50 protein-coding genes, 2 tRNA genes and 1 pseudogene are annotated in these 48,272 nt (G+C 33.7%); 34 read left to right on the plus strand and 19 right to left on the minus strand.

The features are described from left to right. Positions 1–801 precede the first annotated feature (801 nt). The 5 genes and pseudogenes from BOW55_RS12475 (at position 802) to BOW55_RS12495 (ending at position 5,385) form a co-directional block, all read left to right on the plus strand. Entirely contained in the window at positions 802–1,335 is a 534-nt protein-coding gene (locus BOW55_RS12475) for an AAA family ATPase (protein ID WP_089054129.1), read from the plus strand. A gap of 64 nt (positions 1,336–1,399) precedes the next feature. Next, complete coding sequence (locus tag BOW55_RS12480) at positions 1,400–3,295, plus strand: ATP-dependent DNA helicase RecQ (protein WP_129024393.1); 1,896 nt, start codon at positions 1,400–1,402, stop codon at positions 3,293–3,295. Beyond that, positions 3,295–4,242 (plus strand): methionyl-tRNA formyltransferase, encoded by a 948-nt coding sequence (fmt, locus tag BOW55_RS12485; protein ID WP_129024394.1) that lies wholly within the window; start codon positions 3,295–3,297, stop codon positions 4,240–4,242. The genes BOW55_RS12480 and fmt overlap by 1 nt, the downstream gene beginning before the upstream one ends. Before the next feature lie 180 nt (positions 4,243–4,422). Beyond that, positions 4,423–4,696, plus strand: a pseudogene (locus tag BOW55_RS12490) (HU family DNA-binding protein). A gap of 128 nt (positions 4,697–4,824) precedes the next feature. Further along, complete coding sequence (locus BOW55_RS12495) at positions 4,825–5,385, plus strand: YqgE/AlgH family protein (RefSeq protein WP_089058371.1); 561 nt, start codon at positions 4,825–4,827, stop codon at positions 5,383–5,385. On the opposite strand, the gene BOW55_RS12500 is transcribed toward BOW55_RS12495, so the two are convergent. Then, positions 5,382–6,218, minus strand: a complete 837-nt coding sequence (locus tag BOW55_RS12500; protein ID WP_129024395.1) for an aminotransferase class IV — start codon at positions 6,216–6,218, stop codon at positions 5,382–5,384. The two genes, BOW55_RS12495 and BOW55_RS12500, sit on opposite strands and share 4 nt — an antisense overlap. A 54-nt stretch (positions 6,219–6,272) precedes the next feature. Next, complete coding sequence (locus tag BOW55_RS12505; RefSeq protein ID WP_026984135.1) at positions 6,273–6,665, minus strand: START-like domain-containing protein; 393 nt, start codon at positions 6,663–6,665, stop codon at positions 6,273–6,275. Between the two features lie 150 nt (positions 6,666–6,815). On the opposite strand from BOW55_RS12505, the gene BOW55_RS12510 reads away from it, so the two are divergent. The 5 genes from BOW55_RS12510 (at position 6,816) to BOW55_RS12530 (ending at position 10,215) form a co-directional block, all read left to right on the plus strand. After that, a tRNA-Met gene (locus BOW55_RS12510) sits at positions 6,816–6,889 on the plus strand. 135 nt (positions 6,890–7,024) lie between these two features. After that, positions 7,025–7,282: a hypothetical protein gene (locus BOW55_RS12515; RefSeq protein WP_089054124.1), complete on the plus strand. Its 258-nt coding sequence runs from the start codon at positions 7,025–7,027 to the stop codon at positions 7,280–7,282. Between the two features lie 359 nt (positions 7,283–7,641). Next, the gene (locus BOW55_RS12520) at positions 7,642–9,111 is read left to right on the plus strand and encodes a glycoside hydrolase family 130 protein (protein ID WP_129024396.1); all 1,470 of its coding nucleotides are present in this window, start codon (positions 7,642–7,644) and stop codon (positions 9,109–9,111) included. Between the two features lie 146 nt (positions 9,112–9,257). Further along, the gene (locus BOW55_RS12525; RefSeq protein ID WP_129024397.1) at positions 9,258–9,821 is read left to right on the plus strand and encodes a Crp/Fnr family transcriptional regulator; all 564 of its coding nucleotides are present in this window, start codon (positions 9,258–9,260) and stop codon (positions 9,819–9,821) included. Between the two features lie 67 nt (positions 9,822–9,888). Continuing rightward, a complete protein-coding gene (locus BOW55_RS12530; protein WP_089058376.1) occupies positions 9,889–10,215 on the plus strand; it encodes a multidrug efflux SMR transporter in 327 nt (108 codons plus the stop codon). A gap of 61 nt (positions 10,216–10,276) precedes the next feature. Here the strand turns inward: BOW55_RS12530 and BOW55_RS12535 are convergent, their stop codons facing one another. Continuing rightward, positions 10,277–11,185 (minus strand): DMT family transporter, encoded by a 909-nt coding sequence (locus BOW55_RS12535; RefSeq protein WP_129024398.1) that lies wholly within the window; start codon positions 11,183–11,185, stop codon positions 10,277–10,279. Positions 11,186–11,348: 163 nt separating this feature from the next. On the opposite strand from BOW55_RS12535, the gene BOW55_RS12540 reads away from it, so the two are divergent. The 5 genes from BOW55_RS12540 (at position 11,349) to BOW55_RS12560 (ending at position 14,372) form a co-directional block, all read left to right on the plus strand. Beyond that, the gene (locus BOW55_RS12540; RefSeq protein ID WP_129024399.1) at positions 11,349–11,807 is read left to right on the plus strand and encodes an Lrp/AsnC family transcriptional regulator; all 459 of its coding nucleotides are present in this window, start codon (positions 11,349–11,351) and stop codon (positions 11,805–11,807) included. A gap of 200 nt (positions 11,808–12,007) precedes the next feature. Continuing rightward, a complete protein-coding gene (locus tag BOW55_RS12545) occupies positions 12,008–12,571 on the plus strand; it encodes a DUF6642 family protein (protein ID WP_089054118.1) in 564 nt (187 codons plus the stop codon). 2 nt (positions 12,572–12,573) lie between these two features. Further along, positions 12,574–13,494 (plus strand): AraC family transcriptional regulator, encoded by a 921-nt coding sequence (locus BOW55_RS12550; protein WP_129024400.1) that lies wholly within the window; start codon positions 12,574–12,576, stop codon positions 13,492–13,494. Positions 13,495–13,565: 71 nt separating this feature from the next. Continuing rightward, complete coding sequence (locus tag BOW55_RS12555) at positions 13,566–13,766, plus strand: hypothetical protein (protein ID WP_164975030.1); 201 nt, start codon at positions 13,566–13,568, stop codon at positions 13,764–13,766. Between the two features lie 33 nt (positions 13,767–13,799). Beyond that, entirely contained in the window at positions 13,800–14,372 is a 573-nt protein-coding gene (locus tag BOW55_RS12560; RefSeq protein ID WP_129024401.1) for a pentapeptide repeat-containing protein, read from the plus strand. Positions 14,373–14,465: 93 nt separating this feature from the next. Here BOW55_RS12560 and BOW55_RS12565 read toward each other — a convergent pair whose 3' ends face one another. From BOW55_RS12565 to BOW55_RS12580, 4 genes are all read right to left on the minus strand, one after another. Beyond that, positions 14,466–16,040, minus strand: coding sequence for a DUF5123 domain-containing protein (locus BOW55_RS12565; RefSeq protein WP_129024402.1), 1,575 nt, complete (start codon positions 16,038–16,040; stop codon positions 14,466–14,468). Positions 16,041–16,067: 27 nt separating this feature from the next. Next, positions 16,068–17,861, minus strand: coding sequence for a RagB/SusD family nutrient uptake outer membrane protein (locus tag BOW55_RS12570; RefSeq protein ID WP_129024403.1), 1,794 nt, complete (start codon positions 17,859–17,861; stop codon positions 16,068–16,070). Between the two features lie 17 nt (positions 17,862–17,878). Continuing rightward, positions 17,879–21,109, minus strand: a complete 3,231-nt coding sequence (locus tag BOW55_RS12575; protein WP_129024404.1) for a TonB-dependent receptor — start codon at positions 21,107–21,109, stop codon at positions 17,879–17,881. Positions 21,110–21,722: 613 nt separating this feature from the next. After that, positions 21,723–22,889 (minus strand): MFS transporter, encoded by a 1,167-nt coding sequence (locus tag BOW55_RS12580; protein WP_129024405.1) that lies wholly within the window; start codon positions 22,887–22,889, stop codon positions 21,723–21,725. Positions 22,890–22,991: 102 nt separating this feature from the next. On the opposite strand from BOW55_RS12580, the gene BOW55_RS12585 reads away from it, so the two are divergent. The 6 genes from BOW55_RS12585 to BOW55_RS20825 all read left to right on the plus strand — a co-directional run bounded on the left by BOW55_RS12585 (position 22,992) and on the right by BOW55_RS20825 (position 28,488). After that, positions 22,992–23,825, plus strand: coding sequence for an AraC family transcriptional regulator (locus tag BOW55_RS12585; RefSeq protein ID WP_129024406.1), 834 nt, complete (start codon positions 22,992–22,994; stop codon positions 23,823–23,825). A 71-nt stretch (positions 23,826–23,896) separates the two neighbouring features. Continuing rightward, positions 23,897–24,283: a hypothetical protein gene (locus BOW55_RS12590; protein ID WP_129024407.1), complete on the plus strand. Its 387-nt coding sequence runs from the start codon at positions 23,897–23,899 to the stop codon at positions 24,281–24,283. A 151-nt stretch (positions 24,284–24,434) separates the two neighbouring features. After that, positions 24,435–24,965 (plus strand): DUF3347 domain-containing protein, encoded by a 531-nt coding sequence (locus tag BOW55_RS12595; protein WP_129024408.1) that lies wholly within the window; start codon positions 24,435–24,437, stop codon positions 24,963–24,965. A gap of 2 nt (positions 24,966–24,967) precedes the next feature. After that, positions 24,968–25,528, plus strand: coding sequence for an AraC family transcriptional regulator (locus BOW55_RS12600; RefSeq protein WP_129024409.1), 561 nt, complete (start codon positions 24,968–24,970; stop codon positions 25,526–25,528). Positions 25,529–25,960: 432 nt separating this feature from the next. Beyond that, positions 25,961–28,198 carry a multicopper oxidase family protein gene (locus BOW55_RS12605; RefSeq protein WP_129024410.1) on the plus strand — a complete coding sequence of 746 codons (2,238 nt, stop codon included), beginning with the start codon at positions 25,961–25,963 and terminating at the stop codon, positions 28,196–28,198. Positions 28,199–28,329: 131 nt separating this feature from the next. Further along, the gene (locus BOW55_RS20825) at positions 28,330–28,488 is read left to right on the plus strand and encodes a hypothetical protein (RefSeq protein WP_164975031.1); all 159 of its coding nucleotides are present in this window, start codon (positions 28,330–28,332) and stop codon (positions 28,486–28,488) included. 254 nt (positions 28,489–28,742) lie between these two features. Here BOW55_RS20825 and BOW55_RS12610 read toward each other — a convergent pair whose 3' ends face one another. From BOW55_RS12610 to BOW55_RS12615, 3 genes are all read right to left on the minus strand, one after another. Next, positions 28,743–31,742 carry a polysaccharide deacetylase family protein gene (locus BOW55_RS12610; RefSeq protein WP_241686550.1) on the minus strand — a complete coding sequence of 1,000 codons (3,000 nt, stop codon included), beginning with the start codon at positions 31,740–31,742 and terminating at the stop codon, positions 28,743–28,745. Between the two features lie 110 nt (positions 31,743–31,852). Then, on the minus strand, positions 31,853–32,137 hold the full coding sequence (locus tag BOW55_RS21355; RefSeq protein WP_241686551.1) for a hypothetical protein: 285 nt from the start codon (positions 32,135–32,137) through the stop codon (positions 31,853–31,855). Positions 32,138–32,453: 316 nt separating this feature from the next. Next, complete coding sequence (locus tag BOW55_RS12615) at positions 32,454–32,906, minus strand: DUF4442 domain-containing protein (protein ID WP_129024411.1); 453 nt, start codon at positions 32,904–32,906, stop codon at positions 32,454–32,456. 255 nt (positions 32,907–33,161) lie between these two features. Here BOW55_RS12615 and BOW55_RS12620 point away from each other — a divergent pair, with 255 nt between their 5' ends. The 5 genes from BOW55_RS12620 to BOW55_RS12640 all read left to right on the plus strand — a co-directional run bounded on the left by BOW55_RS12620 (position 33,162) and on the right by BOW55_RS12640 (position 37,493). Then, positions 33,162–33,617, plus strand: coding sequence for a DUF4870 domain-containing protein (locus BOW55_RS12620; RefSeq protein WP_164975032.1), 456 nt, complete (start codon positions 33,162–33,164; stop codon positions 33,615–33,617). A gap of 134 nt (positions 33,618–33,751) precedes the next feature. Next, positions 33,752–34,084 (plus strand): PadR family transcriptional regulator, encoded by a 333-nt coding sequence (locus BOW55_RS12625; protein WP_008464689.1) that lies wholly within the window; start codon positions 33,752–33,754, stop codon positions 34,082–34,084. A gap of 3 nt (positions 34,085–34,087) precedes the next feature. Further along, entirely contained in the window at positions 34,088–35,809 is a 1,722-nt protein-coding gene (locus BOW55_RS12630) for a PspC domain-containing protein (protein ID WP_129024413.1), read from the plus strand. A gap of 3 nt (positions 35,810–35,812) precedes the next feature. After that, positions 35,813–36,547 carry a head GIN domain-containing protein gene (locus BOW55_RS12635; RefSeq protein ID WP_129024414.1) on the plus strand — a complete coding sequence of 245 codons (735 nt, stop codon included), beginning with the start codon at positions 35,813–35,815 and terminating at the stop codon, positions 36,545–36,547. Between the two features lie 43 nt (positions 36,548–36,590). Beyond that, the gene (locus BOW55_RS12640; RefSeq protein ID WP_241686552.1) at positions 36,591–37,493 is read left to right on the plus strand and encodes a GIN domain-containing protein; all 903 of its coding nucleotides are present in this window, start codon (positions 36,591–36,593) and stop codon (positions 37,491–37,493) included. A 128-nt stretch (positions 37,494–37,621) separates the two neighbouring features. Here the strand turns inward: BOW55_RS12640 and trxB are convergent, their stop codons facing one another. Further along, a complete protein-coding gene (trxB, locus tag BOW55_RS12645) occupies positions 37,622–38,569 on the minus strand; it encodes a thioredoxin-disulfide reductase (RefSeq protein ID WP_089054099.1) in 948 nt (315 codons plus the stop codon). Positions 38,570–38,745: 176 nt separating this feature from the next. Here trxB and BOW55_RS12650 point away from each other — a divergent pair. The 3 genes from BOW55_RS12650 (at position 38,746) to BOW55_RS12660 (ending at position 40,863) form a co-directional block, all read left to right on the plus strand. Next, a tRNA-Pro gene (locus tag BOW55_RS12650) sits at positions 38,746–38,820 on the plus strand. A 299-nt stretch (positions 38,821–39,119) separates the two neighbouring features. Then, positions 39,120–40,364: a site-specific integrase gene (locus tag BOW55_RS12655; RefSeq protein ID WP_129024415.1), complete on the plus strand. Its 1,245-nt coding sequence runs from the start codon at positions 39,120–39,122 to the stop codon at positions 40,362–40,364. A gap of 220 nt (positions 40,365–40,584) precedes the next feature. Continuing rightward, entirely contained in the window at positions 40,585–40,863 is a 279-nt protein-coding gene (locus BOW55_RS12660; RefSeq protein ID WP_129024416.1) for a helix-turn-helix domain-containing protein, read from the plus strand. A 100-nt stretch (positions 40,864–40,963) separates the two neighbouring features. On the opposite strand, the gene BOW55_RS12665 is transcribed toward BOW55_RS12660, so the two are convergent. Together BOW55_RS12665 and mobA are read right to left on the minus strand one after the other, a co-directional pair. Further along, a complete protein-coding gene (locus tag BOW55_RS12665) occupies positions 40,964–41,179 on the minus strand; it encodes a hypothetical protein (RefSeq protein WP_129024417.1) in 216 nt (71 codons plus the stop codon). A 397-nt stretch (positions 41,180–41,576) separates the two neighbouring features. Then, the gene (mobA, locus tag BOW55_RS12670; protein WP_129024418.1) at positions 41,577–42,014 is read right to left on the minus strand and encodes a conjugal transfer protein MobA; all 438 of its coding nucleotides are present in this window, start codon (positions 42,012–42,014) and stop codon (positions 41,577–41,579) included. Between the two features lie 251 nt (positions 42,015–42,265). Between mobA and BOW55_RS12675 the strand changes: the two genes are divergently transcribed. Further along, positions 42,266–42,925: a nucleotidyl transferase AbiEii/AbiGii toxin family protein gene (locus tag BOW55_RS12675; protein ID WP_256371698.1), complete on the plus strand. Its 660-nt coding sequence runs from the start codon at positions 42,266–42,268 to the stop codon at positions 42,923–42,925. Positions 42,926–42,973: 48 nt separating this feature from the next. Continuing rightward, on the plus strand, positions 42,974–43,285 hold the full coding sequence (locus BOW55_RS12680; RefSeq protein WP_129024420.1) for a hypothetical protein: 312 nt from the start codon (positions 42,974–42,976) through the stop codon (positions 43,283–43,285). A 103-nt stretch (positions 43,286–43,388) separates the two neighbouring features. On the opposite strand, the gene BOW55_RS21550 is transcribed toward BOW55_RS12680, so the two are convergent. Next, complete coding sequence (locus BOW55_RS21550) at positions 43,389–43,514, minus strand: hypothetical protein (protein ID WP_256371697.1); 126 nt, start codon at positions 43,512–43,514, stop codon at positions 43,389–43,391. A 34-nt stretch (positions 43,515–43,548) separates the two neighbouring features. Here BOW55_RS21550 and BOW55_RS12685 point away from each other — a divergent pair, with 34 nt between their 5' ends. Together BOW55_RS12685 and BOW55_RS12690 are read left to right on the plus strand one after the other, a co-directional pair. Then, positions 43,549–43,809 carry a PH domain-containing protein gene (locus BOW55_RS12685; RefSeq protein ID WP_129024421.1) on the plus strand — a complete coding sequence of 87 codons (261 nt, stop codon included), beginning with the start codon at positions 43,549–43,551 and terminating at the stop codon, positions 43,807–43,809. A gap of 33 nt (positions 43,810–43,842) precedes the next feature. Next, on the plus strand, positions 43,843–44,097 hold the full coding sequence (locus tag BOW55_RS12690; protein WP_241686554.1) for a hypothetical protein: 255 nt from the start codon (positions 43,843–43,845) through the stop codon (positions 44,095–44,097). A gap of 842 nt (positions 44,098–44,939) precedes the next feature. Here the strand turns inward: BOW55_RS12690 and BOW55_RS12695 are convergent. The 5 genes from BOW55_RS12695 to BOW55_RS12715 form a co-directional block, all read right to left on the minus strand. After that, the gene (locus tag BOW55_RS12695) at positions 44,940–45,281 is read right to left on the minus strand and encodes a hypothetical protein (RefSeq protein ID WP_129024422.1); all 342 of its coding nucleotides are present in this window, start codon (positions 45,279–45,281) and stop codon (positions 44,940–44,942) included. 90 nt (positions 45,282–45,371) lie between these two features. Then, complete coding sequence (locus BOW55_RS12700) at positions 45,372–45,896, minus strand: hypothetical protein (protein WP_129024423.1); 525 nt, start codon at positions 45,894–45,896, stop codon at positions 45,372–45,374. 1 nt (position 45,897) lies between these two features. Next, complete coding sequence (locus BOW55_RS12705; protein WP_129024424.1) at positions 45,898–46,437, minus strand: hypothetical protein; 540 nt, start codon at positions 46,435–46,437, stop codon at positions 45,898–45,900. 12 nt (positions 46,438–46,449) lie between these two features. Next, the gene (locus tag BOW55_RS12710) at positions 46,450–46,800 is read right to left on the minus strand and encodes a hypothetical protein (RefSeq protein ID WP_129024425.1); all 351 of its coding nucleotides are present in this window, start codon (positions 46,798–46,800) and stop codon (positions 46,450–46,452) included. Positions 46,801–46,808: 8 nt separating this feature from the next. Further along, positions 46,809–47,675: a hypothetical protein gene (locus tag BOW55_RS12715; RefSeq protein WP_129024426.1), complete on the minus strand. Its 867-nt coding sequence runs from the start codon at positions 47,673–47,675 to the stop codon at positions 46,809–46,811. Positions 47,676–47,848: 173 nt separating this feature from the next. Between BOW55_RS12715 and BOW55_RS12720 the strand changes: the two genes are divergently transcribed. Further along, entirely contained in the window at positions 47,849–48,271 is a 423-nt protein-coding gene (locus tag BOW55_RS12720; protein WP_129024427.1) for a helix-turn-helix transcriptional regulator, read from the plus strand. Position 48,272 lies beyond the last annotated feature (1 nt).

Below are 48,272 nucleotides of genomic sequence, written 5' to 3' on the forward strand. Positions count from 1 at the left end.
TTATTTACTTAGTCGTAAAATTTATTTATATAATAAAAAAGACCAATTAATAGATTTTTATCATTTAATAAATATTAAAGCAAAAAATAATCAATTAGTAAAACAACGCAGAAGCCGAATACTTGACTTAGAAACAGAAGAAAAATTAGAAAATGAATGAAGCAGTAGTAAAATATTCACCCGCTTATTTACATATCCATTTTGTTTAGCTTTAATATTATTTAGCATATTCGGTATAATTTCAGATGGCAAATTTTTTATTGCTATTCCTATTTTAGCAATTATCAGTATTTACTTGCATACTGATTTAAAAATGATATTCAAAAAAAGCAAGTAACAAATATAAATTTAGCCAAAAGCCGTAAATCTAAAAATCATTTAACCTCTTTGCTTAAAACCAACGGCAATTCCTATAAAAATTGCTCCAGCGGAGCAGGATATTTATAGCAAATTCAATTTCTCCCCTATCAAAAGCTCCAGCGGAGCGACATATAAACTGTTAAAAGACATGTCGCTCCACTGGAGCTTTATGCCTGTAATCTACAATTTTGCTATAAATATTTCGTCCCGCTGGGACTTTCTCCTTTTATATTTTTTTTTTAGAATTCCAAAAACAAAACCATTTCTTCTATCCAGCCCTGATGGAAGTGGAAATCCTTTTGCTTTTTCCTTTAAAAAGCAAAAGATTGAAGCGAACAGCAGGAACCCATATCTCCAAAAATGCCAAATCTTTCGCTTCGCGTAAATATTCTTTTTAATTACGAATAAGTTTAGGTAAATTTGCGCTTTATTTTTAGAATAGTGCAAAAACAAATTATAGTCCTTATTGGAGGTCCTGGTACAGGAAAATCTACACTTATAAACGAATTAGTCGCTCGCGGCTATTGCTGTTACCCCGAAATTTCTAGAGAAGTTACACTCGAAGCTCAAAAAAGAGGTATCGAACAATTGTTCTTAGAACAGCCTTTATTATTCAGCGAAATGCTCTTGGAAGGACGTGTTAAACAATACGAAAATGCAAAAAAGGAGCCTGATACTGTAGTTTTTATTGATCGCGGAATTCCTGATGTTACAGCCTACATGGACTATATTGGTGATGAGTACCCTGAACATTTTGCAAAAGCTTGCGAAGATTATAAATATTCTAAAACTTTTATTTTACCGCCTTGGGAAGAAATTTATCAGAGCGACACTGAGCGTTATGAGAATTTTGAACAGGCACTAACAATTCAGAACCACTTAATCGAAACGTATAAAAAATACGGATATGATTTAATTGAAGTTCCTAAAGATACGGTTGAAAACAGAATTCTTTATATATTAGATAAAATTTAGCGGCGGGTTTAAAGTTGCAAAACTAGAAACTGATTTCTAAATTTTTAACTTTAACACTTTGGCCATGCAGGAAGCACAAGATATTCTTTTAAAATACTGGAAACACGAAAGTTTCAGACCGCTGCAAAAAGAAATTATTGATTCGGTTTTAGAAGGTCATGATACTTTTGCACTGCTGCCAACTGGAGGCGGAAAATCAATTTGTTTTCAGGTTCCAACTATGATGCGCGAAGGAATCTGCTTGGTTATTTCACCATTGATTGCTTTGATGAAAGACCAAGTAGCGAATCTTCAAAAAAGAGAAATTAAAGCAATTGCTCTTACTGGTGGAATTCATACGGAAGAAATTATCGACCTTCTGGACAATTGCCAGTTCGGAAATTACAAATTTCTTTATCTTTCGCCGGAGCGTTTACAATCAGACTGGATATTAGAACGTATCAAAAATCTTCCTATAAGTTTTATTGCCATTGATGAAGCGCATTGTGTTTCGCAATGGGGGCATGATTTTAGACCGGCTTATTTAAAAATTTCTGAACTCAAAAAACACTTTCCTAAAATTCCTTTTTTAGCTCTGACTGCAACTGCTACACCAAGAGTTGTTGAAGATATTAAAACTGAATTAGGATTAAAAGACACTAAACTATTTCAACAGTCTTTCGAAAGAAAGAATATCGCATACATGGTTTTTGAAGTTGAAGATAAACTGTATCGAGTTGAGCAAATTTTAAAGAAAAACCCACAGCCTTCTATTATATATGTACGAAATAGAAAATCGTGTTTAAATATCTCAACACAATTACAATCGCTGGGTTTTAGAGCTACTTATTATCACGGCGGTCTTTCGACAAAAGAAAAAGATAAAAATATGCAGTTGTGGATGTCGGAACAAGCACAGGTTATTGTTGCCACAAATGCGTTTGGAATGGGAATTGACAAAGACAATGTAAAAACGGTCATTCATACACAATTGCCTGAAAATCTAGAAAACTATTATCAGGAATCTGGAAGAGCGGGACGAAATGGCGAAAAAGCCTTTTCGGTTTTATTATACAATAATTCAGATGCGAACCAAACTGAACAACAGTTTTTAAGTATTCTGCCTGACAAAAAATTCTTAAAAACAATGTATGTCAAGCTGTGCAACTATTTTCAAATAGCTTACGGCGAAGGCTTAGACGATACTTTCTCTTTTAAACTGAATCACTTTTGCAACAAATACGACTTCCCTACTTTAAAAACATATAATGCTTTACAGTTTTTAAATCAACAAGGAATCATTACAATGTCTCAGGAATTTTCAGAGAAGGTTACAATGCAGTTTTTAATTGAATCTAAAGAAGTTATTCGATACACAAGTTTGAATCAGAAAGATGAAGAAATTATTTTGGCCATTTTAAGAACTTATCCGGGAGTTCATGAAATGAAAACACCGATTAATCTTTCGCTGATTGCCAAAAAATCAAATCATACTGAAGAACAGGTTACTTCTCTTTTAGAAAAATTGAGAGAGAAAGAGATTATTGAATATAAATCTAAAAATAATGATGCTACTATATTATTCAATGAAGTTCGCGAAGATGATTTGACTATAAATAGGGTTTCAAAGTATCTGGAAAAACAGAATCAGCTTAAACAAGAACAGCTTTCATCTGTTCTGTATTATATAAAGGAAAGCAAAACCTGCAAAAACAGATTGGTTTTGGATTATTTTGGAGAAGAAACTAATTCGAATTGCGGAGTTTGCTCCTATTGCATTACGCAAAAAGGAAAAATCACGGAGGCCGATTCTATTGCTGACAAAATCTTGTCTTTATTAAAAACGGCATCTTTGACTTCAAGAGAAATTCAAAATCAAATAAAACTAGATGCATCAGATATAATACTTGTTCTTCAAGAATTATTAGAAAACAATCATATCGTTATATTAGCGAACAATAAATACACTTTAAAATCATAATGGAAAAATTACGAATTATATTTATGGGAACGCCAGAATTTGCTGTTGGCATTCTGGATACTATTATAAAAAACAATTACGACGTTGTGGGCGTTATCACAGCTGCAGATAAACCGGCCGGTCGCGGACAAAAAATAAAATATTCGGCGGTAAAAGAATATGCATTGGCAAACAATCTTACTTTATTACAGCCAACTAATTTAAAAGATGAAAGTTTTTTAGCCGAATTAAAAGCCTTAAATGCTAATTTACAAATAGTAGTTGCCTTTAGAATGCTGCCAAAAGTGGTTTGGGAAATGCCAAGTTTAGGAACTTTTAATCTTCATGCTTCTTTACTTCCAAATTATAGAGGTGCAGCACCTATTAACTGGGCAATTATTAATGGAGAAACCAAAACTGGAGTTACAACTTTCTTTATCGATGACAAGATTGATACTGGAGCAATGATTTTAAATTCGGAAATCGCCATTGAGCCAGAAGAAAATGCAGGACAATTGCACGATCGATTAATGTTACTGGGAAGCCAAACTGTAATTGACACTTTAAAAGTTATTGAAAACGGAAATGTTACCACAACAATTCAGGAAGACAATGACGAAATCAAAACGGCATATAAGCTAAATAAAGAGAATTGTAAAATTGACTGGACGAAATCTGGAGCTGAGATCAATAATTTAATTCGAGGATTAAGTCCTTATCCTGCTGCGTGGTGTTTTTTGAAGGATAAAAATGAAGAATTAAGCATCAAAATATATGAAGCTAAACTAGCTGTAGAAGCACATTCTTATGAAATTGGAAGTTTAATCAGCAGCAAAAAAGAAATCAAAATTGCAATTAAAGAAGGATTCATTCAGCTTTTGAGTTTACAATTACCCGGAAAAAAGCGAATGCAAGTAGCAGAATTATTAAACGGAATAACTTTTTCTGATAGTGCAAAGGTCTATTAACATCAGTAAAACAGGGGTTTGTACCTGTTTTTGATCGATAAACAACACCCTTTATGAACAAAAAAAGCAAGTTATCAACAATTGTTGCTAAAATTAAAGAAAACACTTGCACGCAACGGATTTCCTACTAAATTTGTGTATTAACAATTTTTTTTAACCAACAATTAATAACTAATTATTATGAACAAATCAGAATTAATCGATGCTATCGCTGCTGATGCAGGAATTACAAAAGCTGCGGCTAAATTAGCTTTAGAGTCATTTTTAGGAAATGTAGGATCTACTTTGAAAAAAGGCGGAAGAATTTCATTAGTAGGTTTTGGATCTTGGTCAGTATCTGCGAGAGCTGCTAGAGACGGTAGAAACCCTCAAACAGGAAAAACTATCAAAATTGCTGCAAAAAAATGTAGTAAAATTTAAAGCTGGTGCTGAATTAGAAGGAGCAGTGAACTAATAAGAAAGTTCTCTAATCTAAATAATATAATTAAAACCCTCCTCGTGGAGGGTTTTTTTATGCGGTTTAACGATTTTATTTGTGATTTTAATTTTTTTATGAGTAAATTTAATAAAAATTGTAGCCGTATGATTTCAGAAAAATTAAAAAAAGGACACCTGCTTATTGCCGAGCCTTCAATAATTGGAGATTTATCTTTTAACAGATCGGTAATTTTATTAGCAGACCATAACAAAGAAGGATCAATAGGATTTATCATTAATAAACCGTTAAAATACACAATTAATGATCTTATCCCAGAAATTGATGCGACCTTCAAAATATATAATGGAGGCCCAGTTGAGCAAGACAATTTGTACTTCATTCACAATATTCCTGAGTTAATCCCGAATAGTGTCGAGATTTCTAATGGAATATACTGGGGAGGTGATTTTGAATCGACCAAAGACTTAATAAATAACGGATCAATCAACAAGAACAATATCCGTTTTTTCTTAGGCTATACTGGTTGGGACGAAAATCAGCTTGAGAATGAAATGCAGGGAAACTCCTGGATTATTGCTGATAATAATTACAAAAATAAAATTATTGGAAAGTCGACCACTCACTTTTGGAAAGAACAAATTATTGAGCTTGGCGGCGATTATCTCATTTGGTCAAATGCACCTGAAAACCCATATCTGAATTAATTTTCAGATATGGATTCATTTAGTTTTTGCACTAATAAGTAAGCCAAATTACTTGTAAACTCTTTTTTTCGATATTTAGTTATCGGTTGTATTCCCGTGATTACATTTGTGAGAAATAATTCATCTGCTTTTTGAAGATCAAATGGAGAGATTATTTCCTCAGTTATTTCTATGCCCTCAACTTTTTTAGCTAAAGCTAAAATCTGCTTACGCATAATTCCATTTAAACAACCTTCAGAAACTGGAGGCGTAATAAGTTTTTTACCTACAAGCATAAACAAATTTCCTTGCAAAGCTTCAACAACATTTTTAGCATCATTTAGCAATATACAATTTGCCAGTCCATTTTCATGTGCAAAAATACTTCCCGTAACATTAATCATTTTATTAGTCGTTTTAATCGACGATAATAACTGCTTTGTTACATAGAAGTCTTTATACAAATCAACTTCATATTCAGCGGTATTTAAAGCATATAAAGTGCTTTCGAGTGCAACTGCGTGAATCAAAAAAGAAACTTCATTACTTTTTGGAAGATACAGACCGCCATCTTTTCTAAAAACGGTAATTCGAGCTCTTGCAGATCCAGAAATGTTCTTTTCTTTAAGCAGATTTAAAATTTGCTCTTCGAAATATTCCATTGTAAAGTTCATTGGAATTTCCATTCTCACCACTCGCATTGAGGCCATTAATCTAAAATAGTGATCTTCAAGAAACAAGATTTTATTATTGATTATTTTTACCGTTTCAAAAACGCCGTCTCCATATAAAAAAGCACGATTTTGCGTTAAGATATTTTCTTCTAGTGCTATGTTTCCGTTAAAATTGATCATAAAAAAACCCTGAATTTTGTTCAGGGCAAATATAAGGCATAAAATAGACTTTTACTAAACAGATCCTATAAGATGTTTCAAATCTGAGATTTGATTCTCCCACAATTGTTTAGCTTCTCCTACTTCTTCTTTTTCAGCGAAATCAACTACCATTAATGATACATCTTTAGTCAATTCATCAACTAAAATATGCAGTTCAAAAAAGTACTCAGTATCCTTACTGCTTTCATCAACCCATTTAAATTTTACTTTTTCACCGGTTTTTTTTGAAGCTAATCGCGCTTTTTCCTGCGAATCATTCCAAATAAAAGTGAAAAACTCACCTCTTGAATTAACATTATCAGCAAACCATTCTGATAAACCTGACGGCGTTGATATATATTGATACAATAATTGCGGCGAAGAATTGATCGGGAACTCGATCTCGTAACGTATTTTTGGATCCATGTGCTACTTTTAATTTTTTCGAAATATAAGAATATATGTTCAAAAACAATGCATTTTTAAAAATATTTTTTTTTCTTCATTTTATGCTTGTACGCTTTAATATTATTTCTATCTTTGCACCCGCAATCAGGAATTCATGATAGCAGTCCAGGCGAGGTAGCTCAGTTGGTTAGAGCGCAGGATTCATAACCCTGAGGTCACGGGTTCAACTCCCGTCCTCGCTACAGGTAAAAAGGCATCACTTAAAAGTGATGTCTTTTTTTTATTTACAGTGATTATTTATGGCAAAATTTGTAACTTACATTTTATAATTATCGCTAAAAACAGCTTTTTGAAAACTAAGTAATTCATTAAAAATCATGGATATAGTAAAATTTAAAATCACATCAAAAACGATAAAGGTAGAAGTACGCAATTCGAATAATTATGTTTTTAATTTCAATACTGCTTTAGAAATTGAAAAAGAAGACAAAGATGTTTTATTAAAACTATACAATGCATTAGATCTTCTTTTTAAGAAAGAAGCCGTAAGCGAGGTAAAAAACTACATTTCGCCTAACCAAACGAATATACTTGACCAAATTTCTGCCGTTGATAATTTAGAGCAGGAAAAATAATCAACTCCTTTTAGATTTAAATAATTTGAGGGTTAAAGAAGTTCTTCTTCTTTAACCCTTTTATATTTTAAACCAAAACCCTCCTCTTCTTTTACAGTCACACAATACTCACATTCAAACAATTACACTTAACTCTTTTATTAGTTGCAAAAATAAAAAGCATCATTTTTAATAAAAATTTAAGCTCTTTTCTTTTACAAAATCATTAACTTGTTGTAAAATTTAAAACTACACTAGTTTTAATCTTATTTTAAGCAGGCCATTTTCCATCATTTTACCCCTAAATTCAAGCATCTGTTAACAGGATTTGCGGTCTGCCACATGCAGTTATTTTATTTTAATTAAAAAAGAATAAATCTATGCGAGTATCTGTAGTCCGAAAAAACATAAAATTCATCCCCGATTCAAAAAGAGTTGTTGCCCGCTATTTTATGAATGGCGAAGAGCGAACGCAGCAAATGGTTGCTCGAATAATGACACTTAACGAAAAGCAGGTTCTAGAGACTCTGGAACAAACACTTCGTGAATTTGCAAGACGTCATCGAAACATCTCTTCTATTTTTATCAAACATTGCGAAAAAATAAGTCCAATAATCGAAGCAATGCAAATTGACTACGACGGAATGTCTCTGGATCGAAAAATGCTTATTGGTTCGTATTGCACAATGGAATATGCGATCGAGTCAGCAGCTATCTTCAACCCTTCTATTGTCGAAGATTTTGATCAATCTGGGTTGGAGGCAGGCGAAAAACGTGTTATCATATCTTTTCGCGCAACGGGCGAAGGTCATATATCTTCAATTGTTTTTAGAAGAGGAATTCTGGATAAGCACAACAATTTGCAGATTATGAAAATTGGTCACAACATTGACAAAGCTGAAATTGAACACAAAACTTTATTCAACAAAGAACGTTTCTTGACTAAGTTGTATGAAATGCATACTAAAGACAAATACATTGTTCAGATTATGCAGGATTTACCAGATGAATTTGAGTTTGCTATTTTAAAAAATATGCTGAATACTGCTTTAGGCGATCCATCTATTCGAGAAGAAAGAAGAACGGCACTTGAAGAAATACTTTGGCTTGCTAATTCATTTTATGATCTGCTTTTCAAACACGATTCTGATATTACAGAGCGTGTTATATTTCCGATTTCTGACTCTGAAAGCCGCGGAATCGAAGACGCTCGTTTTGTTCGTTTTATTGACGACGACGATTCTGTACGCATTATGGCGACTTATACGGCTTATAATGGTCATACAATTTTACCTAAACTTATTTCTACTGAAGATTTTTATAGTTTTAGAGTAATGCCTTTGAATGGCGAAGGTGCTCAAAACAAAAATCTTGCTTTATTTCCTCGAAAAATAAAAGGAAAATTTGCAATGCTTGCCAGAATAGACGGCGTAAATAACTACATTATGTATTCTGACAGAGTAACACAATGGAACAAAACTATACTTCTTCAGGAGCCGCGTTACACTTGGGAATTTACACAAATAGGAAATTGCGGTTCTCCTCTTTGGACTGAGGAGGGATGGCTTATTATTACTCACGGTGTTGGCACAATGAGACGTTACTGTATTGGCGCTTCGTTGTTTGATCTTGATGATCCGTCTAAAGAAATTGGAAGGCTTGCAGAACCGTTGCTTTCTCCGCTTGAAGACGAAAGAGAAGGATATGTGCCAAATGTTGTATACTCGTGCGGTGCCATTATTCACAACAACAGCCTTATATTACCTTATGCTGTTTCTGACTACTCTTCTACTTATGCGGTTGTTGATCTTGTTGAATTATTGACTGCTTTAAAGAAAAGTAAACAATAATTTCAGAAACAGAAATCGCATAGAATTAGAAATAAATCTAAAAATATAATTTGGAAGAAAATAATCTTAAAAAAGTTTTTCTTTATTTTGACCTGCGTTACAACAAAACTACAAACTTCATCTTTTAAATTTTAAAATAAAGCTCAATGAAATTAGACCAAATTCTGGATAACATTCTTCCTATACCAGAAACTTCAAAACGGTTTCTTCAAGATTGTATTGAAGAAAAAAGTTATTCTAAAGGACATATTTTATTGAGAGCTGACAAAATCGAGACTACTATTTATTTTATCAAAAAGGGAATTGCAAGAGCATATTCCAATCAGAATGACAATGAAGTAACATTTTGGTTTGGTAAAGAGGGCGACACTATTTTATCTATGAAAAGCTACGTTGTTTATCAAAAGGGATATGAAGATGTTGAGCTGTTAGAAGATTGTGAACTATACGAATTGAAATCAAATAAACTGCAAAAGCTTTTTGAAATCGACATTCATATTGCGAACTGGGGCAGAAAATTTGCGGAAAAAGAACTTGTAAAAACAGAAGAACGTCTTATATCACACCAATTTCGAAGCGCAACTGAACGGTATTTGGAGCTTTTGCAAAATAATCCGCAATTAATTCAACGTGTGCAATTAGGCTATATTGCTTCTTATCTTGGCATTTCACAAGTCAGCTTGAGCAGAATTCGCGCTGAAATTAAATAACTTTTATTTTTTAACATTTGTTAAAATCTCTCTGACTTCCTTTTCTAATCTTTGCACAAAAAAAGATATGAATTGGATTGTTTTAATTATTGCGGGATTATTTGAAGTTGCTTTTGCTACCTGTTTAGGAAAAGCTAAAGAATCAACTGGAAATGAAATGTATTTATGGTATACTGGTTTCTTGATTTCTCTTACAATCAGTATGGCACTTTTGATAAAAGCAACGCAAACGTTACCAATAGGCACGGCTTATGCAGTATGGACTGGTATTGGTGCGGTAGGAACTGTTTTGGTTGGGATTTTAGTTTTTAAAGATCCTGCTAACTTCTGGCGACTTTTCTTTATCACTACTCTTATTGGGTCAATTATTGGATTGAAATCATTATCACATTAATAAAATGTTCCCCAACATTTTTAAGAACTGCTTACAGCTTTTTCTATTTAAAACTTAATTGTTAGACTAAGCTGTTTGCCGTTTGTTTTCGAATTGCTTTTGCTTTTTTAACTTTTGCTACATTAAGATAAACTATAGATCCAAGCATCACGGCTATACCTATTATCTGCAAAAAACTAACTTTTTCTCCTAAAATAATATGCGCACAAAAAACGGCGGCAGGCAATTCTAACGTCAGTAAGACAGAACTTAAACCGGCTCCAATTTTTGGCATTCCCACAGAAAAACAAATTGGCGGAATCACCGTTCCAAAAATGGCTAAAAATGTTCCCCATTGCAGCAACCCAAAATCTAAATGCGTACTTGTAACAATCGCTTCGCAGTTAATTAAAAAGATTATCATTGCCGACCCGCTTGTCATTAAAGCGCTTTTTTCGAACATTGGCGTCTCTTTTCCTATTTTGCTGGTAAAAACAATGTAAAGCGTATAAAGTAATGCTGACAATAAACTTAGTAAAACACCAATAATTGAAATATTAGAATTCCCTAGATCTAAAAGATTACCAGCTAAAACAGTTCCTAAGATTACAAAAACGGCACACCAAACCTCAACAGCATTTGGTTTTTTCTTAAAAAAGATCCACTCAACGGCAATGCTAAGCCAAGTGATCTGCATTAGTAAAACAATTGCCAATGAAGCTGGAATATAAGCTACATAAAGATAATAAGTATAAGTCGAGGTTCCCATTGAAGTTCCTGCCAAGAGTAATTTCCAATTTGGGGTAATTTTTTTTCTGTTCTTTATACTTTTAAAAAGTACTATTGTCCACAAAATCAAAGTTCCCATTAAAGCCTGAGTCAATGTAACTTCTCCTGCGGTATAACCTTGTCCGTAGGCAATTTTAGCAAATGATGAAAGCATTCCAAAACTTAATGCTCCCAATGCTACAACGAGTATATATTTATTCATTATTTCAACTAAAAATCTATTTTTTGTCCAAACAAAAGTATACAACAGCGAACAATAATCTATATTAACAAAATAAATATGTATTTTATTCTTAAAAAACGCATATTAATCATTTTTTGTTCTAAATTAGAATATTTTTTATTATCTAACTGGAAAAAATCCGATGCAAGAATTAAACAAACAAGAAATTGAGTTATTGAGAATCCTTCAAAAAAATGCAAAATTTGACATTACGGATCTAACTGAGAAATTAAACATGTCGAGAACTTCTGTTTATGACCGAATAAAAAAACTGGAGACCGAAGGCTATATAAAGGATTATGTTGCGATAATTGATCCGAAAAAAGTAGGATTGAATTTTACCGTAATTATAAATGTTTCACTAAATAGTCAGCGTCTTGAACTTGTAGAAGAATTTACTAAACAGGTGGCTGCTCTTGAAGAAGTGGTTGAAGGATATATTACTGGAGGAATTTTTGATTATGTTTTAAAAGTGGTTGTAAAAGATCCTGAAGCTTTTAACGATTTTATTCGAAAACTTTCGGTAATTCCGAACATCAGTAAAGTTCAGAGTTCGTTTGTGATGAATTATATAAAGCAATCAACAAATTTGCATTTTTAATCTAAGAAAATCCTATTTGCTTAAAAATTTTGCTTTGTCTTGAACACAGCACCGTACAGCTTGCTTTACGCTCTTAATAAAAACCTTACAATACTCTAAAAAATGAGTTAAAATAGACTGTGGAGAAGAATTTTTCTTCATAAAAAAATATATTTGTCTAAAACATTATTGCCCTTTTTAGAAGCAAAAAAAACATTAGTATGGATAATGAAAAATTTATTTTCTGCCTAGAAGGCGTTCAGGATGTAGATAACATTACAGCTACTGATGTGGTCAAAAATCTTGAAGAAATTGCTTTTGACCAAGGTATTGCCAGCATATACAAAACCTGTGATACGATAGAAAGTCTAGAAGAAAGCCTAAATACATTACTGTATGATGATCATAATTTTAAGGATTATGAAATTATTTATCTGGTAATGCCTGGTCAGGAAAATAATATCTGTCTTCATGATTATTACTACAGTTTAGAAGAAATAGCAGAACTTTTTGAAGGAAAAATGAAAGGAAAAATTATTCATTTTGCCAATAAAAAAAGATTAGATCTTAATGATGATGAAGCGCAGTATTTTCTTGATATTACTGGTGCTCGTGCCATTTCGGGCTATGGTTCTTCTTATAATAAAATTGCCAGCTGCAGTACTATTGACAAGGCTTTTTTCAGTTTATATCAAGAAAACGACGATCTTACCGAAGTGGTCGAAGATTTATACCAAAAACACTATGCACTTTGCAAATTACTAGATTTTAGATTGTATTATTAAGTATGAAAACAAAGGCAGATGAAAATGTAAAAACATACGAAGCAAAGGGATTTAGAGAGAAATTTTTAGGCGAGGACAATCCGATGCATGTTCTTTTCAGATCAAACTCGGATCATTTTTTCTGTTTAAAAATGGAAGAAATGATGCGTTTGCGGTATCCTGTTCCTCCTTCCAAACACAGCTGTCATACTTTAATTTTTGTAAGCTCAGGTTCACATATTATGAAGTCGGGATACGAAGAGTACCAAACGGTTTCTAATGAAATTATTGTTGTTCCTGCAGGTCAAGTGTTTTCAATAAAAAACATCAACAATGCGCATAATGGCTATATCTGTCAATTTCATCCTGATATTTTAATTGGAAAATATGGTAATCGGGAAATGCTGAATGATTTTGATTTTTTGAAAATTTCCGGCAACCCTAAAGTTACTTTGACTCCAGAGGATGTGCCTGATGTAGTAACCATTTTAAACCGACTTCAAAAAGAATATTCTGAAACGACAACTGCAAATTTAAATATTGTGCAATCGTATTTAATTGCTTTGTTTCATGAAATGAACAAAAATTCAATTAAAGTTTCCAAAAACATTTCGGCTGCTGAGGTTATTACAAATAAGTTCAAGGAACTAATTCATCAAAACATTAAGACACAGCATTTGGTTCATTATTATGCATCTCTGCTAAATGTTACTCCAAACCATTTAAACAAATCGGTAAAAACTGTTACAGGCAAATCTGCTGCCAAATGGATTGATGAAACCATATTGCTTGAGGCTAAATATCTGCTTTTTCAAACGACACTTTCTGTAAGTGAAATCGCTATACAAGTAGGTCACGAAGACCAATCGTACTTTAGTCGTTTCTTTAAAAAACATGAAAGAATTACTCCTATTCAATACCGAAAAATGATTGATAAGTCCTAATTATTGATTATTGAATCCTATTAAACACGATTGCTTTTTTCAGAAATTTGCCTCTTCAAAAAATGCAAATTATGATTTATGTATTTAAAACTTCTGTAGACAGCACTTCAAAATTTGAGTCGGCTTCTGCATTGCTTCACGAATTGCTGCCTGATACTTTATGGAATTTTGATTTGGAAGACTGTGATAATATTTTGAGAATTGACAGCGAACTCGACATTCCTAATTTGATTCTTAATAATGCTGTTTTTGACTGTATTGAATTAGAATAAAACTTAAATATTTATAACGCCTTCACATATTTTATGGAATCTAAATTATACCAAAACCGAACTTTTGACACTGTGGATTACTCTGATCAAAGTTTATCGAATACTGAATTTGTAAACTGCGAGTTTGTCAATTGCAACTTTTCTAAAAGCGATTTAAGTCATAATGATTTTCTAGATTCTACTTTTAAAAACTGTAATCTTTCGCTGGCGATTCTTAAAAATACGGGATTAAAAAACATCAATTTCATTGGCTGCAAATTAATGGGATTAGATTTTAGCGCCAGCAACAGCTTTTTGTTTTCAATGAATTTTCAAGATTGTCTTTTAGATTATTCGACTTTCATTTACAAAAAACTAAAGAAAACTAATTTTGTTGACTGCTCTATAAAAGATGTCGATTTCTCGAATACCGATTTGTCTTTGTCTCTTTTTAAAAATTGTGATCTATCCAATGCCACTTTTCAGGATTGTATTTTAGAAAAAACTGATTTTAGAACGTCTAAGAATTATGCTTTTGATCCATCTGAAAATAAGATCAAAAAAACTAAAGTTTCGCACGCTGCGCTTGCTGGATTATTAGAAAAATTTGATTTGGAAATTGAATAATTTTTCGTCCTTTATGAAAATACCATTGTCTAAATAAAAAAAGGGATGCAAAATAAAATTGCATCCCTTTTCTAACTAAAACTTAAATACAAACTAAGGTCTCCAACGTGGATCTCCTATTTTATTATCAATTAATGTTTGATTCTTAACTGTAAAATTCCCTGTTGCCGCACTTGTAAATTGTGGGTCTAACGTTGTGTATGTTGCAGATTTATCAACCGTTATTGCTGCCGCTCCTACTGTATACAACAAACTAGCATTAAAGTAGTTATTTGATACAAATGTTGGCGGAGTTGTAGGCGTTCCTGTTCCGTTTTGGTTTGAATAAATTGCTGTTGTTCCTGCAATTATTGTATTTTTCACCGTAGAGGTATTAGCTCCAAATCGAAGATATAAAATTCTTTTTGATGCTACGTTACTTGAAACATTATACAAAGTACTGCTGTCGATTAATACATTTGATGTTAAACCTGTACCTGTTAATCCTGCGTTATCGATACGAATAAATTCACGTCCGATTGAACAAGAGTCAAATGTGCTGTTTTTAACCACTACACTTGCCACATATGTATTTCTAAAATCTATTGTTTCAGCTTGCTGGTTAGTACTTACGTTTTTAATTACACTATTTTCTACTGTAAACGAAGCTACTTTTGCAGCGTTAACACTTCCGTAAACTAAAGCTCTTAGGTAATCATGAACATAACAACCGCTGATTAAGATATCTTCATATATTGCAGACGCTGTATTGATCGTAATAAAGCTGAAATCACCTACTCCTGCTCCATCTAACTCTAAATCAATTAATGAAAAATCAGCTGTTCCAGAGTTTAATGTGAATTTAACATGCAGCTTTGGTTTATCAGCAGGGCGTAATCCTCTTATGGTAATTGATTTATTCACAATTATATCTCCTTTATACACGTTGTAATCTCCTGGCATTAAAACTAGAATTGCTCCAGAAGCCGCTTCGGTTATTTTCGCATTTAAATCGTCTTCTGGTTTCACTAAGATTCCAGTTCCAATATCAATTCCAGTAGTAAAGGTTCTAACGCCTCTTTTCTTTGTTCCATTTAATAAAGTTGCTGTATAATTAGTTTCACCTGTTAAACCTGTTACTTTAGCAACTCCAGCTGCTTTTTCTGCCGGCGTAATAGCATGTGTAATATTGCCCGGCATAACAGAAATTTGTGTAACTGAACTATTAGGCGTCCATCTTAAAGTCACTTCTTTTGCTTCAATATCAGCGTCAGCAACTGGAAATAAAATTTGCTCGGTTAATGTTGTCGCACTTGTAACTGTCCATTTAGAATCTGCCACTCCTGCTGAACTTACAGCTTTCACTCTAATAGAATAAACTGTTTCTCCTTCTAATGCAACTTGAACCGGCAATTCTTTTGGCGCTACATTTACGGTTTTATAAATTGTAGTGAAGTTGATATCATCTGCACTAAATTCCACTACATAATGATCTGCATCCTCTTTAACAGTCCAGTTCAATTCGACTGTAGTTTGATTTCTAATTGTTGCTGTAAGTGCTACCGGAGAAAATGCTCTATCTGCCCCGATGTCTTGTAAGACTGCTTCATTGTAACTTTCGCAGCCGGCGCTTAGTACTGCTAATAAAAACACAGTCAGCAAGCCCTTAAATATATATTTTGCTTTCATAATTATATTACTATCAATTAATTATTATTAGTTTCCAAAAACCCAGTCATTTACTAATTTCCCATTACTTCCATCAATAAATGTCTGCCAGATTGGCCAAAATTGTCTTTTATCTGGATTTACTCCGGCTTTGTATAAAGTGGTTATTTTATTATCCTCCAGCTTATCCCAGCTTTTTGAAGTATAACCTACTGGGGCTTGAGTTTCGCCACGATTTAAACCGTAAATATCTAATGTAAATCCGTCATCTTGATATTTGTAATACAATGTTTTAGGCACATCTTGATATTTACCAGTACGTGCTTTTAGATCTGCCATTTTAACTTTAGCTTCGTCTAATTTTGTTTTTAGTAAATTCCAACGGATCAATGCATATTTACGTTCTAATTCTCCTGTAAATTCTAATTTATTTTCCTCAATAATAGCATTCATCATCGCATCTTTACTTGTCAATTGATCTACATAAGCATCTACTTTTACAGCTTGATTTGCTGGAGCAAATGCTCTGCGGCGAATTTCTTTTAGGTAAACGGCAGCAGATCCTGCTCCTTCTAACTCGTTAGCCGCTTCAGCCGCAATTAAAAGCACTTCTGCATAACGCATATAAATTTTGTTTACACCATCGTCATTTGGCGCGCTGGCAATACGTTTCATCCATTCAAAACGATATTTACCAAAATACCAAGTCTGTAAATCTGTAAGTTCTTGTTTTGATTTACCATTTACGGCAGCGCCCCATTTATAAGGAACACAAGTTACATCTCTTCTAGTATCAGCTTGATCATAGTCATAAAAAACAAATGGCAATGGTCCGTTAACTCCTCCTTTATTGGCTCCCATAGCTTGAAATTGATCAACAGCGTCGTGTCTAACCGCAAAAGTAAACAGCATTCTTCCTCTAGAATCAGCAAAAGGAATTTCCCAAAGAGATTCTCCACCAGCAGTTGTATTTTCTTGATTGTATTTTCTCCACAGTCCCTCAAAAGTTGGTTCTAAACGTGCAGTTCCACTTGTAATAACTGAACGACATTCCTCTAGTGCTAACTTGTACATTGCAGCTACTGAAAGTTCTGGATCATTACTTCTTCTTACTCCGTCAGGATATTGCTGATAACCGCTTGCCATCATAGCTAATCTAGCTCTAAATCCTTTTACAAAAGCTTTATTTACACGCTCTGTACTAGCGGTTGCAGAAGTCGCATTAGGCCAAGCTACCAAAGTTGAAGCTTCTCCTAAATCAGCGATCAATTGCTTATAAATTTCATCACGCCCCGTTTTTGGAATATAAATAGTATTAGTAGAAACAGGTTCGAAACGTACAGGAACATCTCCCCAGTTTCTAACTAAATCTGCATAGTAAATAGCACGTAATGTTAATGCTTCGCCCAACAACTGCCCCATTTCAGCATTTGTAGAAGGATTACCATAGGCACGAATTCCTCTGATACATAAATTGGCACGCTCAATTCCTTCATACATCATTGCCCAAGCATTTTTTGGCGAATTCATTTCTGTATTATCAGCCTTAGCGTCATAAACTACTAAATCAGATTTAGCATTATCACTTGAAGATGCCAAAAGCCACTCACTATCTGTATTTAATCCTTGATAAGCCAAAAGTCTTCCTCTATAAGACTGCTCTTCTCCAAACGATACTTTTATTCCATCAACTGCTCCTTGTGCCAATCCTGGTGTAGAAAAAATAAGCTGCTCATCTAATGTTGACTGTGCAGGAGTATCAAAAAAATCATCGGCAGAATCCTGACAAGACGTCAATAAACCTGAGACAATTAAACCTGCTATTATTATTTTATGTTTCATTTTGATAAATTTTAAAATTAGAAATTAAGGTTTAAACCAAAAACCAATTGTCTGCTTCTCGGGTATGCTGAATAATCAACTCCCGGTGTTAGTGGTGTTTTTCTTTTTGTTGACACCTCAGGATCTGGACCAGAATAATTTGTAATTATAAAAACATTTGTTGCTGTAAAATAAAATCTTAATTTACTCACTCCAAGTTTAGATGTGAACGATTCTGGAGTGCTGTATCCTAAAGTCAACGTATTCAATCTAAAGAAAGAACCATCCTCTACCGCCCAATCCGTAAACATAAATTTCTGCATATAAGGAGACCACATTGTTGTATTAGCATTAAGCGCTTCTAATTGTGCAGGATCTGTAACCAATTGTCCTGAAGCTGGATCTAAGTTTGTCCATCTTACACCATCAGCCATTTCAGTGCTTAAGTTTTTATATTGCCCGTTTCTGTTTGATGTAGAAAACTCAGCTTTATTAGCGTTATAAATATCATTTCCAATTGTCCAGTTGAAAGCAGCAGTAAGATCAAAACCATAAGCATTTGCATTAATAACTAAACCTCCTGTACTTTTTGGATTAGAATTACCAATAATAGTTTGATCTGATGCTGTAACTTTATTATCAGCAGAACCATCAGTATTTTTTAACTTCATCATTCCTGGTTGTAAAGCACCAAGAACACTAGTTGCATCAGCAACACCTGATTTTAAAGTGTATTTTCCTCCAACATAATCAAAATCTGAAACTTCGTAACGTCCAGCACTTTGATAACCATACATTAATCCCATTGGCGAACCTACATTTACAGCATAATCATTACCTATATCTGTTGATGCCCAGTTAGTATTTACTCCAAAATTATCCATTACTCCAAGAGAGTTAATTCTATTTTTGTTAACTCCAACGTTTACAGAAAAGTTTAAGCCATAATTTTTCTTTTCAATTGCTATAAAGTTTACTGTAGCTTCAAAACCTGTATTTTGTGTTTCACCCATATTTCTGTACTGCGTTTTATAGCCTGTACCTCCTACTGGAAACTCAATTAATAGATCTTTAGTTACATTTTTATACACATCGAAAGTACCGTTTAGGCGATTCTTGAAAAATCCAAAATCAAGACCAATATTTTGTGTAACAGTAGTTTCCCATTTCAAATCTGGATTTGCCAAAACACTTGATGGCGCCCAATAGCTATCAAAACCATTTATATAAGAGTTTGTGTTAGATTGATAACTTTGAACTGTTTGCCCTACAGGAATATTGTTATTTCCTGCTTCACCATAACTCAGTCTTAATTTAAGAAGACTTAACCAAGAAGCATTTTTTAAGAAATCTTCTTCAGAAATTTTCCAAGCTGCTGCCGCTGCTGGGAAATAACCCCAACGGTTGCTGTTTAAAAATCGGCTAGAACCATCTGCACGGAAAGAAGCAGTCAATAAATAACGATCTTTATAATCATAATTTAAACGTCCAAAAAATGAAAGTAACTTATCATCAGGGCTATAAAAATTATCAACTGAAAAAGGAGTTCCTTGAGTTGTTAATTTTTTTGCTTGATCTAAATTAAAGAATTTAGGATAATTTAAAATTGTTGTAGTTACAGTATTTGAAGTAGTAGTAATCATTTCTTCTCCTAAAAGCGCTGTCAAATGGTGGTTTGCTCCTAAGATATTTTTAAAATCATAGTTTAATGTATTCGCATTTCTAAAACGAACATCTTTACGATCGCTCATCACCATTCCAGGTTTTCCTGCCCCAACTTTAGCAGTACTTGAAAAATAAGTAGAAGAACCGTAAAAACGATAATCTGTATTATTAAAATTGTCTAATCCTAAATCACTTTGAAATTTTAGGTTTTGAGCAAGCTTCCAACCAAAGCTTCCTAATAAATTATAGTTTTTTCTAAACTGTTGACGGTTATTATCTGAGATCGCTAAAAATGGATTCACTAAATAACTGTTAACACTTTGATCATCATTATCTGTTGTTAATCCCGGCATTGGAATTGGCGAATACCCAACACTATGACGCAAACGGCTGTCAAGAGATGAAACTTCATTTTGTTCATTAGCTCCTCCTCCATTTATTTTTGTATCAGAATAACGTACTGTAAAACCAAGATCGATTTTATCACTTGCTTTATTCTTTAATGCTAGCGATAAGTTGTTTCTTTTATAATCAGAACCAACCATAATTGCTTTCTCATCGTAATAAGCGTAGTTAAAATTATAACTCAATTTTTCAGTACCTCCGCGAATTCCTAAATCACGACTATTTACTTCACCGCGACGACCATAAATTTGCTTTTGCCAGTCTGTTCCTTTTACTCCGTTATACAAATCACGATCTTGCCAGTTTCCAAAATACTTAGTGTAAGATGTTGGATTACTTAAAATAGTTTTATCTGTTTGACTTAATAAAGCATATTCATACTGCCATTTTACAAAATCTTCTGTAGGCAGTACATCAATGTCATTAGCCATTGTTTTCATACCATAAAACATATTATAACTAACTGCCATTTTTCCGTCTTTACCCGTTTTAGTAGTTACGATAATAACACCATTTGCTCCTCTAGATCCATAAATTGCTGTAGAAGAAGCATCTTTCAATACCGTCATCGACTCAACATTTGAAGCCGCAATATCGCTCATGCTATTTACAGGAAAACCGTCAACAATTATTAAAGGCGAAGCATCTTGTGTTAAAGATCCGCCTCCACGCACTCTAATTTTAATATCTGCATCTGGAGAACCTTCGGTTGAAACAACCTGAACCCCAGCAATTCGTCCTGTTAAAGCTTCTGCAATATTAGAAACGGGTACTTTTTTCAATTCATTTCCTGAAATTGAAGCAACTGCACCTGTTAAATCAGATTTTTTTGCAGTACCATAACCTATCACAACAACTTCATTTAAATTATTAGCATCTTCAACTAAGGATACATCTACCTTAGTCTTACCTGCTGCCGAAACTTCTTTCGTTACAAACCCAATGAAAGAAAAACTCAAAACTGCTTTCGGATTTGTTAATTTAATCTTGTAGTGTCCATCAAAATCTGTCGAAGTTCCATTCTTTGTCCCTTTTTCAAGAACATTAACTCCCGGCAGAGAAAGTCCTGCCGCATCCTTAACAGTTCCTTCTAATGTCACAGTCTGAGCATGCGCTCGATTGCCCATCAGTAAGCACAATAAGAAAACAACAGCAAAGCAACGATTTGTTCCTTTGTTTAATAAATCATTAAAATTCATGGTTGATTGTTTAAGTTATTAATTGTTTTAAAAGTGGTTTTTTGTGGTTTCTTTTTAATTTACAATTACAGCTTTTGCAAACGTTTTTTCTTTTTCTTTCAATAAAATCAGAGGTTTTATCCATTTTATTGCTATTAAAAACCAAAGTATTTTTAACAGCTTGAAAAAATTGTAATCGATTGCACAAACATAGATATTTTTTTATACAAAAAATTAAAATTCATAAAAATTTCATAATAAAAATTATATAAGCAAAATAAAATCGACTTTTTCTACAATATGTGTAATTTAATTGATGTATAAATATTAAATATATTATTATAATTTTGAAATTCCTTGCGATTTTCCAAAAAAACAATCGATTACATGTTTACAATTTAAGATATTTTTAAGTGTGTTTTTAACATTTAAAAAGCAGAAAGCACAAAACCGAACTTTATATCGCTCTTCTTTTTTTACAAAGTTTTTCTTTACAAAAAGATAACAGCAAATACTCGAGACAAACTTTTAAAACATTAAACACTTTTCGACCTCAACACAAATAACATAAAGCCATAAAAAAACCCTTAGAAAATATCTAAGGGCTTAAATAGAATTAAAAAACAGGAAATAATTAGATCCTTTGAAGTCTCAAGTTGTTCCTATGTGCTCTTATTAAAGTAATCGTTATAAGCATTCCTATAACAGACATTGCCACTCCTATTAAATTTGGTGAAGCATAACTATAACCAGCTGTTAAAGGCAGTCCGCCTAAAAACGCTCCTAAAGCATTCCCGATATTAAAACTTCCCTGAAGCGCAGCAGAAGCAATCATCTCAGCACCTTTGGCAGTTCGTATCATAAGCATTTGAATTGGCGCTATTACCGAAAAAGAAATACATCCAGTTAAAAATGTCAAAAACAAAGACACATATTGATTTGAAGAGAAAAAGTAAACCAAAATCAAATCGATTGACATAATAAACAGTAAAGCCAATGTGGTTGGTGCGGGTGAAAATTTATCAGCCAGTTTACCGCCTGCAAAATTTCCAACTACCATTCCAAGTCCAGCCAAAATTAAAATAGACGAAACATCACCTTCAGAGAATTTAGAAACATTAATCAACAAGGGAGCGATGTAACTAATCCAAGCAAACAATCCTCCAAAACCAATTGCTGTTATTCCAATAATCAGCCAAGCTTCAGTTTTCTTGAAAAACTCCAATTGCTTTTTCATATTAACCGTCTCTCCTTTTTCTAAACTCGGCATCCATGAATAAATGAATAGAAAAGTGAGCAGTCCAACAATTGCAATCAATACAAAAGTATAACGCCATAAAAAGTGATGTCCTATATAAGTTCCTATTGGAACTCCAATTAAATTAGCCAAAGTTAAACCCGAAAACATAATAGCAATTGCTTGAGCTTCTTTTCCTTTATCCGCCAAACGACTTGCTACTACAGCACCAACACCAAAAAAGGCACCGTGCGGTAAACCAGACAAAAATCGCGAAGCAAACAAAAAGTTATAGGTTGGAGCAATAATTGACAAGGCATTAAAAACAGTTAACATTAATGCTAAAATTAGGAGCATTTTTTTGGGCGGAAAGTTTCTTCCAAGGATTACTAATAAAGGTGCTCCAATAACAACACCAAGTGCATATGCCGAAATAAGATATCCAGCAACTGGAATCGACACTTTCATATTTGAAGCAATATCTGGAAGCAGACCCATCATTACAAATTCTGTAATACCAATAGTTAAGCCTCCAAATGAGAGCGCAATAAGACTTTTTTTCATTTGTTTTTATAAGAAAGGAATAGATTTTCTATACCGCAAATTTAACACTATGCGTCTTAACGAAAATTGTACATTTGTGATATAAACTTGTAAATTTAAGTTATGCCAAAATTAAATCAATTCAAAACTTTGGTTATTGATGAATTTGAAGATGACAAATTTCACCTGCCTCCGCACACACATACCTATTACGAAATCATTTACATTAAAAAAGGAAACGGAGTTCATCATTTGAACAACAACTTACTTCCCTATAAATCAGGTGATTTATTTGTAATTTCGCCAGAAGACAAGCATTACTTTGACATAAAAAAAACAACTCGATTTGTATATATCAAGTTTACTGATAACTATTTTAACTCTAATAAAAATCTTTTTTGTGATGATTTACTTCTACATACGCCAGAAGATTTTATGCGGGATAAACTTTTAAAAGAAACTGTTTTAAAACTAGATGATCCTTGTAAAACGATTCTAAAAAATACAGTCGAAAACATTACGGCTTACAACTGCAAAATAGATGTTACTACTTCGCCTATTGTCTTTTATCAAATTCTTTCCATATTTGGTTTGATTAAAGAAACAATCAGGGGAATGAACTTGCAAATGAAATCGGCTCATATCGACAATGAACAAATTGCAACTTATATACATCAAAATATTTACCAGCCAAAACTTGTTCAAATTAAAGTCATAGCAGATCACTTTAACATAGCGCAAACCTATTTCAGCGCCTATTTTAAAAGAACTTTTTCTATCAGTTACAGAGATTATATTCATAATCTGAGAACTACTTTAATAGAAAAAAGAATTCACAACAATCAATTACCTATTAAACAAATTGCCTACGAATTTGGTTTTACAGATGAAAGTCATTTATCTAATTATTTCAAAAAGAGAAAAAACATGAATCCTAGTGATTTTAAAAAAACGTAACATTCAAAATCTTAAATATATAGGTGCTCTTAAAAAATTTCTTTAAATTTGTACTTCTAAAACAGTTGTAATTGACGAAAAAAATCCACATATTATATCTATTCTTAACTCTTAGTGTCTTTTTGATATCGGCTGAGAGTTATGCTTGTGGACGCTCTTCTGAAAAAACTTCACATGAAAAAAGCACTTCTTCAAAAAAGGAAGACCTTGATACTTGCAAGAAAGAGTGCTGTAAAAAAGATCAAAGTCCTAAAAAAGATCAGCATGGCTGTAACGGAAAATGTGATCACTCTGGATGCACACCAACTGCTTTATCGTTTAGTTTGATCGCTTTGAATGAATTTGAATTTGATACTAATTTGTTTAATTTCTCTACCGAGAAATCAATCTCGTTTCACAAAACCGCTGCTATTTCAGATGGTTTTACTTCTATTTGGCTCCTGCCCAAAATAAAATAATTGTATTTGCGACAGCCATAATTGGGTCTAAACCAACCTCCAATCTATGGTTTTTCATATAAAAGACGCAAATAACTTAATATCGAGACTTAAAAAAACATAGTAAACTTGAAAAGGAAAATTAAAATCCTTTTTATCAAATTTAGAAAAAATGAAAAATTTCACATCTACAATAGCACTAGCAATCGCATTATTATTTTCTGTAAATTTTGCGCAAGCCAATACAATCGCAACAGAACCAACTGCAACAGAAATTGCAGATTCAAATCAATTACAATCTGTTTATGACGCTTACTTTGCAGTAAAAGACGCTTTAATAAAAAGTGATGCCAAATTAACTTCGGCGAAAGCTAAAGATTTATTAGCCGCCATTACAGAAGTTAAAATGGACAAACTGAAAAATGACGAACATAATGTTTGGATGAAAGCGGTAAAAAAAATGACTGCTGATGCAAAAAGCATTTCTACAACCAGCGATCTTAAAAAACAACGTGAAACTTTTAAATCGCTTACTAAAAGCACTTATGATTTAATCAAAGTTTCAAAATCTAATGAAGTTGTTTACAAACAACATTGCCCAATGGCTGATGCTGATTGGTTAAGCAAAGAAAAAGCGGTTAAAAATCCATATTATGGCTCTTCAATGCTAACTTGCGGAAACGTAGTAGAAACTATCAAATAAATATGACGCTCTACATCAAAAACATGGTGTGCGCTCGTTGTAATATGGTTGTGAAGTCTGAGCTTGAAAAACTTGGACTTCAACCTATTTCTGTAGAATTAGGCGAAGTCAAATTACAAGACGTCATTACTGAAAATCAAAAAGAAATTTTACTTAAGAATCTTCAATCCTTAGGTTTCGATTTAATCGATGATAAAAAAAGTAAAACGATAGAGAAGATTAAGAATCTTATTATTGATTTAGTTCATCATAAAAATGTAGAACTCAAAACTAATTTATCTGATTATTTAGCGGAGAATCTAAATCAGGATTATAATTCATTGAGCAATTTATTTTCAGAAATTGAAAACACCACGATTGAAAAATATTTTATCTGTCAAAAAATAGAAAAGGTAAAGGAGTTATTGATTTACAATGAACTTTCGCTGAGCGAAATTGCTGACATGCTAAACTACAGTAATGTGGCGCATTTAAGTAATCAGTTCAAGAAAGTAACAAGCTACACACCTACCAATTTTAAACAATTGAAAGATAAAAAACGCATTCATATTGAGAATTTGTAATTTTTTTCTAACCGCAAGAGAACGCAAAGTTTTACGCAAGGTTCGCAAATAAATTAAGTAAAAATTAAAACAGCGACGACCCGAGCGATAGCGAAAAGGCAAAGACTAAAAAATACTTAGCGCCCTTTGCGTAAAACTTTGCGTTCTCTTGCGGTAAAAAACCCTTTCCTATAATATTACAAATCATTCTCAAAATTATACAATCCGAAATAAACCTTACTTCGGACATTTGCATTGTAATAACTAAAAAAGATAAAACAATGACTCATCAATATATAACTTCAAGAATGTCATGCAATGATTATCGTAAAAAGTCAGAAAACCTAAAACATTATTAAAGGAATTCAGACTGCTTTAGCAATGAGTTTAAGTTCGGTTTCTGCAATGGTAAAACATTTACAATTGCAAAATCTTAATCTTTAAAAAATCAATATGAAAATATATACTCTTATAATTACTTTTTTGATCGCCTTTAGTGCCCAAGCACAAAAAGTAGTTCGATACGATTTACACGTTCGTGACACGATCGTAAATTTCTCGGGAAAGGAAAAACGTGCACTTACTGTAAATGGAAAAATCCCAATGCCGACTTTGACTTTTACTGAAGGTGATATTCCCGAAATTTATGTGCATAACGATTTAAAAAAGGAAAACACAGCAATGCACTGGCACGGTTTGTTTTTGCCAAATAAAGAAGACGGTGTTCCTTATTTAACACAAATGCCCATAAAACCGGGAACAACTCACAAATATACTTTTCCTATAATCCAGAACGGAACTTACTGGTATCACAGTCATTCAGGTTTACAGGAACAAATAGGTCTATACGGGCTTTTTATTATCAACAAAAAGAAAGACGATCCTACTTTTAGAAAAGGTATTGATGATTTGCCTACTATTCCAGTAATTTTAAGTGAATGGACTGATTTGAAACCTGAGAATGTGCAACGAATGCTGCACAATGCCAATGATTGGTTTGCTATAAAAAAAGGAACCACACAAAGTTATGCCGAGGCGATTCAAAAAGGAAAATTTTCGACAAAAGTCACCAACGAATGGAAACGCATGAATGCCATGGATGTGAGTGATGTTTATTATGAAAAGTTTTTAATTAACGGAAAAAACGAAGATCAGCTTTCGCAATTTAAAGCAGGCGATAAAGTGAGACTGCGAATTGCAAACGGAGGCGCTTCAAGTTATTTCTGGCTGACATATGGCGGCGGAAAAATAACCGTTGTAGCCAGCGATGGTAATGATGTTGAACCTGTAGAAGTCGATCGATTGATTATTGCTGTTTCTGAAACTTATGACGTAGTTGTAACAATTCCCGAAAACAACAAATCTTTTGCTTTTTTGGCTACAGCCGAAGACAGAACTGGATCAGCTTCTTTATTTTTAGGTGAAGGAACTAAACAGCCTGTTTCTCATCTTCCGAAATTGAAATATTTTGAGGGTATGCAAATGATGAATGACATGATGAAAATGAACGGCGAAATGAATGATATGGGTATGAAAATGTCTCTCAACAAAATGGACATGAATGCTGTGATGTATCCTGAAATTTCTGGAGAAGAGGAATCAATGAAAAAAGTAGATCATTCGAAACATAATATGGGCGACATGAAAATGCCAAGTGATACGACTGAAACGACTGAGATCACAACGCTAAATTATGGAATGCTAAAATCGCCAACGATAACAACGCTGCCCAAAGATGCTCCTGTAAAAGAATTACGCTTTGAATTATCTGGGAACATGAATCGCTATGTTTGGAGTTTAGACAATAAGGTAATCTCTGAAACAGATAAAATCTTAATTAAAAAAGGCGAAAATGTACGTATTGTATTGTACAACGGATCAATGATGCGACACCCAATGCACTTGCACGGACACGATTTTAGGATTTTGAATGAACACGGCGATTATTCTCCGCTGAAAAATGTTATCGACATTATGCCAATGGAAACAGACACAATCGAATTTCAGGCAAACGCTGATGGCGATTGGTTTTTTCATTGTCATATTTTATATCATATGATGGCAGGAATGGGACGTATTTTTACTTATGAAAATTCAGCACCAAATCCGTTGATTCATGATCCTAAAATGGCAGACAAAATGCTGAAAATGGATGATCGTATGTTTCATTTTATGGCCGAAAATGATTTTGCTTCGAATGGAAATGATGGAGAGGCTATGCTTGGCAACACTCGCTGGAGTATTGGAACGGAATGGAGATTGGGTTATAATGACAAACATGGTTACGAAACCGAAACACACATTGGCCGATACATTGGAAAAATGCAATGGTTTATGCCTTTTATAGGTTTTGACTGGCGATACCGAAAAATGGGAATGGATGAGCAGGAACAAAATATGTTTGGTCAAAAAAATACCAAAGACAATCGTTCGGTTTTTAGTGCTGGTATCGAATATACTTTACCAATGCTGGTAAAAGCACAAGTTGAGGTTTACACTGATGGTAATGTGAGAATACAATTTGAACGAAAAGATATTCCGCTTTCAAGACGCTTGCGAATGAATCTAATGTGGAATACAGACAAGGAATATATGGCTGGTTTAAAATATGTAGCGGGCAGAAACTTTGGAATCACAACGCATTATGACAGCGATATGGGAGTTGGCTTTGGAGTAAGTTTGAATTATTAACACCAATTTTAATGCTTTTTTTCTCTCATTAACTTATTGTTGACAATTTCCAAGACTAAATCGTGTTATATTTGACTTAACATTTTTCAATCAAAAAAAGAATATTACCTAACAATTAAATTACACAAAAAATGAAAAAATTATTTACCGTTTTAGCAATCGCCTTATTTACAATTGGTACACAGGCACAAGACACAAAACCAGCTCCAAAAAAAGAAAAAGCTAAAAAAGAATCTTGTTCTAAAAAAACAGATGATAAAAAAGACAAAAAATGCTGCTCTAAAAAATAATTGCAACATTTATTAAAAGCAAAAGGCCTCAAATATTTGAGGCTTTTTTTTTATGTTTTTTTTTCGCCACGAATTTCACGAATTAGCACTAATTTAAAATACGCTTAAATTGGCACAAATTAATTCGTGCAAATTCGTGAAATTCGCGGCGAGAAACTCGTAACCAACTTTGACCAAGTTTTAAACCTTGTCAAAAGTTCATTTACAAAGAAATCCTTTTAATCTTTTAATCTGTGGCAAAAAAGCTTCAAAAACTATTTCACCGTTGCCACATTTCCTGTTCGTGTGAGAACTCCCCAACTTTGACTTTCGCCTTTTATCGCTCTTCGTAATGCTTTAAATAAAATTACATACATCAATTGCCTGTACACAAATCGCTGTGGAATTAACCATATTAATTTGGTTAGTTTTTCTTTCTCAAAAATAAAAGCTATTACACTAACCAGCATATCAACTAACATAAATGCTATGTAGTAAATTAGTATTTTATGAAGACTGTCCGGATCATTATAATTCCAAAACAAACTTAAAATAAGAACTAAATCTGCCAAAGGTGCAAAAATAGGCAGTACAATTTGAAAAAGCAGAATGTTGGGCAAAGCAACCATTCCTAAGCCTTTATATCTTGAATTAAAACACGCATCTCTATTTTTCCAAAAAGCCTGCATAATACCATAACTCCAGCGGAAACGCTGTTTCATAAACTCCTTCAAACTTTCAGGAGCTTCTGTTACCGCTACTGCTTCAATACAATTTATAATATGGTAGTCGTTTCTTAAAATACGAATCGTTAAATCGCAGTCTTCTGCAAGAGTATCAGTTGTAAATCCTCCTGCTTTTTCTATAGCTTCTTTTTTAAACGCACCAATTGCTCCGGGAACAACCGTAATTCCGTTGATTAAATCAAAAGCCCTTCTATCAAAATTTTGCGCCGTTGTATATTCAATACTCTGCCATTTCGTAAGCATTGTATTTTCATTTCCCACTTTTACATTTCCTGCAATAGCGCCAATTTCTTTATTGTTTTTTAACTGAATTCTAAATCCTTTCATTAATTGCGAAACAGCATCCGTTTTTAGTTGTGTATCAGCATCAATACAAATTACATAATCATTTTGGGTCAACGCAATTCCGTAATTTAATGCCGATGCTTTTCCTCCGTTTGGTTTCGTATGTACTTTTACTTTCGGGTTATTAGCAAAAGCTTCTTTGATCATTGCAAAAGTTTTGTCTTTAGAACCATCATCAACAAAAACAATATCAAAGAAAGGATAATCCTGACCCAGTAAATTTTCGATTGTTTTTACGGCATTTATTTCTTCATTATAGGCAGGAACAATAATACTTACTGTTGGAAGCTCACCTTCGAAGTCTTTATAAACTGGCGGATATTTGTGGTCTTTCCATTTTTTTATAAAAGCCATTACAGCCATTAACGCAATTCTTAAGAACCCAAGAAAAATGGCAACCCAAAATGTTGCCGTAATAAAATGTCCAAACCAATATCCAAAATCGAAAATAAAATTATCCAATGAAATAAACGGCCCCTTTGCTTCCGGCATAATCTCCTCTTTAGTTTTACCCAGCAAATGAGAAACAGTTGTAAACTGAATATTTCTATCTTTAAAATATTTAATGATTCGAGGTAAAGCTTCAACAGTAGCTTCTCTGTTTCCGCCTGCATCATGAAGCAAAATAATTCCTTTATCAGGATTTGCCTCATATTGCGATATTGTTCTCTTATAAATAGAATCGGCACTTACGCCTTTTTCCCAATCGTTAGGATCTATACTTTCGCCAACTGTATAATAATTTTGGGCTTTACTTAAAGCAATTGGTTTGAGTTCAGCTTCGGTGGTTGGCTCAGCATCTGCATTATAAGGCGCTCTAAAAAGAACCGTACTTCTTCCGGTAACTGCTTCGATTAATAATCGTGTTGTTTCCATTTCTTTAGCAGCTCTTTCCGGGCTTACCAAAGCAATATTGGGATGAGTAAAAGTATGATTCCCTATCTCGTGACCCTCTTTGTAAATTCTTTGCAGTAACGGAATATTGTTTTCGCCTTGAATACCAATGACAAAAAAAACAGCGGGTACTTTTTCTCTCTTTAAAATATCTAAAATCTCTGGCGTATAAATAGGATCAGGCCCATCATCAAAAGTTAAAATAACTTGTTTGTTTACATTTCCAAATTTGCTGATTACGTATTTTGTTGGTAATTCTACATATCTCTGTTCTGTAATGATTGTTTCCTCTCTATTGATTTCCAATTCAATTTTTCCAGGTGCAGGATCAGCAATAACATTTAGTATTTCTCCATCTCCAATATAGGCAGGACTTTCTATTCGTGTATTGACACGTTTCATCATTTTAAAATCAAAAGGCTTTTTCTTGAGACTTTCGTTCGTTAAACTTCGCTGGTAGTAAGTCCACAAACGTTGATCTTCACTTCCTAAACGCCATAAAGCAGTTCCTGCTAAGCCATATTCATCACTAAACCTGACTGTGTTAAAATTGGTTGCCGCATCTTCAAAATCTACTTCATGTATTTTCCCATTGCTGTCTGTATACTTAAAAGAGTTATTGTAGCTGTTATTATCAAACTTTATTGTCGCATTATATTGTTTCGCAACAGCAATTGCTTGATCGTAGGTAATGGTTTCGCCTTCCTGTTTTTCCTGCCAATCGTAACCATATCCAGCAAAACAGAGAATGATTTTGTCTGACGGAATTTCTTTGGCTGTCTTATCTACTATTCTTTCTATCCATTTTTGACTGCTTATTTCTCCAGGAATACTGCCGGCATAATGCTCATCATAAGCCATAAGAAACATATAATCATTGTATTTTGACAATGCTTTTATATTAAAATCCTCATCGTTTGCCATAATATCCTGTGTAACTAAATATCCCAACGGATGCAATTTTTCATATAATGATTTTTGAAAAGCAATTATGGGTTCGTCGCTATTCTCTTTAAACTCCTCAAAATCGATATTTATTCCTTGCAAATCATATTTTTTCAAGGTCTTTACGATGTCATTAATAAGTCTTTCCTTTTTGTTTCTATCATGAAGAATACGATGAATAAGATCCCCGTCAAATTCGCCTTCACCTAAAGATTCATTTATATTATTAATTATAGGAAGAATTTTAACTTTCCCCTTTTTCATTACTTTTAGTGCTGCTGTATCGATTTCTGTTCGCAGTAAATCTGTTTTAGGATCAATAAAAAACCATTCAGGAATTACCATATTGAGTTTGTCAATATTTTTTTGGAGTGAAAATAAACTTTGCGGATCCCAGTCTACATAAAAAGCCGCCCTGACTTCTGAAGCTGTTTTTGCAACAGCAGGCTGTTTTTTTAGTTATCAATTTTGCTTTTTGCTCTTAAGAAATAATCAAAACCTTTAAACTTTTTAAGTTCTTTATCACTTAGACTTTTGGGTGTAACAGGATTCTCCAAACTATGACCTGCGTGGCTGCTATTGGCTAAAAGTGGTAATGGCGGTTTTAATCCTCTTTTTAAAGTGATAAAAAAGATGGGAACCATTAAAATAAGAATAAACAAAATAAGCCGACTTGACCATTGAAAAGTTTTCCAGCGTTTTTGAGTAACAGTCTGAAATACTTGTTTTTTACCATCCATATACTTTTCTTTTTAAGTAAATGCTATTAAAAAATCTGAAATTTTTAAAACTTTCAACAACATTAATAAAAATCTACTTCTTCTTATTAAAGAAGTATTTATCCTACAAATGTAATTTTTTAAATTGTAAAATTAGTATTACTAAATGAAGATCGAATTAATAATCTAACTTTATAAACAGCCGTAATCTCGAATAAAATTACAAAAGAAAAGCTCACTAAAGCACACTAAAGAAATAAAAATCAATCATTTACAAACTAAAAAGCAAAAAAAAGACCTGTTTAGAACAGGTCATATAATATATTGTATTGCTATTTTATTTAAGTCGAACACTCCATTCAAAATCCATTTCCGAAACCTGAACTCCATCTTCGTTTGTTCCAATAGATTTCATCCAGAACGTTTGACCGTCGCCTGTTGCAATAGTTCTTTGAATTGCATCGGCAATTAAGTGCCCGTCATTACAAACAAAAGTAATTCGGCCCGTTGCTTTTTTGGTGAAATTTCCTTTATTATTAGCAACAAGCATTGATATTTTTTTACCGCTTTCTTGTATCTGCGAAATAACCAAAGCTCCTGTAGTTAATTCGGCTGCCATTGCTTGAACCGCAAAATACATTGAATTGAAAGGATTCTGATTTATCCAACGGTGTTTAACACTTACTATACACCTGTCCTTGTCGATTGCCTTTACACGTACTCCGCAAATGAATGCAGATGGCAATTTGAATAATACAAATTTGTTGAGTTTGGAAACTGATACGGCCATAGAATTTAATTTTTTTTGTAAAAATACAAAAAAACTATGCACGCACAATAAATTGCTTTTACTTTCCTAAATCAGCAGTAAAATCAGTACTTCTGAATGGTTTTCAGCCTTTTATAGTCAATTTCAAAATTCAAAACATGTTAAGATTTTGTTAATATTTGGTACTATGCAAAACAAGATACTGTCTTTTAGCCATATATTTGTATAAGAAATTACTATATACTTTTAATCATGGAAACAACAACACCACTCATCATGGAAACAACATCAGAAAAGAACACTGCAACGTTCACACATTTAAGTACGTTAACTCAGTACATTATTCCGTTTGGAAATTACATTTTTCCAATATTAATCTGGACGAGTTACAAAGACAAATCAGAATTTGTAAATCACCACGGAAAACAGACATTGAATTTTCAATTGAGTTTATTGCTTTATACTTTAGTTTTAGCTTTAATTGCAATTCCAATTTTCTTTGCCGTTTTTCTACAGAACATTCCGATGCAAGCAGTTTTTAATGACGAAAATTTTGTCATCAGAAATTTCAACTTTGAAGGAAACATTGGATTAATAAGTGTGGGTTTAACAGCAGTTTTACTTTTTGGAGTTTTAAAATTTGTTGAATTCTTTTTAGTGATTTACGCTTCGATAAAAGCTTCAAACGGAGAATTATATAAATATCCGCTAACGATTCCTTTTATAAAGTAATCAACAAATTAAAAGTTATAGTCGAAACTTTACAAGCAATCAACAAGAATCGTTTCGAATTCAATCATCAATCATCATCAATCATCATCAATCAAAAAACGAATTGTTCAATCTAAAAAAAACAAAATGAAATTATGAACATTGAAAACACAAAAGCACAGATGCGCAAAGGTGTTCTTGAGTTTTGCATCTTATCAGTATTAAAAGAAAAAGACGCATATACATCTGAAATATTAGACACTTTAAAAAACGCAAAATTACTAGTTGTTGAAGGAACTGTATATCCACTTTTAACTAGGCTGAAAAATGACGGTTTACTAAATTATCGCTGGGAAGAATCGACCTCAGGGCCACCTCGAAAATATTATGGATTAACCGAGATAGGACAAACATTTTTAAACGAACTTAGCGGCACCTGGACAGAATTATCTGATGCTGTAAATCTAATCACCAATCAAAATCAATAAGTCATGAACAAAACAGTAAATATTAACTTAGGCGGTATGTTTTTTCACATCGATGAAGATGCATATTTAAAATTGACACGCTATTTTGACGCTATAAAAAGATCTCTTAATAACTCGTCTGGTCAAGATGAAATAATCAAAGACATCGAAATGCGCGTTTCTGAATTATTAACAGAAAAACAAAAAAGCGAAAAACATGTTGTAGGACTAAAAGATGTTGACGAAGTGATTACGGTAATGGGACAACCTGAGGACTACATCATTGAAGACGAAGAAAAATCATCTCAATCTTTTAATAATTACGGTGCAAGAAAACACAAAAAATTATACCGTGATAAAGAAAAAGGTATGATTGGCGGTGTAGCAACTGGATTAGGACATTATTTCGGAATTGATGCTGTATGGATCAAAATCGTATTCTTAGTATTTGTTTTTGCTGGTTTTGGAACAGGAATTCTAGCGTACTTCGTACTTTGGATTGTAACTCCTGAAGCGGTAACAACTTCAGAAAAACTGGAGATGACTGGTGAGCCGGTAACCATTTCAAACATCGAAAAAAAAGTACGTGAAGAAATTGATTCATTATCTGATAAATTTAAAAATGCAGATTATGACAAAATGGGAAACCAAGTAAAGTCGGGAGCTGAGAGAATAAGTAGTTCATTTGGAGACTTTATCATGACCATCTTTAAAATCTTTGCTAAATTTTTAGGCGTAATTTTAATCATGTCTGGAATTAGTGTTTTGATCATGTTATTGATTGGAGTTTTTACTTTAGGAACTAATGTTTTTGTTGACTTTCCTTGGCAAAACTTCGTTGACGCAGGAAACTTTACAGATTATCCTATATGGTCGTTTGGTTTATTAATGTTCTTTGCAGTTGGGATTCCGTTTTTCTTTTTGACTTTATTAGGTTTCAAACTATTGTCTCCAAGTTTAAAATCAATCGGAAACATCACAAAATACACTTTGCTGGCAATCTGGATTATTGCTGTTGCAATCGCAATCAGCATTGGAATTAAACAAGCTACTGAAATTTCATACGACAATAAAACAGTAGAGAAAAAAGCACTTAACATTAGTACAAAAGATACTTTGTTTGTAAAATTCAGATACAACGATTATTATGCAAAAGATCTGAATCACCGCAGCGAATTTGAATTTGTACAAGATTCAGCAAACAATCAATTAATCTATTCTAATGATGTTCGCTTACATGTTTTACACACTGATGAAGCTGCTCCTTATATTCAAATAGAAAAAAGCGCAAGAGGTAACTCATTTATTGCAGCAAAACAAAGAGCAGAAAAAATTGATTATAAATTTCAGGTTAAAGGAAATTCTTTAATTTTGGACAACTATTTTCTTACAGATGTAAAGAACAAATTTAGAGGTCAAGAAGTTGACGTATACTTATACTTACCAGAAGGGCAGTTATTTAAACCAGACGCATCTGTACAAGATTACGATGATTCTGATGATGATTTTTTCAATCTGCATTTTAGCGGAAACTATAACTACAAAGTTGAGGGATCAAAAATTAAATGTTTAAACTGCCCAGCTGATGAAAATGAATACGATGATGTAGAGCAAATAGATGAAATTGATAATGACACCGTAAAAGAGGTTTCTATTAAAATAAATGGAAAAGAAGTTCTTAACGGAAAAAAAACTAACGGAAAGCTAACCACTGATAAAAACGGAGTTGTAATTAAAATTAACTAAGCCATGATCAAAATAATCATTCATATTACAAAATTTATTGTTGCGACTATCACCGCATTATTATTTGCCTCTTGTAATTTTAACATGAATACAATTGAAGGAAGCGGACACGTAACCACTGAGAAAAGAATTGTTCAAGGAGATTTTCAGAACGTAAAAGTCAGCAATGCTATTGACTTAGTAATCGAACAATCTGACGCTACCGAAATTGTAGTAGAAGCCGATGATAATTTACAGAAAGAAATCATCACAAAGGTTGAGAACGGAACTTTAGTTATTCACTGCAAATTCAATTCTTTCCGAAATATTACGATGAAAAAGGTGACTGTAAAAATGCCTGTTATTAATAAATTAGAGGCATCAAGCGCATCATCTATACAAGGAAAAAACGTCATTCAGGGAGAAAACATAGAACTTGAAACTTCAAGCGCTGCAAATATGAATCTTAACATTGAATCTGACAATATCATTGTAAACGCAAGCAGCGGAAGCGATGTTAAGATAGAAGGAAAAGCATTGCGAGTTCAAACAAAAGCTTCGAGCGGTTCAAGCATTGACGCAAAGAAATTACTTGCAAACGAGGTTCAAGCAAAAGCCTCAAGTGGCGGAAGCATAACTGCACACCCAATCGTGAGTTTAAAAGCAGACGCATCGAGCGGAGGTGATATTGATTATGACATTGCTCCTAAAACAATTGAAAAAAATGTAAGCTCAGGCGGAAGTGTAAGCCAGCGCTAAGCTGCCCTTAACTGTTAAATATAAAAGAAATCATTCATCAAAAGTGGATGATTTTTTTATATTTGCTAAAATCAAATCTAGAATTAATGAAAAAAAATACTGCACTGCTGCTATTGCTTTTAGTTACAACATTAACTTTTGCTCAAAAAAAAGAAAAATAAAAGGTTCTAAAATTGTTACTACATCAATTAAAGAAGTAGGAAGTTTTGATGCCATCGAAGTAGAGGACAATATCGAAGTTTACCTTGAAAAAGGAGAAAAAAACGAAATTAAAATTGAAGCTGATGATAATATTCATGATATCATTGGAACAGATTTAAAGGAAAAAACACTGCGTTTATTCACTACAAAAGAAAGTACTATTTTTAAAAAACTTGCTGTACATGTTATATACACAAACTCCCTGACAAAAGTCAGCGTTAAAAATGACGCAATTGTATATGCAATTCAAGAAGTTCAATTAGATGATATTACTTTTAAGAGCATAGATTTTTCAAAATTATTCCTGAATGTAAACTCAAAAAAATTCAATTTAATTGCGGATGACAGATCAAAAACAGAACTAAACTTAAAGTCAGATGAAGCTAGTTTACAATTGAGCAAATATGCCTCAATAAAAACTTTAGTTTCTGCTATGAAATTTAAATGCGATTTGTATCAAAAAGCAAATGCTGCAATTGAAGGAATTGCCGAAAAAGCAACGATTCGTTTAGACAACAATTCTGTATTTACAGGAACAAAATTTACCTTGAAAGAAGCAAATGTTACAACTGAAGGCTCTGCCATTGCTTCTATTTTAGCAGAAACGGCTATCGCAATAGCAGCTGGAGACAAATCTGAAATTTCATTGTTGGGTGATCCAAAAATAGAACTTACACGCTTTAGTGAAGAAGCAAAACTGATTAAAAAACCAGGAGCGCCAAAACCAAAAGCAACAACATTGTAAATAGCTTTCTAAACCACTAAAATTTAGAAGAAACCAATAAAGCAAAAAAGTCCCATTCAATCAAGAATGGGACTTTTTCATATTTGCATTTTTCACATTCAAAGAACATGAAAGGTAATCCTTTTAGTTTATTCTTTTGAAGCCAAATATCTTTCAGCGTCAAGTGCAGCCATACAACCCGTACCAGCAGCAGTAATTGCTTGACGATACACATGGTCTGCAGCATCTCCAGCAACAAAAACACCTTCAACATTTGTTTTAGATGTTCCCGGAGTATTTACAATATAACCTGTTTCGTCAAGAGTAATATAATCTGCAAAAATATCTGTGTTTGGTTTATGACCAATTGCTACGAAAAATCCAGTTGCAGGAATATCAAAAACTTCACCAGTTGTTTTATTTTTAGCTTTTATAGCATGAACAACATTTTCATCTCCTAAAACTTCAACCGTATCGTGGTTCATTAAAATCTCGATATTTTCAGTTTTACGAACACGTTCTTCCATAATTTTTGAAGCTCTAAATTTTTCGCTTCTTACTAACATGGTAACTTTTTTACAAAGCTTAGATAAATAATGTGCTTCTTCGCAAGCAGAATCTCCTGCTCCAACAATCACAACTTCTTGATTACGGTAGAAAAATCCGTCGCAGACAGCACAAGCAGAAACTCCGCCGCCCATTTGTAAATAATGCTGTTCTGAAGGCAATCCTAAATATTTAGCAGATGCTCCTGTAGAAATAATAACCGTTTCACAGTGCAACTCGATTGTATCATTAATCCAAACTTTATGAATATCGCCTGAAAAATCAACTTTTGTAGCCCATCCATCACGGATATCAGCACCAAAACGTTTTGATTGTTCTTGTAATTGAATCATCATTTCCGGTCCCGTAACACCATCAACATAACCTGGGAAATTTTCAACTTCATTAGTCGTAGTCAACTGACCTCCAGGCTGCATTCCTTGATATAATACTGGATTCATGTTTGCTCTGGCTGCATAAATTGCTGCAGTATAACCTGCAGGACCAGAACCTATAATAAGGCATTTAATTTTTTCTATTGTATCTGACATAACGTATAGTATTTTTTGTGATGCAAATGTAAACTTTATTATAAAAAATAACACCCAAAATAAATCCGAAATAACTATCCCAAAATAAGTTTTATTTATTTTTCATTTTTCCTTTTGTAAACAAAATTTATTACTATATTTGCATCCGCTTACGGGCAGTACAACAAATACATCTTCGGGGTGTAGCGTAGCCCGGTTATCGCGCCTGCTTTGGGAGCAGGAGGCCGCAGGTTCGAATCCTGCCACCCCGACTTTTTAGACTTTCAAAGTCAGTCAAAACCCCTTAAATCATTGGATTTGAGGGGTTTTTCTTTTTATTCAACTCCAAAATATTCAAGTTATATCAAAGAAAATGGGACCTATTCGGCTACCCCTTTTCTTTTTTTATCTTTAGGTCCCAAAATTCATTTTAATATTTTAAAAATCAGTCAGTTGCACTAAAATTTTAACATTTTATGCTACTCAAATCATGCAGTTTTTCAAAAGAAAATCGAGCTTTCTTGAGACCCATTTAATGTGCAATTGATCTGAAACATTAAATTTTTGAGATATGAAAACAGCAGGAATTACATTCGGGGTACTCTTTTACCTAAAGACCCAAAAAACCACGATCCAAGGTTCGGCTCCTATCTGTGCCCGAGTAACGGTAAATGGAAGACGAACTGAGATTTCAGTCAAGCGCTCCGTTAAGGCAGCCGAATGGGATGAAAGAAAAGGCATGGCTAAGGGAAGCCGCAAAGAAATTACTGAACTCAACATTTTTCTCAGCCAGTTCAAGGCAAAAATCATAAATACCTATCAGCAGATGCTGCTGAATGATGATGCTATAGACGGCACTGCGATACGCGAGCGGGTAATGGGCACAGATAGCACAGCTCCAACTCTAATGGCACTGATGGAATATCATAATGAACAGCAGATGCATAAACTTGCTCCGGGAACCATGAAGAATTACCATACCACGCAACGGTATATAAAAACATTCCTGAGGGAGAAACTCTACAGAAATGATATTGCCCTTTCGCAGCTTAAGTACAAATTTGTTCTGGATTTTGAACGCTATCTATTTAATTATGTTCCCAAGGATCACCAGAAGCCACTTAATAACAACGGCATCATGAAGCATATCGAAAGGCTGCGAAAAATGATAAATATGGCTGTCAAGCTGGATTGGCTTGCTAAAGATCCTTTTGCCAGCTTCAAAAAACATTTTGACAAAGTAGAACGGCATTCATTGAACGGTAAAGAACTTGCATCTCTGGCAGATAAAAGATTTACTATCGAAAGGCTGAGAAATGTTCGGGATATGTTTCTGTTCAGCTGTTATACGGGTCTTTCGTATATTGAACTCGCTGAATTAACTCCAAACAAGATTGTTACAGGTATAGACGGTGGTCTATGGATATCTACAAGCAGGGCAAAAACAGACACAGGAGTACATGTGCCTTTACTTCCTCAGGCGACGGATTTAATGGAAAAATACCGTGATGATCCACGGGCACTGAACAACGGCACGGTATTTCCAGTAATTTCAAATCAACGTATGAACGGCTATCTGAAAGAGATAGCTGACCTCTGCGGAATATCAAAAACGCTAACCTTTCATATCGCACGGCATACTTTTGCAACTACTGTTACCCTTAGCAATGGAGTACCTATTGAAAGCGTATCAAAAATGCTCGGGCATACAAGCATCCGTACCACTCAAATCTATTCTAAGGTGGTTGAACAAAAACTCAGCGAGGATATGCACAAACTTAAACAGCGGATGTCTACTCATTTATTAGACGATTGAAAGCTTGGGAATTTTGACAAAGGCAGTCTAAATTAACGACTGCCTTTCTATTGGTTTAATCTAATTTGATTTGGTCATGACTTTTTTTAGCAGAAAAAAAGAGCAAATGCCTGCCAAACAGAACACATTTGTGCTTTCTAATTCTACTATACTTTTATTTTGTTTCGATCTGAAGCCAATACTATTATGGTGATGAAATAGTAATGTAAAACTGAGTCTTATGAATGTAGATCTTATTACAAGAGATGACCTTGAAAATTTTAAAAAAGAATTACTGGAAGAAATCAAGCGATATCAACAATACCCTCGCAAGAAAGGCGAGGAAACCCGCGTATGGCTTAAAAGTTATGAGGTGCGTAAACTTCTAAATATTTCGGCTGGAACGCTTCAAAATCTTAGAGTAAACGGCACTCTTCCCTACAATAAAATTGGCGGGCTTATGTATTACCGCTATGACGATATCCAAAAACTGATGGACGGCTTAAGCAATACTAAGTAAATTGAAATTCTGATTTACATTCTTCCAATAATTTTACAAAATCTTTTCTTGTAAATCTTTCGAGCTACTTAATAACTGCATTCAATACTTATAATTTTAGTTAAAAATTATAAACTATTACTGCTAACCGAAACAGGCTTTCAATTATATCTTGTCCCTCCAATTCTGACAGTGTCTCAAAACCTTTACAGCTTCTTAATTCTTCAATAGTTAATTTTTCAGCTTTTTGTTTCTGATCGCAAAAATTGCTTTCTTTTTGTTCGAGTCTTATATCCCGACTTTCAGCCTGTGGCTTTACAAAATTTCTACCTGCCATGATTCTTCTTTTAATAATTTATTTATTTGTTATCTTTCACCTCCTACCATAAAAGGCAAAAGACCATTTTAACGATCTTTACTACTTACACATCATTACTATTTTAATGAATATAAAGATGCATGCTTAAATTCATTTCAATAATAGTTTCGCTTGTACTCTTTATCTTTTAAGATCGTAATCTTCAAAACAAAAAATACAGACTGACACTTTATGATGGTATAAATTAAAGCTGTGGCAGTATATAGCTATTCGTTTGATAAACAGCAATTAATAAAATATTACGAATGTATCTTATCAATTCTTTATATAGGGTACACTAAAAAATCATGTTTCATACATTGTATATGAATCGACACTAGTATAAATTTACTATTCTTAGAATTTCGCTGTCATATCAAGACTCTTTTTTCATATGCTTTTCTTCAAATTCCTCTGTGAGCTGTATTATCTTTTTAGATAAAACAGCTAATTCAATTGTCTGCTTTTCGAGTTTGTACAGATATGCCGAAGCTTTCTTTTCAGAAAATTTTTGATATAAAATCTTGACAACCTGATTATAATTTACTCCAACAGCCCTAAACTGGCTGTAAAAGGAGGTTAGGCGCATATAATAATCCATTGCCGCTTTATCGATTTTAACGGTTTTTATTCCTTTTTGAAAAACACACGCTGTAATAAAGTGCGCCATTACATGCATTCCTGATATTTCAAAAAGAGTCAGGAAACGGGCATTTTCTTCTGCAGTAAGACTGATGGAATAGCGGTGGACTGCGGGATCTATTTTGGAAGGTCTGCCTCCTTTATGCGGGTTCTCTTTTTCTTCATTTTTCATGACTTTAATTAATAGTGTTACTTAAAAACCAATATATTTTATAATCAGTATTGGTAACCTACTATGGAAGTACTTGGGAGTATTTGGAAGTATTTGGCTTACCTGTTGCAAATACACTCTTATATCTTTAGGATTGGACATCCTCTGCCAAATAAAGCCATCAGAGGACACTTCAAAAGAGCAGGGCTTTTTCAGAATTAATTTTCTGAAAATATAAAATTATGCTCTGCAAAGAAACTGTTACTTCGGAGATGTGGGAACTTCTCCAAAGGCTTATGAAAGATGAAAATTTGAAAGACCACATATTAGTTGGCGGTACGGCGCTGGCCTTAAGATTAGGACACCGCTTATCGGTAGACATAGATCTTTTTACAACAAAAGATTTTGATCCGCAGGCGATGATTAAATATTTGCATGCCACTTACAACGCAAATAAAGAGATAAGCAGACTCTACAATAACACAGTTCTTACCTTCATCGATAATATAAAAGTCGATATTGTTACACATAATTACCCTCTCCTGAATTCTGTAGAAACAACGGAAGGAGTCCGCATGATTTCCAATGAAGATATTGGGGCAATGAAACTTCATGCAATCCATCAGAGCGGTACCAGATACAAGGATTTTGTCGACATGTACTTTATGCTTGAGCAAGAACCTCTAAAGTTTTATCTGCAAGCCTATCAGAGAAAATATGACAAAGATCCGTACTGGGCTTGCAGAGGCCTGAATACTTATGACAAGATTACCACATTTGAAGGTGTAGACATGCTCAAAGAAAAAGAGCAGAACTGGAAAAACATCCAAAAACGTCTAGAACTGGCAGTAAAAAATCCTTTATATAAATTTAAATCAGAAAGCCAGGATTTACCAATTAACCCAAATAAAAAGAGAGGTTTTCGCAGGTAATTCAGCAAAAAATGCTTATATTTGATACTAACCATTATTCAAAAAACAATGGAGAAATTAACTAGAAAAATACCCAATCTTCACCCTAAATTCTTCTGGGATTTTAGATTCGACAGCATTGACTGGAATGGAGGATATAAAATGGTTATTGCCCGTATTTTGGAGCGTGGAGGTCAGGATCAAATTGACGAAATCGTGCGTTTTTATGGTCGTGAAAAAGTAATTAAGGCAGTCCGTGAAGAAATTTCCTTTCTTCCCAACTATGCCATTGAAGATGCCCTTAAATTCTTTCCCGAACTCAAAAAAGAAGAAATGTACTGCTACCTCAACCGCAAGGACAAGCCATACCACTGGATTTAGTTTCAGTGTTAAACCATCGCAAATAAAGGGTCATATCCTACCATTAACTATAATTTTATCAATCTATTCGATTGTCTATAAAAAACAATAACAAATATAAAATTTATACTGGAAATTTCATTTCAACATTTAATGCAATAATACTTATCTTGTTCTTTGTTTTTGTCTGCGTGTATTTTATAAAAGGCGTTTTATCAGGGAGCGTTGCAGGCTGGGTCGGTTTTCCCATTTTTTTTGTTTTTTTTTCAATTTTCACATTACCAATGAATTATTTTATCTTAACGGATAAAAAACTAATATCAAAAAATCCCATTTGGTTTTGGAAAACAAATGAAATAGAGTTTGACTCTATTTCCAGCATATCAATTGTACAGCCTCCTAAATCTGCTATCTCTTTAAAAATAGAAACTCAGGATTCAAAAAAAGTTATACCAGCATGCAGTTTAAGAGATAATACATGGAAAGAATTGAAAACACATTTAATTAAAGAGAACATTGTTTTATATGATAAAGTGGGCGTTTAAGTTAAATATCTTTTTTTCGATTGATTTCATATTTTGCCAGTAGTTAAAAAAAATAACAGAGTTCCTAGTTTGGATCGCATCTTTTTTTGGGATTTCGATATAGATGCTATGGACTTTAAAAAAGCCTACAAAACCATTATTGCCCGTATTGTAGAGCGCGGAGGGCAGGGTGAAATAGATAAAATCGTACTTTTTTATGGAAATGGAAAAGTTATCAAAACTATTCGTGACGAAATTTATTTTCTTCCTAATTATGCCATTGAACGTGCATTAAGATTTTTTCCCTAACTTCAAAAAGAAGAAATGTACTGCTACCTCAACCACAAGGACAAACCCTATCACTGGATATAGTCTTTCTCCTGAATTTATTTAAATGAAATTCTTTTTATTTATATTTTATCCAAAGAAGTAATAAAAAGAAACCCAAGATATGACGGGCTTAACAGTCTGGCAAAAAGACTTCGGCATAATGCCTTGCTCGTACCTCACAAGACACCCTTCGGGACTTATTCCGATTCCTTTTGGCCTGTCTGCATCCCGTCCTTTTAGATTGCTTTCTTTTTCTTTTTTTCCTTTTTCTGTTTTCTTTTCGAAAAATATTTTTGTTTCTTCTTGGTAATGCTAGACTGCTGGAGCATCTGCTAGCCTGTGCGTATTCCTGCAGGCTTAACTGCGTGACTGCCCGCTGGCTTGCAGGCAAGCAGGAATGCAAACCTCCATACATGCACACCTGCCTACATTGTTATATGAAAACATGCCTACTTGAATGCCGGAATGCCTGAATGCTTGAAGACATGTTTTTCTGCATGCATACATAGATAAATAATTATACATAAGTTAATTATCGCCATATATTCAGCATTATTTTAAAACCTTAGTTGTTGTTCAGGCTGTACTGTATAGCTCAGCATTCACTGCATCCTTAAATACACACTTTATTGCCAGTAGCATAAAAAAAAGGGCATCAAGCCCTTTCAATTAAAATATATTCTAATAATGTGTTCACCAGAACACGGCAAGTTGTGTTTTGAGATGCTTGAAATGAATTCAGCATCTCAAAACAACTTGCCCTGCGGGGCTGGGAAACGCCTCCGAAGTCGGCGTTTTTTAAAATTGCTAACACCGAAAAATCAGTCCGCACTGCTTTTTTTATTCTGCTTTAAATATTTCCTGTGGAGGATATCCAGCAGATCACCTTCCTCCAATGGAATCAGCATTTCAATCACTTTGAGAAGGCTGTAAACATATCGTTCAGTCTGCTTGTGATTGTTCTCACTTATTTCAATTCCTTCCAAAGCCAGCATTCCTGCTTTCAGCAAATCCATGACCATGGTAAAAAGATCAGAATACCCACTAACATTTATGTTGAGATTGTAAATATCTTTTCTTGTTCTTGACGCTGGCTTGAGCATTACAAAATAATGCTCTGGATTCTCAACAATATCCCTTAATTTGATTTTATTTTTTTTCATATCAATATATTTTATCAGTTAACATCGATCATTTCCGAAATGATACAATAATGTCATTATCCTTCATGATCTGTACTCAGGCTCGCTTTTTTATTTTTTCAATCCCTCTATCGCGCATAAGCTGGCTCGCATCAAGCATCTTGACAAGATAGACATAGGCGTGATCAGGTCATAATCAAATTCTTCAGTGCATGATGACAATGACAGATGAGAGATTTCAAAAAGAAAAAAATCAAATTTATCAATGGTATTCTCCTCAAAAGCTTTTTGAAATACTGTGAAAGGATTCTCATATTCCCGCTCTGTAAGTGAAGCCATATCAAGTTTTGATTTACAGACGTCTGATTCCTTTACTTTCCATTTTCTGCTTCTGTACTGCAGAAGAAAGCAAGCTTTAACAAAAGATCGGAAAGCGCTGTGAAAAACAAACACCTGTCCGGGATATCTTATCCTGCATACTTCTGTTTTATGGATATAAAGAAATATCTCGCTGAGCACTTCCTTATATGAATCAAGATGGGCAAAGTCAAAAAAAGCATCCATAACCTCAAAAGGCTTTTTAATCTCATAGCCAGCCCAAAACTTGGTTTCAAAGGATTTTATATTCTTTTTCATATCATGTTACTTTTTTATTTTTTTCAATGCCTCTTTCATTGATAAGCTCTCCTGCATCCAGCAGTTTTATCAAGTGGATATAGGGAGTGGTTATATCAGAGTCGGGATCTGAACCGAAAGGAGATAATGACAGTTCCGTGATTTCGCTTAAGAAAAATTCAAACTCCTGAAGTGTTTTTTCTTCAAATGCATTTTGAATCGCCAGATAAGGATTGTCATATTCTTCTTTGGTAAGGGACGAGAGATGAAATACCGTTTCAGAGCGGGTTGATTCTTTCACTTTCCACTTTTTACTTTTAGACAGCATCCAGTAGCAGACTCTGACAAACGAACATACAGCTATGTAAAAAACAAAAACATTGCAGGGAGTTTCCTGTTTATATACTTTACCCTTATAAGAGTGGAGAACCGCTTGGGTTAGGTTCTGTTTGTAGTAATCAAGATGGGCAAAATCAAGAACCTCTTCTAATGCATTGAATGGGTTTCCCGTTCTGAAGCCTGCCCAGAATCTTGTTTCGAAAGATATTTTATTCTTTTTCATAATTTCCAAAGATTATCCGTTATCATTTTCCTCATTGATCTCTAAATAAAGCTTATGCAGTTTATCAAGTCCTTCGGCTTCACAGCATGGAAGGAGCTGTACTGCAATTTCCAGAATGCTTGTAAGATGGAAAGCGGGATCCTCGATCTGGCTGGAGTTTTCCAGATCGGAATTCTCAAGCGTGTGGAGAGCTATTTTCAGAAGATCCTGTACAGTAAACATCAGATTGATGTAGCTTGTAAATTTTAGGCTTGCATAATAAGAGTCATTTTTGTCTTTCTGCGGAGTCAGGGTTCTGAAAAAGAAGCTTTCTTTCAACTGTCTGATAAATTCATCCGCAGTTCTGGTTACATTTGTTTCCATAATTTCTTCTATTTTATTTTCTCAGGTTCTTCCTTTTCAGCTTTCTCCAGCCTGTCAAGTTCATCTTGTATCAGAATATCAGCCTGCATTCTAAATTTCCCGCATCTTTCTTCCATGAGCTGGTAATAGAGATAATCAACGTCGTTAGCCTTGGCGAAACGCAGTACGTGGGACTGCTGTTTAAGCAGGCTGAACATAGCCCTATCTTCCTTGGTATGGCGTGGAAAGAAATCTGCAGTAATACTGGAAAAGTATTCGCAGAGGCTGAACAGATGCTCCATTGCAAAATGGCTTGGGGTATAGCCTGTAAAAACACGGATCAGGGAAAGGCAGGTCTGTTCCACTATCTGATGAAGGGAAAACATTTTCACCTCATCCGAACTTGAAGCATCATCATCATTGTAAACCCAGTCCCAGATTGTAGCAGTAATATTTCTCCTGCTTGCAATATAGTTTGATGCAAGTTTTAAGTTTCGTTTTGGGGTTTCGCTAATGTTTAAATAGGGAGGATTGTCAATGTCTTGAAATAAAAGCTCAGCATTCTTCATTATTTGCCAGAAGAAAAACTGCTGGTCTTGCCCTACACTTTTCAGGCTCTGTACATGGTGCAAAAGAATAGTTGTAGTTAAGGTCCCTTTCGTCTTTGTTTTAATCTTATCGCTTATATCATTGCTTGCATTCTCTACAGTTTCCGATACAAAAACGAGAAGGTATAAATGGACATGTTCTTTCTGCATCCCATGGTCAGGATAAACCTTTCTGCTTGAGCTGCATACTGTATCGTTACTGCCGAAACAATATATTGCCGATGTCTTGATGTGCTCTGTAATTGCTTCAATTACTTCTTTCTGCCGTGAAATTTCAACTGCTTTCATAATTTTACTTTTTTTAATTAATACTTGTGTGAAAAATTGTATTTTTGTTTAACACACAGGCAAGTAAGTGATTAGTCGTACTGTACCGTATCAATTTGTATCATACCGTACAGTAAATTTTCTATATCATACAGCAGACTTACTTTTTTATTCTTAATTATTATCTTTGAGCTATGAGTACATCAACAAAACCAAGTCACATGGGGCGTAAAATCAGCCGTATCCGTGAACTGAAAGACATGAAACAGGAAGCACTGGCACAGGCTATGGGAACTAACCAGCAGGCGATTTCTATTATGGAAAACAGCGAAACAATCGAGGAAGATAAATTAAAAGAAGTAGCAAAAGCTTTAGGTGTAAGTGTGGAAGCAATTAAAAACTTTTCAGAAGAAGGCGTATTTAATTATTTTAACACCTATTATGACACAAAAGATAGTACATTTAATTCAGGAAGTCACTCAGGCAATTATTGTACTTTTCATCCATTAGACAAACTAATGGAATCCGTAGAAGAGAATAGAAAGCTTTATGAAAGGTTATTAAAATCTGAGCAAGATAAAATCGAATATTTAGAAAAATTACTAAAAGCTAAATGAT

The organism is Flavobacterium sp. YO12, from assembly GCF_004119495.1.
In the GTDB taxonomy this organism is placed as follows: domain Bacteria; phylum Bacteroidota; class Bacteroidia; order Flavobacteriales; family Flavobacteriaceae; genus Flavobacterium.

What these genes read in the sequence shown, in the direction of transcription:
- BOW55_RS12480 (WP_129024393.1), top strand. Translation starts at nt 1,400, where the DNA reads ATGCAGGAAGCACAAGATATTCTTTTAAAATACTGGAAACACGAAAGT.
- fmt (WP_129024394.1), top strand. Translation starts at nt 3,295, where the DNA reads ATGGAAAAATTACGAATTATATTTATGGGAACGCCAGAATTTGCTGTT.
- BOW55_RS12495 (WP_089058371.1), top strand. Translation starts at nt 4,825, where the DNA reads ATGATTTCAGAAAAATTAAAAAAAGGACACCTGCTTATTGCCGAGCCT.
- BOW55_RS12500 (WP_129024395.1), bottom strand. Translation starts at nt 6,218, where the DNA reads ATGATCAATTTTAACGGAAACATAGCACTAGAAGAAAATATCTTAACG.
- BOW55_RS12505 (WP_026984135.1), bottom strand. Translation starts at nt 6,665, where the DNA reads ATGGATCCAAAAATACGTTACGAGATCGAGTTCCCGATCAATTCTTCG.
- BOW55_RS12515 (WP_089054124.1), top strand. Translation starts at nt 7,025, where the DNA reads ATGGATATAGTAAAATTTAAAATCACATCAAAAACGATAAAGGTAGAA.
- BOW55_RS12520 (WP_129024396.1), top strand. Translation starts at nt 7,642, where the DNA reads ATGCGAGTATCTGTAGTCCGAAAAAACATAAAATTCATCCCCGATTCA.
- BOW55_RS12525 (WP_129024397.1), top strand. Translation starts at nt 9,258, where the DNA reads ATGAAATTAGACCAAATTCTGGATAACATTCTTCCTATACCAGAAACT.
- BOW55_RS12530 (WP_089058376.1), top strand. Translation starts at nt 9,889, where the DNA reads ATGAATTGGATTGTTTTAATTATTGCGGGATTATTTGAAGTTGCTTTT.
- BOW55_RS12535 (WP_129024398.1), bottom strand. Translation starts at nt 11,185, where the DNA reads ATGAATAAATATATACTCGTTGTAGCATTGGGAGCATTAAGTTTTGGA.
- BOW55_RS12540 (WP_129024399.1), top strand. Translation starts at nt 11,349, where the DNA reads ATGCAAGAATTAAACAAACAAGAAATTGAGTTATTGAGAATCCTTCAA.
- BOW55_RS12545 (WP_089054118.1), top strand. Translation starts at nt 12,008, where the DNA reads ATGGATAATGAAAAATTTATTTTCTGCCTAGAAGGCGTTCAGGATGTA.
- BOW55_RS12550 (WP_129024400.1), top strand. Translation starts at nt 12,574, where the DNA reads ATGAAAACAAAGGCAGATGAAAATGTAAAAACATACGAAGCAAAGGGA.
- BOW55_RS12555 (WP_164975030.1), top strand. Translation starts at nt 13,566, where the DNA reads ATGATTTATGTATTTAAAACTTCTGTAGACAGCACTTCAAAATTTGAG.
- BOW55_RS12560 (WP_129024401.1), top strand. Translation starts at nt 13,800, where the DNA reads ATGGAATCTAAATTATACCAAAACCGAACTTTTGACACTGTGGATTAC.
- BOW55_RS12565 (WP_129024402.1), bottom strand. Translation starts at nt 16,040, where the DNA reads ATGAAAGCAAAATATATATTTAAGGGCTTGCTGACTGTGTTTTTATTA.
- BOW55_RS12570 (WP_129024403.1), bottom strand. Translation starts at nt 17,861, where the DNA reads ATGAAACATAAAATAATAATAGCAGGTTTAATTGTCTCAGGTTTATTG.
- BOW55_RS12575 (WP_129024404.1), bottom strand. Translation starts at nt 21,109, where the DNA reads ATGAATTTTAATGATTTATTAAACAAAGGAACAAATCGTTGCTTTGCT.
- BOW55_RS12580 (WP_129024405.1), bottom strand. Translation starts at nt 22,889, where the DNA reads ATGAAAAAAAGTCTTATTGCGCTCTCATTTGGAGGCTTAACTATTGGT.
- BOW55_RS12585 (WP_129024406.1), top strand. Translation starts at nt 22,992, where the DNA reads ATGCCAAAATTAAATCAATTCAAAACTTTGGTTATTGATGAATTTGAA.
- BOW55_RS12595 (WP_129024408.1), top strand. Translation starts at nt 24,435, where the DNA reads ATGAAAAATTTCACATCTACAATAGCACTAGCAATCGCATTATTATTT.
- BOW55_RS12600 (WP_129024409.1), top strand. Translation starts at nt 24,968, where the DNA reads ATGACGCTCTACATCAAAAACATGGTGTGCGCTCGTTGTAATATGGTT.
- BOW55_RS12605 (WP_129024410.1), top strand. Translation starts at nt 25,961, where the DNA reads ATGAAAATATATACTCTTATAATTACTTTTTTGATCGCCTTTAGTGCC.
- BOW55_RS20825 (WP_164975031.1), top strand. Translation starts at nt 28,330, where the DNA reads ATGAAAAAATTATTTACCGTTTTAGCAATCGCCTTATTTACAATTGGT.
- BOW55_RS12610 (WP_241686550.1), bottom strand. Translation starts at nt 31,742, where the DNA reads ATGGTAATTCCTGAATGGTTTTTTATTGATCCTAAAACAGATTTACTG.
- BOW55_RS21355 (WP_241686551.1), bottom strand. Translation starts at nt 32,137, where the DNA reads ATGGATGGTAAAAAACAAGTATTTCAGACTGTTACTCAAAAACGCTGG.
- BOW55_RS12615 (WP_129024411.1), bottom strand. Translation starts at nt 32,906, where the DNA reads ATGGCCGTATCAGTTTCCAAACTCAACAAATTTGTATTATTCAAATTG.
- BOW55_RS12620 (WP_164975032.1), top strand. Translation starts at nt 33,162, where the DNA reads ATGGAAACAACATCAGAAAAGAACACTGCAACGTTCACACATTTAAGT.
- BOW55_RS12625 (WP_008464689.1), top strand. Translation starts at nt 33,752, where the DNA reads ATGAACATTGAAAACACAAAAGCACAGATGCGCAAAGGTGTTCTTGAG.
- BOW55_RS12630 (WP_129024413.1), top strand. Translation starts at nt 34,088, where the DNA reads ATGAACAAAACAGTAAATATTAACTTAGGCGGTATGTTTTTTCACATC.
- BOW55_RS12635 (WP_129024414.1), top strand. Translation starts at nt 35,813, where the DNA reads ATGATCAAAATAATCATTCATATTACAAAATTTATTGTTGCGACTATC.
- trxB (WP_089054099.1), bottom strand. Translation starts at nt 38,569, where the DNA reads ATGTCAGATACAATAGAAAAAATTAAATGCCTTATTATAGGTTCTGGT.
- BOW55_RS12655 (WP_129024415.1), top strand. Translation starts at nt 39,120, where the DNA reads ATGAAAACAGCAGGAATTACATTCGGGGTACTCTTTTACCTAAAGACC.
- BOW55_RS12660 (WP_129024416.1), top strand. Translation starts at nt 40,585, where the DNA reads ATGAATGTAGATCTTATTACAAGAGATGACCTTGAAAATTTTAAAAAA.
- BOW55_RS12665 (WP_129024417.1), bottom strand. Translation starts at nt 41,179, where the DNA reads ATGGCAGGTAGAAATTTTGTAAAGCCACAGGCTGAAAGTCGGGATATA.
- mobA (WP_129024418.1), bottom strand. Translation starts at nt 42,014, where the DNA reads ATGAAAAATGAAGAAAAAGAGAACCCGCATAAAGGAGGCAGACCTTCC.
- BOW55_RS12675 (WP_256371698.1), top strand. Translation starts at nt 42,266, where the DNA reads ATGTGGGAACTTCTCCAAAGGCTTATGAAAGATGAAAATTTGAAAGAC.
- BOW55_RS12680 (WP_129024420.1), top strand. Translation starts at nt 42,974, where the DNA reads ATGGAGAAATTAACTAGAAAAATACCCAATCTTCACCCTAAATTCTTC.
- BOW55_RS21550 (WP_256371697.1), bottom strand. Translation starts at nt 43,514, where the DNA reads ATGGGAAAACCGACCCAGCCTGCAACGCTCCCTGATAAAACGCCTTTT.
- BOW55_RS12685 (WP_129024421.1), top strand. Translation starts at nt 43,549, where the DNA reads ATGAATTATTTTATCTTAACGGATAAAAAACTAATATCAAAAAATCCC.
- BOW55_RS12695 (WP_129024422.1), bottom strand. Translation starts at nt 45,281, where the DNA reads ATGAAAAAAAATAAAATCAAATTAAGGGATATTGTTGAGAATCCAGAG.
- BOW55_RS12700 (WP_129024423.1), bottom strand. Translation starts at nt 45,896, where the DNA reads ATGAAAAAGAATATAAAATCCTTTGAAACCAAGTTTTGGGCTGGCTAT.
- BOW55_RS12705 (WP_129024424.1), bottom strand. Translation starts at nt 46,437, where the DNA reads ATGAAAAAGAATAAAATATCTTTCGAAACAAGATTCTGGGCAGGCTTC.
- BOW55_RS12710 (WP_129024425.1), bottom strand. Translation starts at nt 46,800, where the DNA reads ATGGAAACAAATGTAACCAGAACTGCGGATGAATTTATCAGACAGTTG.
- BOW55_RS12715 (WP_129024426.1), bottom strand. Translation starts at nt 47,675, where the DNA reads ATGAAAGCAGTTGAAATTTCACGGCAGAAAGAAGTAATTGAAGCAATT.
- BOW55_RS12720 (WP_129024427.1), top strand. Translation starts at nt 47,849, where the DNA reads ATGAGTACATCAACAAAACCAAGTCACATGGGGCGTAAAATCAGCCGT.